Source organism: Streptomyces sp. WM4235 (genome assembly GCF_001279725.1).
GTDB lineage: Bacteria > Actinomycetota > Actinomycetes > Streptomycetales > Streptomycetaceae > Streptomyces.
The window spans coordinates 57672-114772 of sequence record NZ_LGDE01000079.1 but is presented as its reverse complement, the minus strand read 5'-3'; the positions used below and the strand labels follow the sequence as shown (position 1 = coordinate 114772).

Below are 57101 nucleotides of genomic sequence, written 5' to 3'. Positions count from 1 at the left end.
CGGTGGTCGCGCCAGCGGTCCATCAGTCCGTGCATTTCGTGCTGGAGGAACTCGAAGAACGCCGCCGTCTCGGCGACCCGAGCCCCCGCCGGGGAGCCCGCGCCCAGGCCAACCGCGCCCTCCCGGAGGGTCTTCTCGAACAGGGTCAACGCCTGGTCCCGACGGGTGAAGGTCTCGTACCAGAGCTCGTTGTGCAGGACGTACCGGTCGCGCCGGGAGCCCGGTTCGCGCTCCCGGCTGACCATGTTGACCTGGGTCAGGTACGAGACCGCGCCGGATACCGCCGCCGGGCTGATCTGGAGGGCCTCTCCGAGTTCCGCCGAGGTCATCGCCCCGCCGTCGCTCGCCAGCAACTGCGCGAAGACGCGGGACGCCATGCGCTGCATACCCGCCTCGGTCAGTTGCGCGGCGAACCGCTCCACGAAGCGGGATACCGCTTCCTCGTCCCGTTGCACGCTCATGTCCGCCACCCTTCCGACTTTACGCGATTCGCTATCTTCACAATTTTGTGAAAGTAGCGTACGTTCGGAAGCATGACGAAGGCAATCAGCGTCGCCGGACTCCACAAGGCGTTCGGCCGCACCCACGCACTGGACGGACTCGACCTCGACGTCACCGCCGGCGAGGTACACGGCTTCCTCGGCCCCAACGGCGCCGGCAAGTCCACCACCATCCGGGTCCTGCTGGGCATGCTGCGGGCCGACTCCGGCACCGCGACGCTGCTCGGCGGCGACCCGTGGGCCGACGCCGTCGCGCTCCACCGCCGCGTCGCCTACGTCCCCGGCGACGTCACCCTGTGGCGCAACCTCTCCGGCGGCGAGGTCATCGACCTCCACGGCCGGCTCCGGGGCGGCCTCGACCACGCCCGCCGCGCCGAACTGATCGACCGCTTCGAACTCGACCCGACCAAGAAGGGTCGTACGTACTCCAAGGGCAACCGGCAGAAGGTCGCCCTCGTCGCCGCCTTCGCGTCCGACGCCGAACTGTTCATCCTCGACGAGCCCACATCCGGCCTCGACCCCGTCATGGAGGAGGTCTTCCAGAGCTGTGTCACCGAGGCTCGCGCCGCCGGGCGCACCATCCTGCTGAGCTCACACCTCCTCAGCGAGGTCGAGGCCCTCTGTGACCGGGTCAGCATCATCCGCAAAGGCCGGACGGTCGAGACCGGCACCCTGGCCGAACTCCGGCACCTCACGCGTACGTCCATCAGCGCCGAACTGGCCGCACCGCCGAACGGCATCGCGGACCTGCCGGGCGTGCACGACGTGGAGGTCCGGGGCCTCGCCATCCGATTGCAGGCGGACACGGACACCTTGGACGCCGTACTGCGCTCCCTCACCGCGTCCGGGGTGAGGTCGCTGACCGCGACACCCCCGACGCTCGAAGAACTGTTCCTCCGCCACTACAGCGACGACGTCAAGCGCTACGGCGACGACGTCAAGGCGGGCGCACGGTCATGACGAACCAGACGACGGGACAGGCGACGGGCCGAGGGGCGGATCGGGCGACGGGCCGTGGGGCGGATGGCCGGGTGACCGGTGGCCGCGTGACGGGCGGGCGTGTGAGGGGCGGTCGCATGACGGGTGGTCGCGTGAGGGGCGGACGCGTGAGGGGCGGGCGTGTCGTGCCGAAGGGCCGATTCACCGGGACGGGCGGCCTCCTGCGCCTCGCCCTGCGCCGCGACCGGGTGCTGATGCCCGTCTGGATCACGGTCGTCGCGCTGATGGTGCTGAGCATGCCCGCCTCGCTCGACTCGGTGTACGCGACGGCCGCCGAACGGGCCGACCTGCTCGTCACCATGAACGGCAACGCCTCGCTCCGCGCCCTGTACGGGCCCGTCTTCGGCGACTCGGTCGGCGCCCTGACCGCCTGGAAGGGCGGGGTCTTCGCCGGACTGCTCGCCGGGGTCATGAGCCTGGTCGTCGTGGTGCGCCACACCCGTGAGGAAGAGGAGACGGGGCGTCAGGAACTTCTGTCCGCCGCCATGGTCGGGCGCCGGGCCCCGCTCACGGCGGCCCTGCTCGCCGCCCTCGTGGCCAACGGACTCGTCGTCCTGCTCGTCACCGTCGGCCTCGCCGGGCGCGGGACGGGCGGTGCCCTCGCCCTCGGACTCGCACTCGGCGCGACGGGGATGCTCTTCGCGGCGTCGGCCGCCGTCGCCGCCCAACTCACCGAGAGCGCGCGGCTCGCGAAGGGACTCACGGGCGCCCTGATCGGCGCCGCCTTCGTGCTGCGCGCGGCCGGCGACGCGGGAACCGCCGACGGCTCGTCGGCCCTGACCTGGGCATCACCGCTGGGCTGGCTGGAACTGGTACGGGCCTTCGCCGTCGAACGCTGGTGGGTGCTCGCCCTGTTCGTCGCTGCCACGGGCGCGCAGATCGCGGTGGCGTACGCGCTCGCCGACCGCCGGGACCTCGGCATGAGCTTCCTGCCGGCCCGGCCGGGTCCGGCGGAAGGCGGGATCGGCAGCGCCGGGGCGCTGGCCTGGCGGCTCCAACGCGGCGCCCTGGCCGGATGGAGCCTCGGGTTCCTGGTGGTGGGCCTGGTCTTCGGGGGGATGGCGGACGGTGCGGTCGAACTCGTCGGGGACAACGCCAAGACCCGCGAGATCATCGAGCGGATGGGCGGTACGGGCGCCCTCACCGACGCGTTCCTCGCGACGATGGCCGGGATGCTCGGCATGGTCGCCGCCCTCCACATCGTCTCGGCGGTGCTGCGGCTGACCGGTGAGGAGTCGGGGCAACGGGCCGAACCGCTGCTGGCGAACGCCGTCGGCAGGCTGCGCTGGGCCGCCGGCCACCTCGCCGTCGCCTTCGGCGGCTCGACCCTGATCCTGCTGCTCGGCGGGCTGGGTCTGGGCATCGGGCACGGCTCGGACATCGTCGGGGCGGTGGGCGCCTGCGTGGCACAGTTGCCGGCCGTCTGGGTGATCGGCTCGCTCGCCGTCCTGCTGCACGGCGCCGTCCCCCGGTACGCGGTCGCCGCCTGGGCGGTGGCCGGAACGGCGCTGGCGCTGGGCTGGGTCGGGCCGGCGCTGAACCTCCCGCAGGCCGTCATGAACCTCTCGCCCTTCGCCCACCTGCCGAAACTCCCCGGCCCGGAGCCGATCGCCTGGGCGCCGCTCCTCACCCTCGCCGCCCTGGCGGCGGCCCTGGCGGCCGTCGGCCTGACCGCACTGCGCCGCCGGGACATGACGACGTGAGGGCCCCACGGAGGTGGAGGAACGACGCGGCGCGGGGAGATCGGGTCAGAACTCCACAACCAACTCCCTTAGCCCCCTGATGACATACCCCTCCCGCCACTGCGGCTCGCGGACGAGCCGCAGTGGCGGCATCGTCTCCGCCAACAGCGCTCCGAACGAGGCCGACAGCTCCAGCCGGGCCAGCGGCGCCCCCAGGCAGTAGTGGATCCCCGCCCCGAAGGTCAGGTGGGGATTGTCGGTCCGTGCGAGGTCCAGGGTGTCGGGGTCCTCGAAGCGCGCGGGGTCCCGATTCGCCGACCCGAAGAGCAGCGCCACCTCGGCTCCGCGCGGGATGACGGTGTCCCCGACCCGGATCTCGTCGAGCACCCAGCGTTCGAACATTTGTAGGGGTGTATCGAATCGCATGAGTTCATCCACAGCTGTGGACAACTTTTCGGGATGCGCCCGAAGGTCCGTGAGCCGGTCGGGATGACGGAACAGCGCCCACCACCCGTTGACGGTCGTGTTGACGGTCGCCTCGTGTCCCGCGTTCAGCAGAAGTACGCAGGTGGAGACCATCTCCTGCTCGCTGAGTCGGCCGCCCTCATCGTGAGCGGCGATCAGCCCGGAGATCAAATCCTGACCGGGCCGCTTGCGCCGCTCACCGATCAGCGCCCGCAGGTAATCCCCGAACTCCACACTCGCCGTGACGGCCCGTCGGGCCGTCGCCTCGTCAGGCCGCAACTCGAACATTCCGCAGATGTCCGACGACCAGGGCCGCAGCAGCTTCCTGTCCGCTTCCGGGATCCCCAACAGCTCCGCGATCACCGCGACCGGCAGCGGCTCGGCGACCGACGTCAGCAAGTCCCCGCCCCCGTCGGCCAGCAGGCCGCCCGCCAACTCGCCGGCCAGTCGTTCCACCGCCGGCGCGAGCCGCTCCACGGTGCGCGGGGTGAACGCCTTCGCCACCAGTCGGCGCACCCGCGCGTGCGCGGGATCCTCCAGGTCCAACAGCCCGTTGCCGTTCAGGATGTGGAACGGCTCGTGCTCCGGCGGCGGCGCCTGCCGCCCGAACTCCTCGTGCGAGAAACGGTGCAGATACGTCCGCCCCAACCGCCTGTCCCGCAGTAGCGCGCTCACATCGGCGTAATGCGACACCAGCCACTGTCCGGTCGCTTCCGACCACACCGCGCGCCCCTGCTCCCGCAGCTCCCGGTAGGCGGGGTACGGATCGGCGACGAAGGCGGCATCCCACGGATCAAAGCCCATTCCCGCACCCTAGGGGCGGGCCGCCCCTCCCGACGGGAGTTTTGGATCACTTCCGGGAAATCCCCCGAAACGGCCCCCGAAGCGCCCTCCGAAACGACGCCCGACCGACCACCGAAACGGCCACCGAAACGGCCACCGAGGCGGCGCCCGACGCCGCCCCCGAGACGGCGCCCGAAGCGGCCACCGAAACGGCGCCCCGAGACCGGCCCCTGGGCCCCCGAAACGGCCCCCCGAGATCGCCCCCCGAGATCGCCTCCTGGGCCCCCGAGACCGCTCCCCGAAGAGGCCCCGCTACCTGCGACCGGCCGCGACACCCCCGTCGGCCGACGAGCGGACCTACGCCGGCGTGACCAGTCGTGTCTCGTACGCGAACACCGCCGCCTGCGTCCGGTCCCGCAGGCCCAACTTCACCAGGATCCGGCTCACATGGGTCTTGATCGTGGACTCCGCGACGACCAGCCGGTCCGCGATCTCGGCATTCGTCAGTCCCTGCGCGATCAGTATCAGGACCTCCGTCTCCCGCTCCGTCAGCTGCGCGACCCCCGCCGGATCCGAGAGGCGGGGGGACTCCGCGAGTTTCGAGAACTCCACGATCAGCCGCTTGGTCACCGAAGGTGCCAGCAACGCCTCGCCGGCCGCCACCACCCTTACTCCCTCGGCCAGTTGACGAGCCGAGGCGTCCTTCAGCAGGAATCCGGACGCCCCAGCCCGCAGGGCCTGGTACACGTACTCGTCGAGGTCGAAGGTCGTCAGAACCAGCACCTTCGCGTCCGTGTCGGCGGCCACGATCCGCCGGGTCGCCTCCAACCCGTTCATCTCCGGCATCCGGATGTCCATCAGCACCACGTCCGGCCGCAGAGCCGCCACCTGGGCGATGGCCTGGCGGCCGTCCACGGCCTCCCCGACCACCTCGATGCCCTCCATCGCGTTCAGCAGGACGGAGAAACCCTCCCTGACCATCATCTGGTCGTCGACGATCAAGACCCTGATCGTCATGCCGACGCCGCTTCCGACTCGGGACGGCTGCGCACCGGTATGAACACCGCCACCTCGAACCCACCCGCCGTCGTCTCCTGTGCCGTCATCTCCCCCTCCAACATCGCCACCCGCTCCCGCATACCGGTGATGCCGTGCCCGGCCCCCGGCGACGGGGGCACATCCGTGGTCCCCGGGCCATTGACGACCCGTATCCCCAGCCCGCCCAACACATACGACACCTCGACCCCGGCCACCGCCCCCGGAGCGTGCCGCAGGGTGTTGCTCAGGGCCTCCTGGATGATCCGGTACGCCGACAACTCCACACCCTGTGGCAACTCCCGCACCGCACCGGTGACCGTCTTCTCCACGGTGAGCCCCGCGTCCCGCACATTGGCCAGGAGCCCGTCGAGCATGGCCAGTGTCGGCTGCGGGGCATCGGGTGCCTCGTAGTCCGCGGACCGCACCACCCCCAGCACCCGGCGCAGCTCCGTCAGCGCCGCCACGGCGTTCTCCCGGATGGTGACGAAAGCCGCCTCCAGCTCCGGCGGCGGATTCTTCACCCGGTACGGGGCCGCCTCCGCCTGGATCGCCACCACCGACATGTGGTGCGCGACCACGTCATGAAGCTCCCGCGCGATCGTCGTCCGCTCCTCCAGCAGCGTCCGCCGGTCCCGCTCCACCGCCGTGACCTCCTGCTGCGCCGAGACCTCCGCCTTGGCGTGCCGGCGTATCTGGATGCTGCTCGCGACGAGCAGGGCGAAAGCCGAGGCGACGATCATGTTCATCGAGTTCATGCCGTACCGGCCCGCGAACAGCACCTCGACCGCCATGCTGAGGGCCACCGTGAGCGCCCACATCCAGGCCGCAACCCGCGGCCCCCGCCGGAAGGTCACCAGGACCATGACCGCGATGTACGCCAGGAAACTGCCCGGGGTCCAGGGCCACGTCATCGAGGACCCGCCCACCACGGCGAGCACCAGGGTCATCGCTACCGCCGCCCACCACGCCGCAATCGGGCGGACCAGCGTCATCAGCACCGGCACCGCCGCAAGGACACCACTGGTCAGCCGGCCCGCCGAACCGAGATAGGTGTGCTGGGTCACGGACGTGAAGAACACGATGAAGAGGGCCAGCGCACCCACCCGTACGTGGCGGATCCACCCGTTGTACTGGCGTATCGACGCCGGAAGCCGGCGGACGAACCACCCCTCGGTCGTCTTCGCCGGCAACGGCCGGAACGCGAAGGCATCGGTGATGAGGTCATGGCGCAGGGTCTGGAGCAGACCCGAAACCATCCTGAATTCCGGTGTCCGGGTTGTTCCCCGGGTGGTCGTCTCGGTCACATACAGAACCGTAGGTCCGTGCACCCCCCGCCCGCGTCGCCGCTGAAGGGGATATCCCAAGGTCCCCCTCAAGTACTACGCCGACATGTCAGTAGCCCGTCGGGCGGATCAGGCCCGTCTCGTACGCGAACACCGCCGCCTGGGTCCGGTCCCGCAGGCCCAGCTTCACCAGGATCCGGCTCACGTGCGTCTTCACCGTCTGCTCGGCCAGCACCAGGTGCCCCGCGATCTCCGCGTTGGACAGGCCCTGCGCGATCAACGACAGGACCTCCGTCTCCCGCTCCGTCAGCTCGTCGATCCGCGCCCGCGAGGGGCCCCGCGGTGCGCCCATCCGCGAGAACTCCGTGATCAGCCGCTTCGTGATGTTCGGCGACAGCAGGGCCTCGCCTGCCGCCACGACCCGCACGGCCTCCGCGAGCTGATCGGCGGACGCGTCCTTGAGGAGGAATCCGGAGGCCCCGGCGCGCAGCGCCTCGTACACGTACTCGTCGAGGTCGAAGGTGGTCAGCACCAGCACCTTCACCGTGGCGGCCGGATCACCGGTGATGATCGAGGTGGCCTCGATGCCACCCATGCCGGGCATCCGGATGTCCATGAGCACCACGTCCGGGCCCAGCTCGGAGACCTTCGCCACCGCCTCCGCCCCGTCCACCGCCTGCCCCACGACCTCTATGTCGGGCTGGGCGTTGAGGAGCACCGTGAAGCCTTGGCGGACCATCATCTGGTCGTCGGCGATCATCACCTTGATCGGTCCGACCGGGTTGTTCAGGACGGTCATCAGGCCTTCTTCGTCTCGTGCGACCCGGCAGCGAGGCTTCCGGGCGGATCCATGGGGAGGACGGCGCTCACCTCGTACCCGCCGTCGGGACTCGGCCCGGCGGCCAGTTCCCCGCCCAGCATGCCCGCCCGCTCCCGCATGCCGAGCAGCCCGTGCCCGGCCCCCGGGGACGGCGGGACGGGCCTGGTCGGCGCGCTGTTGGCGACACACAGGTGAAGTTCGCGTGGTCCGTACGCTATGCCGACCTCGACCCGTGAACCCGGCGCGTGGCGAAGGCAGTTGCTCAACGCCTCCTGCACGATCCGGTACGCGGTGAGCTCGACTCCCGGGGTCAGCGTCCGACGGATGCCCGCGACCGCGGTCGTGACCTCCAGACCGGCCCCCCGGACGTTGTCCACGAGGCTGCCCAACTCGGCCAACGTCGGTTGAGGGTGATGGGAGTCCGCCGAATCGTCGGGACTCTCCGAACGCAGCACGCCCAACACCCGGCGCAGCTCCGTCAGGGCCTCCAGGGCGTTCTCCCGGATACCGGCGAGGTTCTCCTTGAGCTCCTCGGACGGGTTCTCGACGAGGTGCGGGGCCACCTGAGCCTGGATGGAGATCACCGACATGTGGTGGGCGACGACGTCGTGCAGTTCCCGGGCGATGCGGCTGCGCTCCTCCAGCAGCGTCCGCTGCGCCCGCTCCGCCTCGGTCAGGGTCTCCTGCTCCACGAGCTTGCCGCGGGCCAGCCGCGAGGCGCGCAGCGCGTACCCGAGGAGACCGGTGAAAGCGAAGACGACCAGGGCCGCGAGGGTGCTGGTCTGGCTGCCGTCCGGCCGGCAGAGGGCCTCGGCCAGTCCGGTGCAGACGATCGGGATCGCGATGGCCGCGATGGTCACACGGGCCGGTACGCGCAAGGCGACCAGGAGGATCACCGGGGCGAAGGTGAAGAGGCCACCGGGCATCCAGGGCCACATCTGGCCCTGCCCCACGTGATCGTGGATCTCCCAGGCGGACATGCCCGCGGCGATCAGGCCGAGCCACCAGGCGGCGATGGGCCGGGACATCGCGATGGCGATGGCCGCGCCGCTCATGACCGACAGCGCCACCGGGGTACTGCCCGCCAGACCGTAGTGGTTGAAGAGCTGACTGCCGTGGAGGAAGCCGAAGAACACCGCGGCGTAGACCAACACCGCGTGCGGCAGCCGGGCCAGCCAACGGGGGCGTGACATCCGGGGCAGCGGGTCCCGCCGCAGAGTCAGGAGGTCCCGCGCAAGTCCCGTCAAGAAAGCGCGGGTTCGCACCGAGGGCGGGTCCGGGTGTTCTCTCTGCTCTTCCACGTCGTCCACCCTAGGCATGGGCGGTCTCCCTCTCGGATGCCGGCTGCCGATCCCGGGAGGCGGAGCCGACGTGGACGACGCGACCACCACGAGCGGGCTTTCCCTGTTCGTACGTCCGGAACGCGGCCCAGCACACCATCAGGGCGGCCGCGAACACCGGCAGCCACAGCAGACGAGCCGCTATCCAGACGGGGGAGTCGGGAACGGTGTGCAGACCCGGCACATCGACGGCGATCAGGAGGCCGAGAGCGGTGACGGCCATCATCGCGGTCTGGTGCCAGAGGAAGACGGTCATCGCGGACAGGTTCACCAGCGCCACCTTCGCCCAGGCCCGGGGTCGCCGCATGGCTCGGGCGAGCCGGTCGCGGACCAGGAGGGCCAACCCGCACTGGGCCACACCGAAGGCGACGGCCGCGATGGTCGGAGGGTTGAGGTTCGAGATCTCGGCGCCGGGGACGCCCACCATGGACGCCGGGTACCCGCCCCAGAGGATCAGTGCGGTGGTGGCGAGCGCGCCGCCCACCAGCAGGAGGAGGGCCGGGGTCCGTCGGGCAAAGGCCCCCCGGGACCAGGCGGCCCCCAGCGTGTACGGGACGAGCCAGCCGGCGGCGACATTGACCCAGCCGATCCACTCGGGACCCGCGAAGCCGAACCGCCAGACATCCACACCCGCCACCACCGCCGCCGGCCACAACGGGCCCAGTCGGGCGACGAGCGGGGTCGCGGCGGTGAGCGCGGCGAACACCAGCAGGAACCAGAGCGGCGACAGGACCAGCTTCACCAGCGACCTGACGGTGTCGAAGTCCACTCCACCGAGCAGCATCCCACCCGCCGTGATCGCCCACAGGGTGACGACCGCCGCCACCGGCCGGAACAACCGGCGCAGCCGCTGACCGATCCACGCCCCGTACGAGACTCCGCGCGACCGCGCCGACGCGTACCCCTGGGCCGCGACATGACCGCCGACCAGGAAGAAGACGGCCAGGGTCTGGAACACCCAGGAGACCGGGGCCAGCACGCTCATGTGGGCCAGCGGGCTTGTCGTGCTCAGACCGTCGTTGGCCGTGGTCATAGCGGTGACCAGCCAGTGGCCCAGCACCACACCGAGGATGGCGAGGGCGCGCAGGGCGTCAATGGAGCGATCCCGGGAGGCCGGGGTGGCGGCGTGGAGGCGGTCCGCGAGATCGGACCAGCGGTCGGGACGCTTACGCATGGGAGACCTCCGAGGAGTTCGGCCGCACGAGGACATCGGAAGCGGCGGCAGCGGTGACGACAGGGGTGGTGTCCGCGGAGCCCACGACGATGCGGGCCAGGCCGTCGAGGGACTCGGTACCGGGCCGCAGGTAGTCGCTGTGCCCGGCGTCACCCGCCTCGAAGGCCAGGGCGCCGAAGGCGGGATCCACCGGGTCGGTGCCGAATCCCATGGAGCCGAGCCGCACATGGGGCACATGGGCCACCCAGTCGTCGCTGCCGCGCCCGACCCAGACGCGCGCGGTGGTCGGCAGATCGGAGACCGACCCCGCCCCCGTCCCCGGGCTGCCGTACAGAACGGTGTCGGTGACCTCGGGGCCGGTCGTGGTGCGGGCGCAGACCACGGAGCCGTAGGAGTGGCACAGGAGCGATATCCGGGCGGCGGGCCGGGTGAAGCCCCGCAACTCATTCAGAAAGCGGCCCAGTTCGGTGGCGCCCTCGTCGGCGCGACCGGTGGTCAGGACCGTGGTGCTGACCGTGCCGGGGGTGTCGTACCCGAGCCAGGCGACCACGGCGGAGCGAGGATGCTCGGCCTGGAGGCGCTGCTGAAGGGCGACGGCCCCGGCACGGAACCTCTGATAGGTGTCCAGGGTGGTGTCGGAACCGGGTACCAGCACGGCCACCCGGTCCGCGGTCTCCACATCGCCGAACACCTCGACGACGCGCCCCTTCCCCCGCCCGTCGAAGCTCAGGAACCGGGCCCCGCCCGAAGGCGCCGCCATGGCCCGGAGCTTCGCCGCCCGGCCGCCGCGGCCCGCGTCCTGTGCCATCCGGGCCGCCTCCGCGAGATTGCCCTGGTTGGCGGTGTAGCGGATCCCGGCCGCGGTGCCGTCGGAGAAGGCCACCGGATTCGGGGCGGGCACGGCGGGCGTGGCGGCCGCCGACAGCGGGAACACCACGGCCGCGACGATCAGGCCGGCCAGCAGGGTGCGGCTCGTACTGCTGCCGATGCTCATGGCGTGGGTTCCTTCGGTCCGGAGGTCCAGAGAGGGGTGCGTTCTTCTGGTTCCGAAGTTAGGAATCGGGCCCCGTGGTCGGCGTCACGCTGCGGAGCCCCTTTGGTGAGTGGCTCTCAGGTATGACGGGGGCTACCTCCGAGCCACGGATCAGACCACGGATCAGACCCCGCCCGCCCTCCGATCCGATGACACACACTCCCGACAAACCGCCCACCGGGCTCGTTCGTTAGGGTCCGGGGATGATCAACGACGACTGGCGCAAGGACCGCATCGGCAGCGCGCACCGGGGTGAGAACCCCACCGTGCTCCGCCGCCTCGACTCCGGCTTCGCGGTCGTCGGGGACCGGCAGTTCCTGCCCGGATACGCGGTTCTGCTGACCGACGACCCGGCCGTGACCCGGCTCTCGGACCTGCCCCCGGCACGCCGGATCGCCTACCTCACCGACCTGGAGCGGCTCGCCGAGGCCGTCGAACGCGCCTGCGCGCGCCTCGATCCGGCCTTCCGCCGCGTCAACATCGAGATCCTGGGCAACACCGACCCGTACCTCCACGCCCACATCTGGCCCCGCTACGACTGGGAAGCCGCAGACATCGTCCGACTGCCTGTGTGGCTCTACGAGGACGAGGAGTTCTGGCGCGGCGACCGCCACGCCCTGGCGCCCCGCCACGACGCGCTGCGGGCCGCGATCGGCGAGGAGTTGGACGGCCTGCTCGGTCGGACCGGGCAGCAGCCCGGGGCGTCCGAACAGGCCTGACCGGTAAGCCGGGAGGAGACGGGCGGCGAGACGGGCGAGGGGACAGCAGCGAGGCGGGCGGGCGGCGCGGTCGGGGGCGCAGGGCGGACACGGTCGGGGGAGCCGGCCGGGGACGCGGGGCGGTCACGACCTCGCGGTTCAGTCCGCCACCAGGGGTTCCACGTAGCCCGCCCGCCAACGTGGTGCGGGATCCTGTCCGGGGCTGGTCCAGTACTCCCTGGCGCCCACGACCTCACCGTCCCGGACGGTCCACAGGGACACGGCCCGGTAGACGACATGGTCCTGGGGTATCTCCACCTCGCTGACGACGAGGTCCCCGTCGGCGAGGATGCGCAGGACCTCCACGGAGGCCTCGTCGGTGTCGGCGTCGTCGCTCAGGACGGCGATGAAGTTGGCCCGACCCACGATGCGCTCGCCGCTGACCGGCCACTCGATGACCGCGTCCTCGGCGATCAACTCGGCGACGCCGTCCCAGTCGCGTGCCTCGATCCGCTCCCACAGTCGTGCCACCACGCTCAACGGCTCCATGTGCGGCAGTTTGCGATGACGTTGACGCGCGTAACAAGCACTGCCTGCAAGGTTACTGACTTCGGCTTTTCAGGGTGAGGGTTACTGACTTCGGCTTTTCAGGGTGAGGTTGGCGCATCGAGGGTGAGTCCGGTGCCGGCTATGAAGCCGTCGAGGGTGTGGGGCCGGTATTGAAGGCGTTTGAGGCGGTTGCGGACGAGGGTTTCGAGCCGGTCGAGGGCCATGACAGCGAGGTTGGCGAGGCTGCGTTTGACGTGGGCCCACACCCACTCGACGGGGTTGAGGTCGGGTGAGTAGGCGGGCAGCAGGAACACGGTCAGCCACTCCCGCTCCGCCACGAATTCCCGCATTCTGCGGGAGACGTGGGTGTTCAGGCGGTCCCAGACCAGCACGATCGGCGCTTTGACGAGCTGGTGGACGCCGTCGAGGAGCGCGGTGAAGTCCCGCTCGCCCATGCTGCGACGTGTGCCCTTGCCCGCAGGGTGAGATCGAAGCCGGTGGCACAACCGCGTCCGGGAACCGGGCCGCATCGCGATCAGCCCGGCCACCGAAAGCCGTCCCGAACGCCGGCCGCTGATGGTGACGACCGGAGTCACCCCGCGCCGGCCCCAGGTCCGTCCCCGCGGCGGCCTGCGGGTGAACCCGGCCTCGTCTTCGAAGCAGACGTAGCCCCCGCAGGCCGCCCTCGCCCTTTTACCTCCGCCCAGGTCGCCTCCTTCCACGCGGTCACGGCCTGCTCGTCACGCTCGGCGACCCGCCGGGCGGGGACCTGCGGGGTGAAGCCGATCCGGTGCATCAACCGGGTCGCACCGGAGACGCTGTAGGAGACGTGGAACTTCCGGCCGATCAGCATGGCCACCCTCGATGCCGTCCACACCTGGTCCTCCACCCAGCCGTGAGCGGCCGGCCCCTGCTCCAGATATGCGGCCAGCTTCTCCAGGCACCGCGGGGACAGGCGACACCGCGACCCGCTCGGACCTCGGGAAGCCAGAGCCTGAACACCGCCGTCCCGCCACACCTGGTGCCACTGATAAGCCGATTTCACACTCACCCGCAGCCGCCGCGCGACTTCCGACGGCTTGATCTGCTGCTCGAACAGCTCGGCCGCCTGCAGCCCCGCCCCCATCCGCATATTTCACACACCACGGATACAGCCACCCACCCACACCCATCAGGGACTTCGCAACGATTCACCCCAACGAGCTGAAGTCAGTATTGACTTCGACACAAACGCCCGCGCCTACCCCCTCTCATACCTGAGAGGGGGAATCGCGGACCCCGTCAACTCACGCCGAAGGCTTCCGTCGGGCAGCAACCGGAGCCGACTGACCCCGCCGGGGGCGCAGGTCGCAGGGGCTCCGGAGGTGACGGTCGAGGCGGCCAGTTCCACCGCGTCGCCACCGCCGAGGAGGGTGGCCCGCCAAGTGCAGGAGTAGCCCGGGTCCTCGACCCGGAGGTTCATGACGGGGTCGCCGACCGCGCCGGGGGTCAGGGTGAGGTGCCAGGTTGCGGTCCCGGACCTCGCCCGCCAGGCGCCGGCGTAGGAATCGGGCAGCACCGCCGTCGCGGGTCCGGCCGCGGCACTGCCGGTGCCCGCAGTCCCGGTGCCCGCGCCGGCGCCGGTATCCGCGGTCCCGGTCCTCGGGGTCTCGGTCCTCGGGGCGGCGGCCGCGGACGGCGCGGCGCCGGCACCGCTCGCCACCGGTCGGGCGACGGGCGAAACAGCCCCGGGATCCGCGCTCATCACCGTGTGAACCGTGGCCCCCGACGCGACGGCGACGACCGCCGCCACCGCCGCCAGGAAGGCCGTCGAGGCGCGGCGCGGTCGGGCCCCGGGCGCGCGGTGCGGCCTGGGCGGCGGCGCCGGGGGCTGCCCGGGTACGGGCCCGTACGCCGCTCCGTACACCGCCCCCAGCGTCGGCGGGAGCACCGGCCCGGTCGCCGCCCCGAAGTCCGCCGCCCCATCGTGCGCCCGCTCGCCTGCCCCGTCGCGCGCCCCCTCGCCGGCCGTATGGACCGCCCCCTCGCCCGCCCCGTACGCCGGCGGGTGTGCGGGCCTCGGGGGTGGCGGTCGGTCCGGGCCGGCGTCCTCGCGGTCGAGGAGCGCCACCGCGTGCCGGCCGAGCAGTGCCACCAAGGGCGTCGGCAGCCACGGCTCCAGGGCCCGCCCGTCGGCCACGGTGTCCCCGGCGCCTATCCGGGCCGACGCCTCCGCGGACGTCGGCCGCGCGGCCGGATCCTTGAGCAGGCAGGCCCGTACGAGGTCGAGCAGATCGGCGGTCACGCCGGCCAGGTCGGCTTCCGCTTCGGCGACGCGCAGGAGTAACCCGGCCGCGCCGCCGTGCTGTTCCGTGTCCCCGAAGGGCAGTCGGCCGGTGGCCGCGTACGCCAGGACCGCGCCCAGGCGGAACACGTCACAGGCCGGCGTGACCGGCTCGCCACGCACCTGTTCGGGAGCCATGAAGCCGGGGGAGCCGACGAGGACCCCCGGCCGGGTGAGACCTTGATCGGAGGTGTCCGGGCCGTCCGGGGCATCCGGATCGTGCGGCGCCCGGGCGATGCCGATGCCGAAGCCGATGACGCGGGGGCCGTCCAGCGTGAGCAGCACGTTGGAGGGGTTCAGGTCGCGGTGGATCAGCCCGGCGCGGTGGATGTCCCGGAGGGCGTACGCGAGGCCGGTCGCGAGGATCCGTACGGTACGAGCCGGCAGCGGCCCGAAGTCCCGGGCCACGGCCCGGCGCAGGCTGGGGCCGGCGACGTGGCCGGTGGCGAACCAGGGCACCCGGGCCTCCGTGTCGGCGTCGAGGACGGGAGCGGTCCAGTCGCCGCCGACACGGCGGGCGGCGGCGACCTCCTGCCGGAACCTGACGCGGAACTCCTCGCGGAGGGCGAGGTCGGGATGGACGAGCTTGACCGCGACGGTGCGACCGCGGTCGGAACGGGCGAGGTAGACCTGACCCGTGCCACCGGCGCCGAGCCGGGAGAGCAGACGGTAGGGGCCGATGCGGTGGGGGTCGGCGGGGTCGAGTGGTTCCATGCCGGGTGGTCCCTCCCACGGGGGGTGGCCGGACGGGCCGAGCGTGGCGCGGTGTGCTCCGCGTGGGGAGGGACGGTGTCCGGGCGGGCCGTGGTTGCGGCGTTCCGCGGTTCCCGGTCCCGGGATTCCGTTTGTGGGGCCGCGGGGCGCGGCCCCACCGCCGGGCACGGTCAGGACGGGCCGGCGGCGCCCCCCGGCGCGGCACCTCTCGGCGCGGCATCCCCCGGCGCGGCGCCCCCCGGCGTGACATCCCCAACAGAGACATCCCGGACCGAGACATCCCGGACCGAGACATCCCCGTCCGCGGCGTCCCCGATCCCGGCGTCCCCGGTCCCGGATTCCCCGAACCCGGCCTCCCCGTCCGCGGGATCGCCGAGGGTGTCCAGGGCTGCCGCCAGGCGTTCGAGGACGCGGGCCGTCTCCGCGAAGGCGGACTCGCCCAGTTCGGCGGCGAGTCGGGCGGCCAGGGTGGCGTGGCCCGGGGCGATGCGCGCGATGGCGGCCCGACCGGCCTCCGTCGGACGCAGCAACTTCGCCCGCCGGTGGGCCGGGTTGGGGACGTATTCCGCGAGGCCGCCCGCCGCCAACAGGTCCGCGACGCGCTGGACGCTCTGGCGGGTGATGCCCATGGTCCGGGCGATGCCCGCGACGGGCAGTGGCTCCCGGAGCACCGCGCCCAGGACCTGCCAGCGGGCCGCGGTCAAGCCGGCCGGGCGGGCCAGTTCCTCCGAGACGGCGAGGAACTGGCCGTTCAGCCGGAACACCCCGAGCGCCGTACGGCTCAGCAGGTCCTGCCGGGCGCGCCCGGAAAGCCCCTCGGCCGCCGCCCCGGCCCCGCCCACTGCCGCCTCCTCCTGCCCGGGCACCGACTCCCGCCCGGGCACCGACTCGGGCACCGACTCCCGCCCGGGCATCGACTCAGGCATCGCCGGCTTCCGCCGCCGCCATCAGAACCGGGAACGCGCTCGCGTCCGAGTCGTGGAAGAGCCGGTACCAGGCGTCCAGTACATCGGGCTTGTACACGTCCAGCCGGGCGAACACCTCGCGGGCGAAGGCCACCGGCTCGGTCGGGCCCGCCGTGATCAGGTCGCCGTCCGTGACCGCGTCGGCCTCGACGTAGTTCGCGCCGCCCCCGTACCCGGGCTGCGCCCCCAGGTACTCGGCGGCTCCGCTGGTGTGCGGGCGGCCGTCCAGCAGGCCGGCCCGGGCGAGGCCCGCGGTGGCTCCGCAGATCGCCGCGACCGGGACCCCGGCCGCCAGGAACTCGCGGGCCTTCGCCGCGAACGGCGCCAGCTCGTCCCCGGTGTCCCAGAGCGCCGCCCCCGTGAGGATGAGCAGGGAGGAGTCCTCGGGGCGCAGGTCGGCGAGGGCCTGATCGGGCAGGACGCGGAGGCCGCCCATGGTGGTGACCGGAGTGTCGGCTGTGGCGCCGACCGTGCGGACCTCGTGGCCGCGCTGGGTGAGGTGCGCGGTGGTGTGGCCGGTCTCCCAGTCCGCGTACGTGTCGTAGACCGCGAGGTGGACGGGCTTGCGCGGGGTCTCGCTCATGGTGCTCGCCTCCGTGTGTGGGTGTGCGTGCCTGTACGAGGTGCTCGATGTCCTGCGGTGCGAGGGCGGGCGGTCCGTCACCCGAGGGCGGATGGTCCGTTACCCGAGGGCGGGCGGTCGCTCTTCGACCGTCACCCCCACAACACGACAGAATCCTGTCATGACGACAGCATGCTGTCAACGGGTCCCGGTCCGGTGCAGACAGACTGCCGAGGGGCGACCCCCACCCCCATACAGTCCGCCGATATCCCTCCCCACCTGCGCACTTCTAGCGTGACCGCATGACCCCTCATGTCACCGGCGCCTCCGTCAAGGCCGCCGACCGCGCCCACGTCTTCCACTCCTGGTCCGCCCAGGCCCTGATCGACCCGCTCGCCATTGCCGGGGCCGAGGGGTCGTACTTCTGGGACTACGACGGCAACCGCTTCCTCGACTTCTCCTCCCAACTGGTGAACACCAACATCGGCCACCAGCACCCCAAGGTCGTCGCCGCGATCCAGGAGCAGGCCGCCCGGCTCTGCACCCTCGCGCCCGGCTTCGCCGTCGACGTCCGCTCCGAGGCCGCACGCCTCATCGCCGAGCGGACCCCCGGCGACCTCGACAAGATCTTCTTCACCAACGGCGGCGCCGAGGCCGTGGAGAACGCCGTACGCATGGCCCGGCTGCACACCGGCCGTCAGAAGGTGCTGTCCACCTACCGCTCCTACCACGGGGCCACGGCCGCCGCGATCAACCTCACCGGCGACCCGCGCCGCTGGCCCTCGGACACCGCCGCGGCCGGCGTCGTGCACTTCTGGGGTCCGTTCCTCTACCGCTCGCCCTTCCACGCCACCACCGAGGCCGAGGAGTGCGCCCGCGCCCTGACCCACCTCGCCGACACCATCGCCTTCGAGGGCCCGGCGACCATCGCCGCGATCATCCTGGAGAGCGTCCCCGGCACCGCCGGGATCATGACCCCGCCGCCGGGGTACCTGGCCGGCGTCCGCGAGCTCTGCGACCGCAACGGCATCGTCTTCATCCTCGACGAGGTCATGTCGGGCTTCGGCAGGACCGGCAAGTGGTTCGCCGCCGACCACTGGGACGTCACCCCCGACCTGATCACCTTCGCCAAGGGCGTGAACAGCGGCTACGTGCCGCTCGGTGGCGTGGCCATCTCGGCCGCCATCGCCGAGACTTTCGCCACACGCCCCTACCCGGGCGGTCTGACGTACTCCGGCCACCCCCTGGCCTGCGCCGCCGCCGTCGCGACGATCAACGCGATGGAGGAGGAGGACGTCGTCGGGAACGCCGCCCGGATCGGGGAGCGGGTGATCGGACCGGCGCTCGCCGAGATGGCCGAGCGGCACCCCTCGGTCGGGGAGGTCCGGGGGCTGGGCGCGTTCTGGGCGCTGGAGCTCGTACGGGACAAGTCGACGCGGGAGCCGCTGGTTCCGTACAACGCGGCCGGTGCGGACAACGCGCCGATGGCCGAGTTCGCGGCCGCCTGCAAGGCGTCCGGTCTGTGGCCTTTTGTCAACATGAACCGGACACATGTCGTGCCTCCGTGCACGATCACGGAAACCGAGGCCAAGGAGGGTCTGGCCCTGCTGGACGCGGCGCTCGAGGTGGCCGACCGGCACGCGGTCGACGCGTAGGGATGCGGACGGAGGTCGTCCGGATATCGGGCGTCATATCCGTATACCGGCCACAAACCGTTCGGTTTCGGCCGCGCTGCCTGGCCTAAGGTGTCCGAAGTTCTACGGAGGAGACGGACCCCTATGCCAGGCAGCGGAGCTGTCACCCGCAACACACTTCGCCGGCAGATCGCGGACGCGCTGCGTGACGAGGTGCTGGCGGGACGCCTGCCCCCGGGGACCGAGTTCACGGTCAAGCAGATCGCCGAGCAGTACGAGGTCTCCGCGACCCCGGTGCGCGAGGCGCTCGTCGACCTCTCGGCGCAGGGGCTGTTGGAGTCCGTGCAACACCGGGGGTTCCGGGTCCGGACCTACTCCGTCGACGACTTCCGGGGCATGATCGAGGCCCGGATGCTGATCGTGGACGGGATATTCCGCCGGCTCGTCGAACGCGGCACCGGACCCGGGGCGGGCGAGATGCTCGTCTCCGTGCGACGCCGGGGCGAAGAGGCGCGACGGGCCGCGCAGAGCGGTTCGCTCGAAGTGCTGATCGGCTACGACCTGCGCTTCTGGCGGGAGTTGAGCGGGCTGGTCGGCAACACCTACATATCCGAGTTCCTGCACCGGATACGCGTGCAGTGCTGGGTCTTCTCCGTCCCCCACCTCCAAGGCGCGCCGGACATGCGCAGCGCCCTGTGGGACGGCCACCGCGAACTGGTGGAGGCGGTCACGCGGGCGGACGCGACGGAGGTGCGCCGACTCGTGCACGCGTACAACCAACACGGCCTGGACTGGGCGGCCGGACTGTAGCCGCCCCCGCCGGACCGTGGCCGCGCCGGGCGCGCCGGGCCCGGCGCCCGGGCCCGGCGCAGGGTCGGCGGAGGCCGCAGGTTCTGCGGACCCCTTCGCTGAGCGTGTCCGGCGCACTACGCTGGCGGAATCGGCGGCAACGACTGATCGGAGCCCGAGTGGCCTGTGACCTGTGGCTGGTTCCCCTTGTCGACGTGCTGTGCCACAGCCCCGACAACCCCTTCGCGGAAGAGATCGCCTCGTACGACAAGGCGTTGGGTGCGGCGGGACTTCCGTCCGTGCCCGTGTTCGCGTACATGCCGGGGCTCTCCGGCGACGTCGCGCCGGTGGCCGGTTTCGACTACGACGCCCTGCACTTCCTGCGGAGGGCGTACCTGCTCCAGATCTGCGGACTGCCGGTGACCCCGGTGGACGAGCTGGGCGGGGACTACGAGCAACTCCTGGAGATGTTCGAGTCGACGGCGCAGCAGTCGCACCTGGTGTGGCACTACGACCACGCGGGTGCGTACGTGCCGGTGGACTTCGCGGCTCCGCTGGCCAACGAGGAGCTGCTGGCCGGGGGCGGCCCGCTGGGATCCGCCCAGGGGCTGCTGCGGGAGCTGGCCCTGGTCGCTCCCGCGATCGGGATAGACCCGGGGAACCCGCCGGCGGCGCCCGCTCCGCCGGGGCGGCCGACGTCCCTGGAGGAGCCCGCCGGGCCGATCCCGTACGACGACAGTCCGTTCGCGCGGGAGCGACACGTGTGGCTGGGGTTGCACGCGGCGGCGACGCGCAGCCTGGGCCAGGGCTCGATGATCATCTTCAGCTGACCGGCGACCGGCGGTCAGTGACCCGTGACCGGCGACCGGCGCGACCGGGCGGCCAGTGGCCAGTGGCCTGTGGTTGTCCCGACCCGACCCGACCCGTCCGCCGGGGCGGGCCCCCGTTCTCAGCGGGGCTGCTCCGGCGGCCGCTGGCGGGGCATGTTCGGGCGGGTGCCCGGCGGGAGCGGGAACCGAGCGGCCGGGACGCCCGGGTCGGTACGGGCCGGGGACGTGGTCAGGGATTGCATCACCAGCGGCGCCGGTCCGGCCCGGAACTCCACCATCCAGTCCGCCGTCTCCGAGCGGACCAGATCCGTGACGTCCTCCGAGAAGCGCCGCAGCACCGTCAGGCACCGCTCCGCCGCCTCGCTCGCCGTGCCCTCCGTGGGGCCCAGCACCTCCCGCACGTTCTCCGAGGCCCAGTCGAACTGCAGCGCCTGGAGTCGCCGCTGCACGGCCTGGGCCGTGGCGACGTCCCGCATCCACCCCGAGGTCAGACCGAAGAACCGGTCGCAGGCCAGGCAGGCGGCGGCCAGCAGCAGGCACAGGTACCCGTACGAGGACGCGCCCGGCGCCGAGCCCGTCAGCTCCAGCAGTGGCATGGCGGCACCCGTCACGGCTCCCGCCGCGGCGCCGGCCCGCAGGGCACGGGCACCCCGCCGCTTCCACGCCCGGTCGGCCAGATACCACTCGGCGGTGCGCAGCGCATCCGCCTCGACCCGTCGGTAGAGCTCGTCGAGCCGCTCGGCGGGCTCGCCCCAGTCCCCGAGAGGGAACGGTCGCCCGGTCAGGTCGCCGTCCTCTGCGGGATCCCGGGGTGGCCCCTCGGGCTGCATCTCCGGCTGACTCACCGGGCACTCCCTCTGCCTGCGCTGACGTGTCGTGGTGCGCGTGTGCGCAATGGTGCGCATGCTCTTCCTACCTTCGAATGACACGCGATGGACGACGAATCCCGGGTTTTCCGCTCGCAAGGAGGTCTCCATCAGGTACGCGCGCCCCCCGTCTCTCACTCGAAAGAGTTGGTCCTCACGGCGTAGGGCGCGCCGCGCGGGGAGCACGTAGGCTCGGATTGACCAAGCGTTCCCAAGGTGTGGAGTGAGTGCCCTGTGATTTCCGGTGGTGGCCAGCCCGACATGCAGCAGCTGCTCCAGCAGGCCCAGAAGATGCAGCAGGACCTCGCCGCGGCCCAGGAGGCGTTGGCCGAGGCCGAGGTCGAGGGACAGGCGGGCGGTGGCCTGGTGAAGGCCACCGTCAACGGTTCCGGTGAGCTGCGCGCGCTCGTGATCGACCCGAAGGCCGTGGACCCCTCGGACACCGAGACCCTCGCCGACCTGGTGGTCGCGGCGGTCCAGGCGGCCAACGAGAACGCCCAGGCGCTCCAGCAGGAGAAACTGGGCCCCCTGACCGCGGGTCTGGGCGGCGGCAGCGGCATTCCGGGCCTGCCGTTCTAGACCCTTTCCGGCCCTCGCGGCCGGACCGTGAAACCCCACAGCGAAAGAAGGCAGTCCGTTGTACGAAGGCGTGGTCCAGGACCTGATCGACGAACTGGGCAGGCTGCCCGGCGTCGGGCCCAAGAGCGCGCAGCGGATCGCCTTCCACATCCTGCAGGCGGAACCCACCGACGTCCGTCGCCTCGCGCACGCGCTGCTCGAAGTGAAGGACAAGGTCCGCTTCTGTGCGGTGTGCGGGAACGTGGCGCAGGAGGAGCGGTGCGGGATCTGCCGTGACCCCCGCCGCGACACGACGGTCATCTGTGTCGTGGAGGAGCCCAAGGACGTCGTCGCGGTCGAGCGGACCCGCGAGTTCCGGGGCAAGTACCACGTACTCGGCGGGGCGATCAGCCCGATCGAGGGCGTCGGTCCGGACGACCTGCGGATCCGTGAGCTGCTGACGCGCCTGGCGGACGGCACGGTGACCGAGCTGATCCTGGCCACGGACCCGAACCTGGAGGGCGAGGCGACCGCCACCTACCTCGCCCGCATGATCAAGCCCATGGGCCTGAAGGTCACCCGCCTGGCCAGCGGGCTCCCCGTCGGGGGAGATCTGGAGTACGCGGACGAGGTCACGCTGGGGCGGGCCTTTGAAGGAAGGCGACTTCTCGATGTCTGACGCAACGCTGCACGCCCTGGGCCAGGATCCGGACGACTTCGCGGTCCAGATCGCGGACCAGATCGAGTCCTTCATCGTCGCGGTCACCGAGGTGGCCAAGGGCGAGGACCCGGACAGCGCCGTGCCCTTCCTCCTCCTGGAGGTTTCGCAGCTGCTGCTGGCGGGCGGCAGGCTGGGCGCGTACCAGGACGTCCTGCCCGACGAGCGTTACGAGCCGGACCTCGGGCCGGAGCCGGACGTGGACGAGCTGCGCGAGCGGTTCGCGTACATGCTGGACCCGGTCGACGTGTACTCCGAGGTCTTCGACCCGTACGAGCCGCGCAAGGCCCCGGTCGCGCACCGGATCTCCGACGACCTGGCGGACGTGGTCGCCGACCTGCGGCACGGGTTGGCGCACTACCGGGCGGGCCGGACGACCGAGGCGCTGTGGTGGTGGCAGTTCTCGTACTTCTCCAACTGGGGCTCGACGGCCTCGGCGACCCTGCGCGCGCTCCAGTCGCTCGTGGCCCACGTACGGCTGGACCAGCCGCTGGAGGAGCTCGACGGTCTGGACACCGACGAGGACCTGACCGAGGAGGATCTCGCGGAGCAGGCGGGGCGGGTGATGGTCGAGGAAATCGCAGGTCCGCTGGGTCTGGGCGGCAAGCGGGCCCGCGGCGCGAGCGAACCCATTCTTTGATCGTTTAGTCTCATGATGTGGTACGAAGCGGTCGGATCGCGGCCGCTCGTTAGACTGCACCAGCAATGAGACGGACTGAGCGAGGAGCGCACGTGGGCCTTGTCGTGCAGAAGTACGGAGGTTCCTCCGTAGCGGATGCCGAAGGCATCAAGCGTGTCGCCAAGCGAATCGTGGATGCCAAGAAGAACGGCCACCAGGTGGTCGTCGTGGTTTCCGCGATGGGCGACACGACGGACGAGCTGATCGATCTCGCCGAGCAGGTGTCCCCGATGCCTGCCGGCCGCGAATTCGACATGCTGCTGACCGCCGGAGAGCGGATCTCCATGGCCCTGCTGGCCATGGCGATCAAAAACCTGGGCCACGAGGCCCAGTCGTTCACGGGCAGCCAGGCAGGTGTCATCACCGACTCGGTGCACAACAAAGCACGCATCATCGATGTCACGCCGGGTCGTATCCGCACCGCGCTGGACGAGGGCAACATCGCCATCGTCGCCGGTTTCCAGGGCGTGTCGGCGGACAGCAAGGACATCACCACCCTCGGACGGGGCGGCTCGGACACGACCGCCGTGGCGCTCGCCGCGGCGCTCGACGCCGAGGTCTGCGAGATCTACACCGATGTCGACGGCGTCTTCACCGCGGACCCCCGCGTCGTGAAGAAGGCCAGGAAGATCGACTGGATCTCCTCCGAGGACATGCTGGAGCTGGCGGCCTCCGGTTCCAAGGTGCTGCTGCACCGCTGCGTCGAGTACGCACGCCGCTACGACATCCCGATCCACGTCCGGTCGTCCTTCTCCGGACTGCCGGGCACCTGGGTCAGCAACGAGAATCCGCAAGGGGACGAGCCGGTGGAGCACGCCATCATCTCCGGAGTCGCTCATGACGTCTCCGAAGCCAAGATCACGGTCGTAGGCGTTCCGGACAAGCCGGGCGAGGCCGCGGCGATCTTCCGCGCCATCGCGGACGCCGAGATCAACATCGACATGATCGTGCAGAACGTGTCCGCCGCCTCCACGGGCCTGACGGACATCTCCTTCACCCTCCCCAAGACCGAGGGCCACAAGGCCATCGACGCCCTGGAGAAGGCGAAGGGCGCGATCGGCTTCGAGTCCCTGCGCTACGACGACCAGATCGGCAAGATCTCCCTGGTCGGCGCGGGCATGAAGACCAACCCGGGCGTCACCGCCTCGTTCTTCCAGGCCCTGTCCGACGCGGGCGTGAACATCGAGCTGATCTCCACCTCGGAGATCCGCATCTCGGTCGTCACTCGCCAGGACGACGTCAACGAGGCCGTCCGCGCCGTGCACACGGCCTTCGGTCTCGACTCCGACAGCGACGAGGCCGTCATCTACGGGGGCACCGGACGATGATGCCGATCCGGTCGACCCCGGCACCGGCACTCGCCGTGGTCGGGGCGACCGGAGCGGTCGGTTCGGTCCTGCTCGGGATCCTGTCCCAGCGGGCCGACGTCTGGGGCGACATCCGCCTGATCGCCTCCCACCGCTCGGCCGGCCGTGTGCTGGCCGTGCGCGGGGAGGAGATCGAGGTGCTCGCCCTCACCGAGGACGCCTTCGACGGCCTCGGCCCGGGCGACGTCGTGATCTTCCTGACCCCGGCCCACGTGTCGGCGCGCTGGGCGCCCGTCGTCACCACGCGCGGCGCGGTGGCCGTGGACCAGTCGCCCGCCTTCCGGGACGACCCCGAGGTGCCGCTGGTGGTGCCCGAGGTGAACGGCCACGCCGTACGGATGCGGCCGCGCGGCATCGTGGCGGGCCCGGACTGCGTGACCGCCTCGATGATCGCCGCGCTGGGCGCGCTGCACGCCGAGTACGGGCTGGCCGACCTGGTCGTCTCCTCGTACCAGGCCGCGAGCGCCGCGGGCCGGGGCGGATCCGAGGCGTTGCGCCGCCAGGTGTCGCTGGTGGCGGGGACCTCCCTGGGGGAACAGCCCGGGGACGTGCGCCGTGCCGTGGGCGAGGACACCGGCCCCTTCGCGGCCCCGCTCGCCCTGAACGTGGTGCCCTGGTCCGGTGAGCTGCGCGAGGACGGTTGGTCCTCGCACGAGCTGGCCGTACGGGCGGAGACCCGGCGGATCCTCGACCTCGCCGACCTGCCGATCGCGGTGACCTGCGTACAGGTCCCGGTGGTGACCGGGCACTCCCTGTCGGTGCGGGCCCGGTTCGAGCGCGAGGTGGACGCCGCGCACGCGCGGGAGATCCTGGAGGCGGCGCCCGGGGTGGTCCTGGTGGACGAGCCCGCCGCGGGGGAGTTCCCCACTCCCGTGGACGCGGCCGGCACGGATCCGGCCTGGGTGGGACGGGTGCGGGCCTCGCTCGACGACCCGCGGGCCCTGGAGTTCTTCGTTTGTGCGGACAATCTCCGCAAAGGTGCGGCCCTGAATGCGACGCAGATCTCGGAACTGATTGCGGGTGAATTTGCGTAATTCGCTTTGTAGGATCGGTGTCGATCCCTTGATCAAGGTGATGGCCCGACTGCCGCCTGGATAAATGGGGCAACCGGGAAGAGCGGGTACGCATGAGCGCAATGGGGATATTGCCGGAAACTCTGGCTCGCGCGTACAACCCTGACGGGGGGACGCGTGTCCAACTGGCGTGGCAGAGGCATTGCTCGACTTCACCGTCATACCGGTGCGTACCGGGATCATTCCCCCGCGCCGGCGATCGGACGTGCCCGGCGGCCTTCCTGTGATCGTGCCCGTTCCGCCGGTGGGCGCGGCGACGCCCACGCCGTCCGTCGTACCGACCCGGGGCGGCCGCGTGCCCTCACCCCGGGATAGCGCCGGCGCCCCCGGGAGCGACACCGCCGCCGACACCGCGAACAAGGGCGCCCCGAACGCGGTCGAGCCGGACACCGCGCGGATCGGCCCGGCGGACCCGGACGCCGCGGGCACGGACACCGAGAAGGTGGTCGTGGCCGGCACCACCGTGGACCACCTCACCGAGACGTACCAGGCCCACTACCGCTCCCTCCTGGGCCTGGCCGCACTGCTCCTCGACGACACCGCCTCCTGCGAGGACGTGGTCCAAGAGGCCTTCATCCGCGTCCACTCGGCCCGCAACCGGGTCCGGGACCGCGACAAGACCCTGGCCTACCTGCGCCAGACCGTCGTCAACCTCTCCCGTTCCGCGCTGCGCCGCCGCATCCTCGGCCTGAAGCTGCTGTCCAAGCCGATGCCGGACATGGCCAGCGCGGAAGAGGGCGCCTACGACCAACTGGAACGGGACGACCTGATCAAGTCCATGCGGGGGCTCCAACGACGCCAGCGCGAGGTGCTCGTGCTGCGCTACTTCGCGGACATGACGGAGGTTCAGGTCGCCGAGACGCTCGGCATATCGCTCGGCTCGGTGAAGGCGTACGGATCGCGGGGCATTGCCGCGCTGCGGGTGGCGATGGAGGCTGCGCAGTCATGATGGACGACCGGAAGAACGACGCCGAAGGCGCCGACGAACAGGTGCTGCGAAGCCTGCTGAGCGGAGCCGTCCAAGACCTGGAGCCGTCCGAGGGAGCGCTGGAGCGACTGCGGTACGCCGTCCCCGCGCGCCGGGCCCGCAAACGGCAGGTCCTCGTCTGCGCCGCCGCCGCGGCCGTACTCGCCGGGGCGGCCGTCCCGACCGCCCTGCACCTGACCGGAGCCCAGGGCTCCGCCACGGACCACTCCACCATGGCCGGACACGGGCAACAGCAGGACGGCGCCAACGGGGGCACCTCCGACCCGCACCAGAACGGCTCGGGCAAGTCCGCCGCCCAGCCCACCTTCCATCCGGGGGCCGGCCAGACCGCCGGCGGCACACCGTCCCCGAGGCCGAGCGACTCCCCGTCCGACAGCGTCGTGGCAGGCCCGTCCGGCACGGCCTCCGCCGGCGCCGCGAGCGGTTCGGACATCACCCCGCGGCCCCCGGTGGGCGCGGCCGGCGCGGTGCCCGGCTGCTCCGCCGACCAGCTGGGGGTGCTGGGCAGCGCCCGCGCCCCCCGGGCCGACGGCAAGGTGTACGGCAGTTTCAAGGTCACCAACGTCTCCGGCCGGGACTGCACGGTCACCGGCCCGGACACCGTCACCGCCGCCTCCGTGGCGAGGTCGGCCCCGCCCGCGCAGGGCTCCGGGGTCACCGTGCTCAGCCACACCGCCGGGGACCCGGCGAGCGAACTGCTGCCCGATCCGGCCGTCGAGTCCGCCTCGGTGGTCCTCGAACCGAACGCCGCGTACGAGGTGCGGTTCGCCTGGGTGCCCTCGGCCCAGTCCTGTCCGGCGGCATCCGCCGGACCCACGGGCAGGCCCCCGGCGGGCGGTACGGGCGAGCCGCCGGCCGGCACCCAGGGCGCCGGCGCCGACGGGGCGGCGGCCTCGGACCCGGTGAACGGCGGCGCCGGCGCGGACCCGGCGGGCGTGGCCGTGTCCCACACCCCCGAGGCGGGGGCTCCGACCACGCAGACGACGATCCCCGACGCCTGCGGCGGGACGGTCTACCGGACGGGCGCTATCGCGCTGGGGGCGTCGACGCGGTAGCGGCGGGGGCCGGTTCCGCGGCGACCGGCTCCGCCGGCAGCAGGCCCGCCTCCGTGTCCCGCAGGGTCTCCACCTCGCGCCGGTAGAGCCGGAACCACATGAAGAGCACGAACGCGGCGAAGACGAACCACTCGCCGGTGTAACCGAGGTTCTGGAAGGCCTTGAGGTCCAGCCCGGTGTTGGTCGGCGCCTTCGCGGGCACCGCGACCATCCCGTCCGACGGGGTCTGCACCGTCAGCCAGGCGTCGTACAGCGGCTCCTGCACCATGTTGACGAGCGTCGCCGCACCGATCACCCCGAGCTGACCGGCCGGCAGACCGCCCTGGGAGTACACGCCCTTGGTCCCGGAGTTCTCCGACGCCTGGAGCGCCCCGGTCACCTCGACCCGCCCGCCCGGCGCGGCCGGCGCCTTCGCCGGGTCCGCGGTGCCCGGGAGCCAGCCCCGGACCACGGGGACGGCCTTGCCGGAGTCGGTCTTCAGCAGGGTCAGGACGTAGAAGCCGGACTTCCCGTCGAGCTGCCGTTCCGGGACGAGCAACTGCCGCCCGTACACACCCGACACCGAGGCCGGCCGGCCGGAGGTCTCGGTGTCCACCGGCAGCAGCGAGTCCAGCGGCGCGGCCGCCCGCTCGGCGGGCCGTGCGGAGGACGCCTCCCGATGGGTGTCGACGCGGTCCTCGAACCGGCCGAGCTGCCAGGTCCCCATGAACAGGCAGAAGGGGACGCCGAGCGCGACGAAGACGTTGATCCCCCACCAGCGCGGGGTCAGGAGAAACCGGTGCACCCCACCACGGTACGGGGGGTGCACCGGTCATCGGCTGCCGGGTCAGGCCGGAAGGTGCTTCAGCGCGAACTCCAGATCCATCCGCACCTGCTTGATCCGCTCCTCCACGACCAGCGAACCGTGCCCGGCGTCGTACCGGTACACCTCGTGCACCGCCCCGCGCGCCGCGAGGCGGTCCACGTAGTTCTCGATCTGCCGGATCGGGCAGCGCGGGTCGTTGAGACCCGCCGCGATGTGCACGGGCGCCTTCACCGAGTCCACGTACGTCAGCGGGGAGGACGCCTCGAAACGGTCCGGGACCTCCTCCGGCGTGCCGCCGAAGAGGGTGCGGTCCAGGGACTTCAGCGCCTCCATCTCGTCGTGGTACGCCGTCACGTAGTCCGCGACCGGCACCGCCGCCAGCCCCACGGCCCAGGCGTCCGGCTGGGTCCCCAGGCCCAGCAGCGTCAGGTACCCGCCCCACGAGCCGCCGGACAGCACCAGCCGCGCCGGATCCGCGAGACCGGACTCCACGGCCCACTCCCGGACGGCCGCGATGTCCTCCAGCTCGATCAGACCGACCCGGTGCTTGAGGGCGTCGGTCCACTCGCGCCCGTAGCCCGTCGAACCGCGGTAGTTGACCCGGACCACCGCGAAGCCGTGGTCGAGCCAGGCCGCCGGGGTCGCCAGGAAGGAGTCGCTGTCGTGGTGGGTGGGGCCGCCGTGGATCTCGAAGATCGTCGGGAAGGGGCCGTCCCCGCGGCCCGTCGGCCGCTGCGCGAGCGCGTGGATCCGGCCACCCGGACCCTCCACCCACACGTCCTCCACCGGCACCGAGCCCGGCGGCCGGAAACCGGGCGGGTCCAGTACGACGCCCCCCGCGGTGGACCGCACGGTCGCCGGTTCGGCCGCCGAGGACCACTGGTACTCCACCGACCCGTCCGGGCGGGCCGTCGCACCGGACACCGAGCCGGGGGGAGTCTCCACCGCGGCGAGGGACCGCGAGGCCAGGTCGTAGCGCCACAGCTCGCCGCGCGCCTCGAAGTCGTGCGACACCAGCAGGGCCGAACCGTCCGGGTACCACTCGGCGGCCACGTCGCCCGGCAGCTCGATCCCCAGCTCGGTCTCGGTACCCGTGGCCACGTCCCAGATCATCGGCTCCCAGCGGCCGCGCCGCTGGTGGGCGACGAGCAGTCGGGTGTCGCCGGCGACCGGGGCGAAGCCGAGCACGCCCAGCCCCAGCTCCACCGTGCCGCCCTTGGAGTCGTCGAGCTCCGCGACCGCGGCGCCGTCGAGGGTGACGACGCGCAGCGCCGAGTGCATCGCGTCGCCGTGCTCGGTGTGCTCGATGACCAGCAGGGTCCCGTCGCGGGACAGGTCGCCCACGCCGGCGGACTCGTGGTGCCGGTAGATCACGGCCGGCGCGCCGCCGCCCGGCCGGACGACGTGGACGGTGGTGCCCTCCTCGTCGGTGGACCGGCCGACGACCGCGGTCCCGTCCCGCCCGATGGCGAGTCCGGCGGGGTACGAGGGCTCCAGACCGGGCGTGGCCGGCGTGTCGGGGCCGCCCGCGAACGGCTGGCGGACCCAGGTGCCGAACTCGTCACCGTCGGTGTCGGAGAACCACCAGATCCACTCGCCGTCGGGGGAGAGGGTGCCGTCGGTGGTGCCGTTCGGACGGTCCGTGGCCTGACGCCGGGTGTCGGTGGCGCGGTCCCAGGCGTATAGCTCGTAGGTCCCGGTCGCGTTGGAGACGAACAGGGAACGGTCCGGCGCGTCCTCGGCCCACTCGGGCAGCCCGACGCGCGGGGCCCGGAAGCGCTTCTCCCAGTCGGGCATGGCGGGCGTGTCTGCGAAGGCGTCTGCGTCAGTCATGCCCCCCATGTAACCCGATCGGCGCTGTCGGATGGTCCCGGCGGCCGGAAGGCGGCAGCGTGGACGGGGATCCCACCCGCCGTCCTCAAGGAGGAACGATCATGGCGAAGCAGCCCAAGGAGCAGTCCGACATGTCGGGCGACAGCGGCTCCTCGCGTTCGCGGATGTCGAAGAGCTCGGACCAGCAGAGCAAGGGCAGGATCGAGGACATCGCCGAGGCCCAGGCCCGGGCGATGGACGAGGACGCGCGCCGTTCGCGGGGAATGAAGCCCCCGTCGTCCGGATCGCAGCGCGGCGGCTGAGCCCACCGAAAGGGTGACGGGCCCTGCGGATGCCTCCCCGGCGCAACGGAGGGACAGTGGAGTACGTACGTCTTTCCGTGCTCCGAGGAGGAGTGTCATGGCCAAGAAGGCTCGCGGCGGACATCACGGCCACCAGGATTCCGAGCGCGCGATGGCGAAGAACACGGCGGCCGAGGCCCGCGCCAAGGCCGCGGTCAGGGATGTGCAGTCGATCTCCGCGAAGACCCGGGGCATGCAGCAGAAAGCCCAGGCCAAGCGCGGCTGAGCGGCCACTCGGCGTCGTTCACGGCGCCGCTCCGCCGCCGTCACCCCGTCACCGGCCCGCGGTTTCCACCGGAAACCGCGGGCCGTCGGCGTTCGGGCGGCGGTGGAGCGGCGGTGGAGCGGCGCCTCGCCCCGGTCCCGCCGCCCCGGCCCGCCTGAGGTCCGTCCGACCGCCCCCGGTCGTACGCTGACGCCATGCGGATGATCGTCCGGGGCGCCCGGCTGTTGACCGACCACCACAACGCCGGCGGCGACGGACTCAGCGACGTGGAAGTCGCGGAGGACGGCCGGATCGCCCGCGTCGTCCCGCACGACGACCAGAAGGAGCCACCCGCCACCGGCGTCCTGATCGAGGCGCACGGCGACCTGCTCGCCGCCCCCTTCGTCGAGCCGCACATCCACCTCGACACCGCCCTGACCGCCGGCGAGCCGCGCCCGAACGCCTCCGGCACCCTCTGGGAGGGCATCGCCTGCTGGAGCGAACGCAAACGGACCCTGACCCGCGAGGACGTCATCGCCCGCGCCACCGAGGTGCTGCGCTGGCAGGCGGCCCAGGGCGTGCTGCACGTACGCACCCACTGCGACACCACCGACCCCGGGCTCACCGCACTCGACGCGCTGCTGGAGGTCCGGGACCGGGTACGGGACGTCATGACCCTGCAGATCGTCGCCTTCCCGCAGGAGGGCATCGTCTCCTTCCCCGACGGCGAGGCGCTGCTGCGCGAGGCGGTACGGCGCGGCGCGGACGTGGTCGGCGCGATCCCGCACTTCGAGGACACCCGTGAGGACGGGGTGGCCTCCCTCGGCATCGCCTTCGCGCTCGCCGAGGAACAGGGCCTGCGCGTCGACGCGCACTGCGACGAGATCGACGACGAACAGTCCCGGTTCGTGGAGGTCCTGGCCACCCTCGCGCTGCGCACGGGGCTGCGCGAACGCGCGACGGCCTCCCACACGACCGCCATGGGTTCCTACGGCGGCGCGTACAGCTTCAAACTCCAACGGCTGCTGTCCCGCGCCGGGATCAACCTCGTCTCCAACCCGTTCGCGAACCTCAACCTCCAGGGCCGCTTCGACGCCTATCCCAAGCGGCGCGGCCTCACCCAGGTCAAGGAGATGCTGGCGGCCGGGGTGAACGTGGCCTTCGGCCACGACGACGTGATGGACCCCTGGAACGCGCTGGGCACCGGCAACCCGCTCCAGACCGCGCTCGTCGGCGTGTACGCCGCCCAACTCACCGGGGCCGACGAGATCCCCCGCGCCTTCGAGATGGTGACGGAACGCGCCGCGCGGGTGCTCGGCCTGTCCACGACCGAGTACGGCATCATCCCGGGCGCCCCGGCCTCCTTCGTCCTGCTGCCCGCCGAGTCGCCCACCGAGGCGATCCGCCGCCAGGTCCGACCCCGGTACGTCGTCTCGCGCGGCACCGTCCTCGCCGAGAACCCGCCCGCCCCGACCCGCCTGCTGTCCTGGCCCGGCGAACCGGGCCCGTCGGAGGTGGACTTCAGACGCCGGTGAGTCGCCGCTCGGGCGCGGCGACGCGCACGGCCCGAGCACGGCCGCCGAGCCGCCGAGCCCCTGGTCCGAGCCGTCTCAGAGCCCCCGCTCCACCATCGTGATCACGTCCTGGCCCGCGTCGTGGACCCGCTCCGGGGCGACCCCGCGCAGCGGGCCGTCGACCACCAGCGCGGCCAGGCCGTGCACCGCCGACCAGGCGAGGAACTCCGCGCCCGGGCGACGTTCGGCGGCCAGCACCCCGCAGTGCACGAGCCCGTCCAGGGCGGTGCCGAGCAGCTCGAAGGGAGTGAGCCCGCCCTCGCCGGCGGCCGTCGTGTCGACGGCGTGGACCATGTCGGCCGGGACGTGGAACGCCGTCCGGAACCAGCCCGGCTCGGTGACGGCGAAGCGGATGTACCCCGTCCCCACCGCCCGGAAGCGCGCCCGTGCCCCCGCCGCGGGATCGCCGGCCGTCGGGAGGGCGTCGATCTCGGCCTCCATCGCCCGCGCGACGTGCGCCATCGCGGCCTGCGAGACCGCGTGCACCAGCGCCCCCCGGTCGGCGAAGTGCCGGTACGCGGCGTTGGGCGAGACCCCGGCCCGTCGGGTGACCTCGCGCAGCGAGACCGCGTCGGGCCCGCCCTCGCGGGCCAGTTCCAGAGCCGCGTCGAGCAGGGCGCCGCGGAGGTTGCCGTGGCGGTAGGTGGTGCGCTTGCGGGGCGGTTCGGTGGCCGGTTGGGGCATGGGATCGTCGATTCCAAGATGTGGACAGCGTCTACTTACGGCCCACCCTACGCCCGGAGCCGCCGGCACCCCACAGGGTCACGCACATCCGCCACCCCGTCCGATAGCGTGCCCGCATGTCCTGGGACGAGACCGGATCACCCCACCCCCTCGCACTGCGCCGCACCGGACGCAGCGAACAGGAACCGGACCGACTGCCCGAGATCCGGGAACTGGAGACGCTCGGCTGGGAGCCCGCACCCGAGACCGCGACGTGGCTCTTCCTCCCCTACGTCTGGCCCCCGCGGGCCCGCACCTGGATCCCGGACCGAGGCACCCACTGGGCCGTCGAGAGCGAACTGGACGGCCACGGACACATCACGCGCGTGGAATGCGCCCCGCTCCCGGCCGAGGACCTGGACCTCCTCGACGCCGAATCAGTGGCCGGCCTCGCCGACCTCGGCCTGCCGCCCCGCCCCCGGGGCCGCCTGTGGCTGCTGCGCCCCGTCGGCCCCTTCGACACGGTCGACGCCGTCCTCGACCACCTCCACCGGCTGGCCGAGGACCGCTCGGTCGACACCCGCACCCGGGAGTTCGTCGCCCTGGTCCGCACGGAACTCGACGCCTACCCGGACGTCCACCCGGACCGGGAGCGCTGAATCCCCTCACCACCACCGGCGGTCGAACGGGTCACCCCTTGGGGGCGCACACCACCGCCACCCGTTGGACCGCGTTGTTGCCGAAGCCGCCCCGGTTCCAGGCCTGTTCGAGCGGCTGCCGCCGCCCCTTCGCGTCAGTGGCCCGTACGACCAGGGTGTGTTCGCCCGGCCTCGCCTCCCACACCCCGTGCCAGGCCTGCCAGGCGCAGCGCCCGCCGGCCGGCGCCGCCACCTCCACGTCGACCCAGGTCAGGCCCGCGTCGGCACTGAACTCCACCCGCACCACCGGCCCGTACCCCGACCAGGCCCGGCCCGCCAACGACACCGGCCCGGGCCGCACGACACGGGTACGGGACATGAAGTCGGGGAAGCCCGGCGGCGCCATCAGGGCACGCGGCTCGATCAGGGTCACGGGCTCCCCGGGCTCCTCGGGCGACTGCCGCAACCGGTAGGCCACGGACTGCTGAAACCCGGTGAACGGCACGTCGACCAGCGTGATCTCCGTCAGCCACTTCACATGGGCCATCCCGTACCAGCCGGGCACCACCAGCCGCAGCGGACACCCGTGCTGCGGCGGCAGCGGCCGCCCGTTCATCTCGTACGCGACCAACACGTCCGCGTCGATCGGCAGCGGCAGACTCCGCCGGTAGTCCTGCTCCACCCCGCGCTCGAACCCGTGGTCGGCGCCCGTGAACACCGCCTCCACCGCGTCCGGCTCCACGCCCGCCTCGGCGAGCAGCCCGCCCAGCGCCACCCCCGTCCAGTCGGCCGTCCCCACCGCCTCCACCAGCCAGGGCTGACTCACCGGCCTCGGCGACAACCGCGCCCGCCCGTTCCCGGCACACTCCATCGTCACCCGCCGCGTGACCGCCGGCCGGGCCCGCAGCTCGTTCAGCCCCCACTCCACCGCGTTCCGCACCCGCCCACCGACCCGCAACCGCCACCTGTCCACGTCGGCCGCGGGGATGTCGTAGTGCACCAGTACGTAGTGCAGCCCGGCCGGCGTCACCTCGTAGCGCAGCGCCTCCAAGGGCAGACCGTGGTTGCGGGCGGCCAGCGCCAGCTCGTCCGCCCCGATCCCCTCCCCGACCGCGGCCACCCGACCCGGCCCACCGACACCCCCCGGGGATGCCGTCTCCATCCCTCCATGCTCCCCCGAATCCACCCGACGGGCCCGCCCACCGACCGGCACGGCCCCACCACAGGGGCCCCGAGACGCAGAAAGGGCCTGACCCGCGATGCGGATCAAGCCCTTGAACTGGTCTTACGAAGTCGGGGTGGCGGGATTTGAACCCACGACCTCTTCGTCCCGAATGAGGTCCACCCAAGATCCCCAACTGCGCGAACGACGTTTCCCCTGGTCAACGCCTTGGCCTCGAACGGTCTGGGGGAGTCTCAAAGGGGCTCAGGGAGCAGATCGGCTCCCAGTCGGCTCCCAGCCACCGACGCTGTCCCGCCGGTGATCACTCGCGATCCATCCGGACCGCGAGGGCGCGTCGGCAACTTCCTCCTCCGTTCGGGCGAAGCGAGCGTCATCCTCCTCCCAGGCCGATCGCAGGGTCCCTACCGTCGACCGCAGCGGTTCACACGGCGAGAGGACCTGAACGTGGCAGACCCCGCCGCTGATATGCGCCCACCTGCTCTAGCGCGCCGACTGCCCGGCCGGGCGAAGCGGCGAACGGACGTCCTGCGCGAGTACGAGAAGTTCAACGCCGATCGCCGCAGGACGATCCCTCCGGTGCTGTGGCCGTTCTTCGCACCGGACCCAGACCAGTACTACCGCTGGCGGGTTCAGCTTGATTGCGTGTGTATCAGGGAGCTCATGACACCAGGCGACGGCACCCCGCCGAGTGAAAGGCAGTGGCGCGCTCCCGGTGATGGTGAAGTATTGCCGCCGGGGCAGCTGTACTGCTGGCACGATGAATCCGGTCATGCCCCCTACCGAGACATCGTCGAGTGGGGAGACCGGCGAGAGGTGAGCTTCCCCGCCGACCCGGCGGAGCCACCCGAATGGGCCGATGCCGAAGTGTGGGCCGTACTGCGCCACGACGAACCCCATACCGCGGCGTTCTGGAAGGTCACGTCGGACTGCGGACACGTCGAAGAGGTCGTAGCGCCAACCCTCAACTGGAAGCCGGACGATGGGCCTCGCTTGGCTGACCCTTCCAGGGTGAAGCAGATGATGGAGGAATTCGAGCAGCTCTTGATCTCCAACCCGACGCTTGAACCTGAGCACCAACGTGAGCACATCCGCCGCATGTTGGCGTCAGGCTGGCCGATTCCGAGTCAGGAACGGCAGTGCTATGCATGCCCCAACGCTCGCGTGATCGTGGCGTACCAGCGCGTGGGCTGGCTCACTCCGCGCAACGAGGCACCGAAGCCCGAGTACCCGGCACCGCCGGCCCGCGGTGTCTTGGAGCGCCGGCTGCGCAGGGCCGAGGCCGAGACTGAGAAGCTACGAACGCAGCTGACCGGGTATGACGAGGGCGCAGACGCATGTCGTGTTCATGCCCAGCGGTGGTTGCCATAACCATCGGCAAGACCACTCTTGGTACAGCCGACCTGTCCTGACAACGACTTGATCGCCAAGTCGCCATCTGTTGCGGGGCGTTGGCGGCTGGGATGCTCGCAGGCATGTCTGAGATCACGACGGACTTATCGATGTTCTCCGCCGCGCCGTTCGGTTGGCGGGCAGCCATAGCGGACAGCCTCGGTCGCCGCCGCGTCGCCTCCATGTCTTCGCCGCCGGCCGCACGTCGCCGCACACAGCGGCCACATTCCAACACGGGCGCTCCGCCAACCGCACGGTCACGTTTACGCGATGCGTCCAGCCAAGAGTGCGGGAAGGCCGTGCCACCTGCGGCCAACTCGCTGGCACACCTGCGGTAGAGGGTGCACCTCCAGCCACGTGATCGTCTGATTCCACCACGATGCGCTACAGGGGCCGCTAGGCTCAGAGCGCCGCAGGAAAGCAGCTAGGAGTTGGAATGCCTAATTGGGTGAATCTAGATGCCCTAATTCCTCGCGAAGACTTTGAGGCAATAGATTCCGGGGGGCTTACTCAACCGTCCGCCATCTCGAGTACGCTCCGCGTTACGGATCTACTTCCGGACAGTATCGGCTATAGCGTTTTGCGAAAGCCGGATTTCCAGCGCGAAACAGCCAACTGGACGCCAGAAAAAGTAGCAGCGCTTGTCCGGAGCTTCCTGGAAGGTGACCTCATCCCTTCTATCATTCTCTGGCGTTCACCAAAGAGCGGCAGCGTTTTCGTTATTGACGGCGCTCATCGATTGAGTGCGCTTATGGCCTGGGCTCACGATGACTACGGCGACCGTCACACCTCCCGCCAATTTTTCGATAACGTAATCCCCGAAGATCAGAGAAAAGCTGCGGAGGCGACTCGACGTCTGATCCAGGAGAATGTAGGTTCGTTCAGCGACCTGAGCCTCGCCCTCAAAAATCCGCGCACAGTTTCTGAAGAAAAACTGCTCCTAGCGCGGAATCTGAGCGTCTTCTCTCTGCACCTGCAATGGGTGAACGGGGAGGCCGAGAAGGCGGAGAGCTCGTTCTTCCGGATCAATCAGCAGGCGACGCCGATTGATCCCACAGAGCTCGACATGATTAAGGCGCGGCGTAAGCCAAACGCCCTTTCGGCGCGTGCGTTCATTCGGGCCGGTACAGGGCACAAGTACTGGTCATCGTTCGGCGAAACCACACAGTCGGAGATCGAGACTATCGCGAAGGAGGTATACGACCTCATCTTCCAACCCAACGTCGACCTCGCTATCAAATCTGCCGATCTTCCCGTTGCGGGGAGCAGGTACTCGGCAGATAGCGTGAAGATGGTCTTCGAACTCGTCAACTTCACCAACGGCATGCAACCGGAGATGTGGCGCGATGAGACGGGGTCCCGCCGCCGCAAGAGGAGCGGAGCGGTAGAAATAGCTCCACTCGGCGACGATCCCGACGGCACAGCCACCATTCAGTTCATGCGAGTTGTGAAAAGGGCATCCGAGCGAATCGCTGGCAATACCCCTGGCTCGCTAGGCCTGCACCCTGCGGTGTACTTCTACAGCTTCACTGGACGCTTTCAACCGGCGGCCTTCTTGGCCGCAGTAGCCTTCGTTCAGGATCTCGCCGAAAAACGTCGCCTCTTGAAGTTCTCAGAAAAGCGGAAGGAGTTCGAAGAGTTCCTGGTCAAGCATAAGTATTTTTTGAATCAAATCGTACGGCGCTATGGCAGTCTGCAACGCTCCGTCCCGCCGATTCAAAAGCTGTACACCGTCCTCTTTGAAGGCCTAAGGGATGGTGCATCGGAAGGCGAGATCATTTCTCAACTTCAGGATTCCGCAACAAATCGCCTCCCCGTCAAGCTCGTCGATGCAGACGACCACGAGCATGGACGTGATTTTTCGACGAAGACGGCTAATGCGGTCTACCTGGAATCCGTGCTACAGAGCGCCCCTAGGTGTGGTATCTGTGAGGCGCGCCTGCATATGAAGTCCGCAACCGTAGACCATAAGATTCGAAAAGAAGACGGAGGCACGGGAGCCCCGGCAAACGGGCAGTTGACCCACCCGTATTGTAACTCCGGATACAAGGAGCATCTCCATTCCGTCAAGTTGAAATCCTAACTGCGCCGCGTTGGCCGTCGACCTTTCGAGATGTCCGACAGTGGCGACCAAGTGGGATGACCAATGGCCGCAGCTCGGACAGTAGTTGATGGGCCGCTGGCGGCGGCGCAACGTGGAGTTGTCTGGACTGACATGGACGGTGTGACCCCTGGAGCCCTGCTGGATTCACAGGCTCCAGGGCCCAGCTTCTTTGGCCAGCGGGTGGCTACGCTGCTGCACGTGGATGATCTCTTGAGCAAGGTCATGGACCTGCAGCCGGTCTGGCAGGCAAAGAACTCGGTGCCGATGCAGCGCTGCGGGGTCCTCATTCGGAGGGACATGCCCAACTGGCTGCGTAAGCACCGCTAGGACATAGCGGCAGCCCTGGACGTCCCTCTCGCCGAGGTAGGCATCGAAGGACGCGATGGCACAGGGCTCAAGACTGAGATCGCTTGGGCGCGTGTCTACTCCCAAAGGCGGTCGCCCAGCGCGACCGCCGGCTGGTACATCGTCTATCGCTCCAGCGCATCCGGGGACAGGGTCTATCTGTCGCTGAACCAAGGCACCACGAAATCGAAACAGGGGTGAGTTTAAAGCCCGGAAGGGCGTCGAACTCAGGAGCCGAGTGGACTGGGCCCGCCCCATAATCGCGGGAAACCAGTCCGCCCACGTACCGCGCCTGGTCTAATCGACGGCCACTGGCGCCTACTGAGCAGCTGCGATCTGTGCCGGAAGAGCCGATCCTCATAGAACGGGCGGGCGCCGCAAAGGACGTCTGACCAGTGGCTCGCCGCGTTCGCCGCACTACTGGCCATCCGCGAGTACGGTGCCGCCCTGCCTCCTCCCAGGGGCGAGGCTGATCGAATGGACCGGTGGCTAGTCCAGGAGCGTGGGCTGCAATTGGCTGCGGCTGCCGTCCGTCACCCCGAGGTAGTCCGGGTTGGGGACCATCTCGCGATGCAGGTATCGCAGGTCCGCTCCACAACGCGACGCGAGGCGATCCTGGCGCCTGTGCTCGGCTGTGGAGACAGTCTCGCCGTTGCGGGTCGTGATGACGATCGCGGGCCGCTCCGTCGAGTCGATGGCCTCGTTCAGCGCGGCCCAGACGAGGTCGCGAAAGTTTGCGGCGCGGCCCCAGCAGATGTATCGAGTGGCGTCGCCAGCGACGGCGTAGCAGTGGTTCGGCTTCTCCCCAACCGAATCGGGCTTAATCACCCAGCCGCTGCCACATGCCGCACGAACAATTTCCTCCGGACCCTGGAAGCGATTTACCGCATAGCGAACATAGTTCCCGATTCCTTCCTGTGCTCGGGCGTACTCCTTCATGGGGACGTCCTTGATCCAGACCCTGGCGTCCTTCTCTGGCCCGTAGGCGAGCAGGATGCCGCCAACCTTGGGGTCCTCGATCCATCGCCGGTACTGATTCGTCTTCTCGGTGTTACTCAAGAACTCCCAGTCCATGTCGTTGGCCTGTTGGTAAATCTCGATGAGAAGGCGCTCGCGAATGGGCGCAGGCAGATGCTGCAAGGCCACGGTGATTACTCCTGGTGGGCGCGGGTGGAGGGGAACTGGAGTCGGTGCTCGTCGTACGCGGTTTCAAGACTGGCAGCGTCCTTGATCCACTCGTCCATGAGGGTGGCCACCTTCTGGTCGCTGAAGTCGATGTTCGACGGGGTGATCTTCGCCAGGGTCTCGATCTCGCCGTCCCCGTCGAGCGCGCGTTTGAGTTTGAGTGCGGCAGCGATGCGGCGGAGGTCGCTGACGAAGTCCAGCACCGTGACTCGCTCCTTTCCCTCGCGCAAGCGGAGGCCTCGCCCAAGCTGCTGAACGAAGATGCGGCGGGAGTGAGTGACTCGCGCGAAGCAGAGGATATTCACGTCCGGCACATCGACGCCTTCGTTGAGGATGTCGATCGCCGTCAGGATGGGCACTTCGCCGGCCCGGAAGGCGAGTAGGCGGTTCTGCCGCTCTCTCTTGGCGAGTCCCGCGTGGATGGCGAGAGCACCTGACCAAAGGGGGGTGCGCCGCAGCATGTCAGCGAGCCGCTCGGCATGTTCGATAGTGCGGCAGAAGACGATGGCCCGGGGATTACGCGTGCCGGCCCATGCGTTGGCCAGCTCGTCACGGATGGCTTCGTCCCGCTGGGGCAGGAACAGCTTGGCGTTGAGTTCGGCCAGTCCGTACGAGTGGTCGCTGGCCTCGCGGACGATGTCCCAGTCGATGTCGTCGACGAACAGGCGGTAGTCGACCTGAGCGAGGTAGCCGCGCCGCATGCCCTCCTCGATCCCCAGGCTGAAGCTGGGGGCGCCGAGCTGATGGGTGATGTCGTGCTTGTCACCGCGCCATGGGGTCGCCGTGACGCCCAGGTGCCTCGCCGAGCTGAGGAGCTCCAGCAGCTCGTCGTACTGGCCCTCTTCCCCCACGTGGTGCGCTTCGTCGATCATGACGAGGCCCGGTCGGTATCCGAATCGCGCGGCCGACAGCGCCGAGCCGACCGTCGCGCAGGTGAGACCGGAGAGATCGTCGGGGCGGGTGTCACCCGTGAGGAGCCGCGTCGGGACAGCTTTGGGAAGGTGCCGCCAGAGCGCCCGCTCTAGTTGCTGGACGAGGTCTTTCGCATGCGCGACGACCAGGACCTGGTCCTGGGGGACGCGTCGCAGGTGCGCCGCGATCATCTCGCCTCCGACGACCGTTTTGCCCAGACCGGTGGCCAGGACGAGGAGCGCACGACCCGAGGCGTCGAGATCGGCGGTCAGTTCCTGAAGTGCCTCGGTCTGGTACGGCCGCGGTGTCACTTGGCCAAAGCGGGGCGGTACCCGGTCGAAGCTGGTCGTCAGGTCGGTTCCGCCCCACAGGAGGATCCCAGGACCGAGGCGTGCCAGATTCGCCACCCGCTTCCGGGCGTCAGGGCTGAAGCGGGTGTTGGTGACGACGACGGCTTTGTGGGCGCGATAGTGATCCCGGGCACGAGCGACCTCATCCACCGCGTCGGCCCCTACGGCTCCGTGCCGCTTCCACTTGCACTGGATCACCCAGGTCTCGCCCTTGTGGAGGGCAAGGATGTCGCCTCCCTCGTCACCAGAGCCATCGATGTTGGACACATCGGAGAAGCCCAGGTGCCACAGGAGGCGTTCAATGCGGCGAGGAAACTGCAGTGGGCCCGAGTCCAGCAGCGAGGCGGCGTCAAGGAATCGCATTCCGCTCCCCCTATGTGTTGTCGGCGAGGTCGCGCGCGATGAGTCTGCAGCTGATCCTGATCCGGGCCAGCTCCTCCACGTCGAGGCGTGGACGGTGCTGTTCCAGGAGCGCGAGGTCCCCCAAGGGGTTGACCAGTCGTTCCACGACGAGCGCTCGAGCGCCGGGATCGCTCAGAGCGATGTACCCGCGCTTGAAGACGCACCCGTCGAGGAAAGTCTCCGGGGAGTCCTGGATCATACGGATGACCGCACTGGCCGGGACATAGCGGATGAACTCACCGCTGGAGATCGCGTCGTTCCAAGGGGACGCTCCGCCGGCCTCGACCGCGAACCGGCGTTCGGCATCGGCTCGTTCATCCTTCGTGAGCAGCAGCCAGTGCACCGCGGGGTTCGCCGAAACAGGCGCCACCATCGCCATGCGCACCTGTTCCAGTAGCCTCTCGGACTCCTCCGCCGTCGCCGCCGGCGTCAGCCGAGGACTGGAGGTGTGGCTCTTGAGCTGCGCCACGATCTCACTCAAGGGCATCGAGACGATGTTCGCCCGTACCCGCATAAACTCCGCGACCTCGACGAGCGCCAGGTCACGCATGTCCGCCCCGTGCTCTCGGAAGAGCGAGTGGCCGGTGTCGACGAAAACATCCAGGTGTGGGGCTCGGACCATCGAGACGATCGCAGGTGCGGGCCGCTCATCCTTGGTAACGAGGTTCTGTCCGCGGACCGCCCAGGCCGTCAGATCCACGCGGCCCAATTCTTCAAGGTAGTACGGGCCTGTCAGGTCCACGATGGGGTCGGCGTTGTCTCGGTATCGCTGGAGCCTCTGATCCAGCGTCTCCACCGGTGCGACCTCGTCCTCGGGCGGTTCTTGACCAGCTGCGGTCATGCCCGTCGCACCCGGCGCCGCACCGCCTTCCGGCTCGTCATCCAGGTCGAGGAGTCCAGCCCCGAACCCGGGGAGGATGTCGTCATTCTCCGGTTGCGGGTCCACCGCTATCGGGTTGTCGTGCTGATAAGCGGCTCGGTACCACACCTCATCGGTCTGGTACTCGTAGCCGCCCTTCCGCATCAAGCCGGCCCACTTCACCGCCGTCTCGTGGAGAGCGTTACGTCCATCGCCGGGGATCAGGTAGTTGAGCCCCGGGTCCTGGCGACGGAAGCCCGCGTAGAGCAGGGCGAGAGGGCTGCGATTCTCCGGCAGTCCAAGGTTCTTGGCGATCTTAGGGCGCAGGGGACTGGTTCCGCGGACCTCGCGTAGGACTTGACGCCATTCGGCTGTATCGAACTCGAAGGCGGTCTTCTGATAGTTCGGAGTGACGTGGTCGCAATGGATCTCACCGACGATCCGGCCCATCTGCACGGCCCCGGAGTCGATGGGGTACTCCAGCTCCGGCTCCGCGATGCCGTCCTCGTCCTCCCAGTGGAAGGCACGCTTGTCCTTGAGCATGATCTTGCGCCCGTTACGGAGGAAGTCCAGCCCGTAGTCGGTGCGGTGGAGGTAGCGCTGAATCCCGATCCAGCCCCAGATCCTGCGCTCCCGCAGTTCCAGGCGGTCCTGTCCGCATTCCTCGCAGTGCTCCGCATCGGCGGTGCTCCAGTATCCGCACGCCATGCACGCGTTCTTCGTGCTCAGAACGCGGTCGATCCTCTGTACAGCATGAATCTCCACGCCCTGGCGGGTGACGGTCCGCTTCTCATCCCAGACACAGGGCAGGCGTGGCCTGATCTTCTTGCCGTTGAGCGTGAGTAGGAAGCCCTTCTCCGCCAGCAGGTAGCTGTAGACGTCTCCGAGCTTCTCCCTGATCACGGTCTGCGTCTGAGGGCGGCAGAGCGTTGCGTATTGCTCCTGCTTGAGCTCGCTGATCGTGACCGTGGTGCCGTGCTCGTCACGATTGTCCTTGGGCGTCAAGCGGTACGGTGCCTGGTACTCGGAGGAGTTGGCGATCCGCGCCAGATCCAGGGTCACCTCGATCCAGTCCGGATCGCCCGCACGACTGGTGCGTACCGTGGTACGTCGACCCAGCCGGGCGGTGCTGATGTTGAAGCCCATGCCGAACAGGCCGAGGGAACCGTGTCGACCGTTGCTCGTCCAGCCCGCGCTGATGGCGTTGGTGACGGCCTCCAGGCTCATGCCCCGGCCGTTGTCCTGCACCTTGATCTCAGCCGTCGCGCGTTGCGAGTTCGCCGGCGGGAGCGAGACCGCGACCGAGGGGCGGTCCACAGTCCCGGCAGCCGCTTGGAACTCGTCGAAGGAGTTGTCGATCAACTCGGCCAGGCACTGCCAGTGAGAGAACTCGATGTCGCCCAGCACACCCAAGATGCGCGGGTGTGGCGTGACGTTGATGTACTGGCTCTCGGTCACAGTCGGCCCCCGTCTTCGTCATGAACGAACGCGTTGCTGGCAGCCTCGAAGGGCGCCCACCAGCGTCTAGACGCCCCCACCGCTCCCGGCCCCAGCGCATTCACCAGCATGGCGTCAACCCTAATGGGCGGCACCGGTACCCGCGGGACATAGATCTCGAAACCCCTGCTGGACCCCACTCCGCATCCCGCCGCCACGGTTCGCCGCGCGCCAGGATCGCCTCAAGCTCTGGGAACACGCGTAGGCCACCATCGACGCGAGCGGCCAGGTGCAGATCTCCGTGGGGCCCCTCGGCGAGGCAGGTCTCGACGCGAGGAGTGCCGTCCTCGCATGCAGCGATGTCTACGGCCGCATCGTCCTAAGCAGGTTGACCGATGAGATCGACGGCCTACTACATGGAGAGGAGCTGTAGGCACAGCTAGGCGGTCGCACGGCGGACAGCCGAGATGACCCGTCGCATCACCTTCTCCGGCGCCTCGTGCTCCCAAGCCCGGATGACCGTCCAGCCCGCCTCCTCAAGGATCCGGTTGGTCTCGGCGTCCCGCCGCTGGTTCTCGGTGGACTTCTCCGTCCAGAACTCCTTGTTCTTCGTCGACGGTCGATAATGCTCCGGACAGACGTGCCAGAAGCATCCGTCGACGAACACCGCGACTCGCGCCTTCGGGAACAGGACATCCGCGCTACGCCGGAGGCCCTGGATCGGCGGTGCGTTGACCCGGTAGCGAAGCCCTTCCTTGAAGAGGAGCGACCTGAGTACCTTCTCGGGCTTCGTGTCCCTTCCACGGTTGCCTTTCATGGAGGCACGGACCGCCGGCGTCGAAGCCGTCGAGCCCTCCGGCAAGGTCTGCTCCCGCAGAAGGCCCTTAGCCCAGGCCAGTCGCCACCCCTCAGCGAGGTTGGCCTGACGGCTGTCGTGTTCGACCTCCCCCAGATAGCGCTCCGGGGACCTCCTCCCATCGCCCCAGCGCAGTGACGCGCGGATGCGTCGCGTCTTGGGCAGGACCCTCAAGGAGACCGAGGCGTGAACCACGCGGCCGTCACCCAGGTCAACCTCGCGCCGATGGCGACCACCCGCAGCTTTGTCCTGTTCTGCGGACAGTGCCTTCCGGGTCCTTCCCGACCGCCCTTTCCAGGCGCGATCGGGGGGCAACCTGTCGTTCCAACGACCCTGAGGCGGCCTCGACACGTCAATCACGTCCTCGGACCCGACGCCGTATCGAGGGCCTTGGCCACCGCATTGGCGAACACCGCGCCGAGCTTCACCGGGACCGCGTTGCCGAGCTGCCGCATCTTCTCCCCACGAGGCCCTTCAAGCTTCCAATCGTCGGGGAAGGTCATGACGCGGGCCGTCTCTCGCACGGTCATATACCTGTGCTTGTAGGTAGTGCCTCCGGGAGTCTCCAGATCATCGGTCAGCATTACTGACTCCCCGCCCGGGACGCCGTGCACGCCAGCCTTCACGGTCTTGGCGGGACGGTCCAGCTCATTGGGTGTGTGGCCCTTATAGATCCGAGCCCCGGGCCACCCGATGTGGTCAGTGAATCCCTCAGCGCGATGCTCCTGGCGGTCGAGCCTGTCCCAGGAGATCTTCGGCAGCGGATCACCCTCGTTCTCGTCGATACCGGCGATGGCGTCCCGGAAGGTCCGCCAGGGCTTCGATCCGTCCGGGATGAGCGCGGCGCCCTTAGCGATCCCGGCCCTGGCCCTGGCCTTGGCCGCAGCGCGTACGGGTTCGGGAACCTCGGGATGGCGGCTCCAGTAGGAGTCGTCGGAATCATCGAGCATGGTCCGGAAGAGCGCCTCCTCGGAGTACTGGGGAAGCACATCCTTCTTGAACTGCTCGATGTCGACACCGAGGTCCTCCCGGAAGGCGACGATGATGATGCGATGCCTGATCTGCGGGACGCCGTAGTCCGCGGCGTTCACGCGCGTCATCACCACCTTGTAGCGCTCCGCCGGGTCACCCGAAGCCCTGTCTCTGGCCTTGACGAGGTCCATGAGGTCTTGATTGTGCTTCTGCCAAGGGGTATTGGGGTCACGCAGCTCGAAGGGCATCTCCATCTCACGCAGGATGTACTCGAGATACGGCTTGAAGGACGGCCTAAGCAGTCCCACGACGTTCTCGCAGATCACGGCCTTGGGCCGGATCTGGCGCATCGCCTTGAACATCTGCGGGAACATGTTCCGCTTGTCCTCGTCCCCCTTCGCGATACCCCCGAGGCTGAAGGGCTGACACGGAGGGCCGCCGGCGAGCACGTCGACACGGCCGAGCAGATAGCTCATGTCCAGGTCTTGGACGTCGCCCGCCACCAGCGGCCACGGCTCCCCAGGCTCGGGGATGCGTTCCTCGTCTCCCCGAGGCTTCGCCCCGTTCGCCTCCAGGGTCTGACAGGCTCGCGGGGCGAACTCGTTGAACAGCAATGGCCGGAAGCCCGCCTGATGGACCGCCATGGCCAGGCCGCCCGCCCCCGCGAACAGCTCGACCCCGGTGCGATCACGCTTTGGCTCTTCTTGCAGCTCAGACATTGCGAAAGCATACCGCGGATTGGATGGTACATGTAACCGTTGTCGAGAAAGTTCGCCTCATTCCTGTGGGTGGCTGAGCATGGCGCGATTGGTGATCCCAACGGGGAGAGCGCTCACTCTTCGTAGGTGGTTGACCACCGACTTCAGGGCGAGGGCGTCTCGCCCAGGCCACGCACGGGCGGTGCCAGACAGGTCCGAGAGAGCGCGGCCAGCACAAGTCCGCCGGGACATCCATGGGGGCATCCGTCGGATAAGTCCCGACGTCGGGTGCGCCGCTCGGTGATGGAGCCGGCGTCGGCCCGCCCTGCCGATCCATACGGGGATCCCTCGATGGATCGCGCGTGGGCCCGAGGGTCGCCTCGCGTAGCCCCATCAACAGGAGGCGACCATCGGCAACCGTCGGGGTCTCCACCGCGACTCACGGTCTCGGCGGCCGGCCACGCCAGGTCGCGAACAGCCCCAACCCGACACTGGTGACCGCGGTGAACGCCTCGGGGCCCGCGAGCATGAAGACGCCCGTCGCCATGGTGATCAGGATCAGCAGCGCGGCCAGGTCGAGCATCCGTTCGTGGATCGGCGCCTCCGGCGCCGGCTCCGACGTGGCGGGAGTCCGAGGAGCGGGCGGCGCGGCGGTCTCTTCGTTTTCGTCCATGCCTTCAGCACACCAGCCCAGCCAGCAACGCCCCGCACGGCACGAAGAGACCCGGACAAGCTCGATCGGCGCAGGCCATCGCCGTACCGTGTGGCCCGCCGAGCGAACACACACTATGTATGGTGATGTTCGGCAGAGTTCGGTCCTGTTCGGTAAACCGCGTCCTACGCTGAATCCCACAGACCATCAGGGGGACGTACGTGGCGGACGAGGACGCTCCCGGAGCCGTGTTCCAGCGCGAACTCGAGGACTTCGCATCCAATCTCGAGACGCTGCGGATCGATTGCGGCAAACCGGCCCAACGCGCGATCAGCCGTGCCGCGCCTCCGGGGCAGACGTTGTCAGCCTCCGCGATCAGTGAAGCCCTTAACGCGAAACGTCTGCCCCGCCTCGACTTCCTCATCGCGCTCGTCCAGACACTTCTCAGCATCTCGAGCGGCAGCCGTCCAGTAGGCCGAGATCATCCGACAGTCGAGTGGTGGCGCGCGGAGTGGACCCGACTCGAAAAGCTACGCGTTAGGGTCCGCCACGCGCGCTCGGCATCCAAGTCCATGCGGACGCCCGTCCCGGCTAACGCCTCGCCCAACGCGTCGCTCTCCGATACGCCAGTACATTCGGCGAACTCGGCCGCATCCGTGGTGGGCGGTCGGGGCTCAAGATCTCGTCCCGAGTCGCCGACGCTTCCACACTCCGGTTTCGTGTGGTCAGTGGCGTTTCGCTCCGCTGACAACCTGATGGCAACCGCTAGCGCATCTGGAGTGGTGACGCTCTGGGACCCGGCCACCCAAGAAGCGGTCGGTGAGCCCCTGCTTGGTCGCGCGAACATCACGCGGTCGGTCGTGTTCTCCCCCGATGGCAGCTTGCTCGCGACGGCCAACGACTACGGTGAGGTGACCCTTTGGGATCCCGGCACCCACGAGGAGGTCAAGGCGTTCCTTACCACGGAGGATGTCGCGGTCACGGAGGTGGCGTTCTCCCCCGACGGCAGTCTGCTGGCCGCCGCCAGCTTCGATTGCACGGTACGCCTATGGGATCGATTCAGCCACGAACCCATAGGTAAGCCGCTGGCCGGCCACTCCGGACCCGTCACAGCGGTGAGGTTCTCCCCTGACGGTGGGCTGTTCGCTACGGCGAGCTTCGACGGCATGGTGCACCTTTGGGACCCGACAACTCGCCGTACAGTCGGCAAACCCCTGATGGGCCACTCAGGCGCCGTCAGATCGGTCGCCTTCTCCCCTGACGGCGACCTGCTCGCCACCGCCAGTGACGACGGCACGGTGCGCCTTTGGAATCCCGCGACCCGACGGACAGTCGGAGCGCCCCTCACAGGACACACCGGCTCCGCCACGGCCGTAGCGTTCTCCCCTGATGGCAAACTGCTCGCCACCACCGACTTCGATGGAGTGGTGCGGCTTTGGGATCCCGCCACCGGGCAGGCTGTCGGCGCGCCCCTAATCGGCCATGCCGGCAAGGCCACAGCCGTAGCTTTTGCCCCCGATGGCGGGTTGCTCGCCACCGCCGGATTTGATGGCACGGTGCGGCTGTGGACGGCCGAGGACATCCTGCCAGTGTCGGTTCCGACACAGCGTGCGCGGCATGAAAGCGACCCGCACGAGAACCTGATCACACAGCGCGCCGAACCACGTACCCGGCTTGATTTCCTGACCGCACGGGGGCTCGCCAGCAGAAGTGTCCTCACCGCACTCAAGAACGGGGAAGCCATTTCCTTGGCGCCTATGGTCGGGCACCGCGACGCGGTCCGCGCTGTGGTGTTCTCCCCGGACGGGACCCAACTCGCGACTGCCGGCGCTGACGATACGGTGCGCTTCTGGGACCCAGCCAGTCGGCGATCAGTCGGCCGGCCCCTGACCAATCACCGTGACTCCGTGAGTGCGGTGACCTTCTCTCCCGACGGCACCCTGATCGCCACGGCGGACCGTGGCGGCGCGGTACGTCTATGGGATGCGGCCACTCGGACGCCAGCGGGCAGCCCTTTGACCGACCACCTCGGCCCCATCACGTCAGTGGTCTTCTCGCCCACCGGAACTCTCCTCGCCGTCGCCAATGACGGAGGCGCCGTACGGCTGTGGGTGCCAACCACCCAGCAAGCCGCAGGTGACCCGTTGACCGGCCACGACGGGCTCGTCACCGGCATCGCGTTCTCCCCCGACGGCAGGTTGATCGCAACCGCCACCGACGTCGGCACGGTGTGGCTGTGGGACTCCACGAGCCGAGTGTCAACAGGCAAGCTCCTGGACGGCCACGGTGGCTCCGTCACCTCTGTGGGCTTTTCGCCCGACGGCAGCCTGATCGCTACCGCTGGAGATGATCACTTGGTTCAACTGTGGGACGTACCCACCCACCAGCCGGTAGGAAAGCCCCTGAAGGGCCATGATGATGCCGTTGCGGCCCTGGTTTTCTCTCCCGATGGCGGCCTACTAGCTACGGCCAGCGACGATCGCACCGTCCGCCTTTGGGATCCTGTCACCCACCAACCTGTCGGAGACGCTCTCGTCGGTCACCACGGCGCAGTGACGGCTGTCACCTTCTCGCCGGACAGCTCCGTGCTCGCCAGCGCTAGCGTCGACCGCACCGTTCGGTTGTGGGTGCCTCCGGCGGCAAGCAGCCCGGCTGGGCCCCAAGTTTGATCTGGCAGGGGACCGAATAGACGACCTGCGGCCTGTTCCGCCCAAGGATGAGCAGGCCGAACCGAGCTGATGGCCACTTCCTGGGCTCAGGGAGGGGTAGCGCGCCTGCTCGGCGGCCCCCGCGCGGCTTCCAGAAGGTCCGATCAGTAGTCGTTGATCCGCTCGAGCTGCTCGGCAAGGCCATCGACCCACTTCGGTTCTGGAAGCGCGTCAAACGCCTCTCGCTGTTCCAGGATCAACTGCCCAAGGGTGTGCATAGAACTCACCGACTCGGCATTCAGGTACCAGCGTCCCCACTGCTGTCCGATTCCGCAGCCGGCGCGTTCTGCGAGTTCGGCGAGCAGGCTCGCTCGCTGAGCGTCAGGCACGACGCCCACCATCGGGTACTCGGCATGGTGGTGACTATCGAGACCGCTGGAGCAGGAGTAGAAGGTGGCTCCCCGAGCCGCGCTGAGGGCCAAGCTCAGGCCAGCCACTCCGACATCGTTCCCGAAGAACGCCGCCATGAGCTCGACGAATTCCACCCCGTCCTCGTCGTCGATCGCGTCAAGTACTTCTTTGATGCCGTCAGAAGCACTCGACTGTGCAGCCTGCGCGAGGATCTCGGCCTCAGCGCTGAGGCACTCCGCGACGTCCTGCCAACTGGGCAGGCCGAGGCTCTCGTACCCGTGATGGTCAGTGAAGCCACTGGCTACCTGGTCGGCGGTCAAGTCTGTCCGCAGGTCGGCCACGTCGTAGTTGTGGCGAATCTCGACGTCGAACGCAGGAATCATGCCCCGCCGCAACGGCTTCGCCACCTGGCTCTTCCACCCGGCGACGACGGGCTGGTACCCGAAGAAGGCGCCGCAGGAGCCCCGTCCCGTTCCGCTCCTCGGCGACCCCTTCCCGGGCATACCGGTCAGGGGCCGCAACGCCCAGGGCCGCGCCGACGCCTGCTGGACGGCCATCGCCAGGGGCCTCACCCCGCACGGCCTACGTCATTCCCACCGCACGCTCATGGAGGACCTCGGCACGGAGAAGGTCCTCATGGACGAGCGCATGGGCCACATCGACGGCTCGGTCTCCGCCCGCTACGCCCACGTCACGCCCGGCATGCGGCGGCGCCTCATGGCCGGCCTCACCCAACAGTGGGAGACAGCGCTCGCCGCCCGCCGTGAGATGGGCCCGACGTCCCCTGTCTCTTCTCTCGACCGGCTTCTGTGAGCGACGTGTAGTCGCTGACAGGTCTACCGCTGCGAACGTGCAGGCCCGGCCCTCCCGAAGGAGGCCGGGTCTGCCCCATCGGCGAGAGCCTCTACAGTCGAAGCCGAATCCCGATCTACTTGCCCGTCGCCGGAGCGCGCCTGACGATGTCGGACAACTGGCCGCGGTAGGTGGTGCCGAGCTTGCTCACCACGCCTGCGGTAGGGCCCGGGCCGTCCTTCATACGGCTCACGTAGTTCTCTGGCAGCAGCACCCGATCACCGACTTCGAGCGGCTCGCTCCCACGCCAGCGGTAGCTGTACCTGCCGACCTCTACGACCTGGTGGCCGTCGACCTGGTAGACGCGCCTCGTGGCGTCCAGTTGCTCCTCAAGTTCCTCGACACGATGTTCCAGCCGTTCGATCCGTGACTTGGAGAAGCTCGTGCTGCTCTCGTTGCCCGACCTGTAGCCCTCGCTCCACCCGCGCCGATGTGCCTCGGCCACGGCTTTGTCCTGCTTCGTGGCGTGCGTGCCGCACGCCACGTCCGAACCCGATATCCGGATCTTGCACGGACTCCCCGAGCGGGTAGGTCGCCCGCAGGTCCGGTCCTGGTGGTCGGTCATGTGCGGTAGTCCCCTTCGGTAGAACGCTGACAACGATCTTCTCCCAGACCGCTTCCGATCGAACGGCGGAAACCGGACAGGCCACCGATCCGGCGTTCGGCATCCGGCGCCGCCGGTGACCTGGCTCAATGGAGGAATGAAGATCGGGGAGCACTGGGCCTATCGATCAAGGCCCAAGGAACTGGGCGGTGCACTCAGCCGGGTGGAGATCGTCAGAGCGGGCGGCTCAGGCAGGTCCGGGAGCGTCCACGTGCGATTCCTGGACGGTGACGCGGCCGGCCTGCAGGAGTGGGTGAGCCCCAGTTGCCTGGTCGCCCTCTGGCCTGACGTCGAACTCTTCCGGGCGGACGACGCGGCGGAGCTGGCCCTGGCCGAGGCATCGAGGGCAGCGCGGGGGAGCGCCGAATTCGAGGCGGCCCGGATGATCCTGGGCTTCGTCCGACCCAAGGGCCGGCTACGTCTGCGGAAAGCGGTGGCCGACGCGGGCGTCCTGGAACTCGGGCACCTCGACGAGACCGCGCCCCTCGTCGGCATGGACGCTGCCCGACTACGTGACGACCCCATGGTCCACGAGGACCGCAAAGGCTGCTGTCTGGTGGGCTGGCCGATCACCGAGCGGATAGCACGCCAGGTCGCCCAGCGGCTGTCCGAGGAGATCCTGCCGGAGGTCGACCGGCGGCAGCGCGCCATGGAGGAGGAGCGCGAACGATCTTCCTGGTACGGCTACCAGCGTCGGGACGACCGAAGGCTGGACGCGGAGAAGGAAGCCCTGCGCATGGTGCGGGAGTGGTGCGGACAGGAGAAGGCGGAGCGCCACGACGAACTGGTCGCGCTGCGGGCCGAGGTACTGCGACTCGGGGAACTGGTCGAGCGGGCCGTGAAGGCGCTCCGCGACCGGGGCCACGGTGTCATCGCCTCCACCATTGAGCGCGACCTGGGCGTCCATATCTCCAGCCTTGGTCCAGACGTTCGTCGCTGAACGCGCGCGAGCGCTCCGGCTCCGGCCGCGCCTCGGGCTGGGCCGGAGCGGGCTCCGCCGGCGGCTTCTCCTTCTTGGGACGGTGCGGGTGCCAGCCGTCGAGGAACGGACGAAGCTGGTCACCCGTCGGCTCCGCGTGGAAGTTCCGCCCGCGGAGCCCCTTGCGGCTCAGGATTGGATCCAGCCGGGCTGCTTCGGACTGTCCCCAGGCCGACCACTCCCGAAGGCTCTCTGCCTCGACGGGGTCATCCGCCTGGGCAGCGGCCTCGTCCAACGCGTCGCAGAACGCCCGGATCTCGCCGACGGCTCGCCACTGGTCCAGAGCCGTCCCGAACTGCTCGGCCCGCGCCGCGTCAACCGCCTTGATCGAAGCCACGCTGACCGCGGCCTCCCACTTCTCCTGAGTCCGCTGCCGCTTCTCCGCTTCCACCCGTTGGCGTTCGGCTTCCTGCCTCGCCCGCTCCTCCTGCAGCCGACGCTGCTCCGCGTCGCGCTCCTCCCGTAGGCGGCGCTGCTCTGCCTCGTGCTTCAGCCTGGCCCGCTCCTGCTCCTGCGCACGTGCCTTCAGCACCTTGAAGACCTCATCGATCTGGTCTTCCAACGGGCTCCTGTCGGCGTCGGCCCACTCCCTTTTGATGCCCAGGCGCAACTCAAGCTCCCCGGAAGGCTCGGACCGGTGCGCCGGCGTCACCCGCTGCCAGTCGTACGTGCGCCGGCCCGACTGCTTGGGCACGTACCGGACCTGCCTCTGTCGCTCACGGAAGCTGATCTCGCACGTGATGCCATGGACGGTGAGCTGGGGCCTCGGCTGCTTGCGTTTCCTGGAGACCGTGATCTCGCCATGGAGGGCGAAGGCGCGCTCGGCGAACAGCCGGAGCAGAGACAGAACTCGGGGGAGTACCTCCTCCGAGACTTCGAAGGCACTGTGGTCCTTCTCGACCGCCGCGATCACATCGTCGACGTCGGTCAGAGTCCTGCTGCGTGCGAGCCTGATGCGGTTCCACTCGGTGTCGTCCTCGCCGTTCACCCGGAGCAGCCCGAAGCTGATGTCTCCCTTGGCCCGCCCGGTGTACTTCAGGTGGTATCCGGCCGGGGGACACTGCCTCGCCGCATCGAAGGCCCGCCGGTACCGGGCCCGTTCCGCCTCACCCGGAGCCGGGATGCGCAAGAAGCGCCCAGCCTGCTGCACCTCCGCGATTAAGGCCGCCCCGATGTCCGCGGGGGAGAGCTGTGGAACCTTGGGCGCACGCTGAACACGAGGCTTGGGTTCCGCTGGGGTCTTGGGCTCGGGAAGCTCAGACTCTTGGGTCGCCGCAGTGGCGGCCGCTGTCGTGCAGGACCTTCGAGGCGCGGGTCTAGGCCGGTCTGGGTGATGGCCGTGCTGGAGGTAGAAGCGCCCAGCATCGGAGATCTCCGCCTGCCACCGCCCGCCCTCCTTCGGCATGGTGATGAGGCCCCGGTCCTTCAGGGCACGCGCAGTGAGGGCGAGCTCCGGGGATTCTGACGTGACCGGGTCGCTTCCCTCCCCGATGCGTGTGAGGAGGGCTAGTTGGCGATCGTTGATCGGTGTCCAACGGTGCATGTGATCGTCGTACCGTCAGCGATCCGGTGGGCACAAGCTGTGCGGTGGGCTTTCCGGGGCCGGTTCCCGGCCGGCCTCTACGGCGGTTCGAGGTCAGTCGCCGGGGAGGGTCTTCAGGGCGTCAGCGGACAGGCGCGCAGTCGGATCCGCTGCCCCTGCATCGAAACGGACGCCCTCTGTCGCCAGGACGTCGGCGGGTGAGTCTGTGCGGGTGGGGTCGTTCCAGCGGAAGCCGGGGCTGACGCGGCCCGATGCATTGAGGACCCGCCAGGCATTGGGGCACTGGCCGCAGGTTGCCAAGTGGGTGCCGACCGGGACGGCGTGGCTGCTGATCACGGCTGCCACATCCCCGTAGGTCGTCCACCGTCCGGCGGGGACGGCGTTCAGGAGGGTGTGCAGGACCGTCCAGTCCTTGCCGGTGCCGTTGAACTGCTTGGCCAGGCCAGTGAGGTTGGTGCCGGCCAGTGCTGCCCATTCGTCGGGGTCGACGGTGTCCGGGACGTGGGCGGTGTCGATGTCCCACCAGGTGGTGCCCTGTATGCCGTCGGCTTTGCGGCCGGTCACGCTGGTGAAGATGTGGTTGGCCAGTCCGGTCGGGGTGTACGGCTTGCCGTCAACCTTCCACGTCAGTGGCTTGGCGGTGTTGTTGTTCCACGTGACACTTGCTCGGCTGCGGTCCTCACCGACCCAGGCCAGGATGTCCTCGCGGATGCCTTCGGTCACTCCATGCCTCGGCGTCAGCCGGAGCAGGGCCCCATCCGGGATCAGTCCGGCGCCGACGATGACGTGCACGGCGTTCTGGGCCCGCGAACGTTCCTCCAACTTCTGGGCCGCGGCCTTGGCCTCGATCCTGGCCGGAGCGAGAGTGAACTCCTCCACCTCCGGGGTGGGGTAGACCTTGGTGAAGCCGGCAACGAGCTGGTCCTTCACCTTCCACAGGCCCACCTGGATGAGGTCGATGTCGAGGTTCATCTCCGACAGCCACACCACGGTGTGGGTGACCTGCTTGGGGAAGTCGCCAGCGATGATCACCTGCCGGGGGCGCTGGAGCAGTTCAGGGCTCCAGTCCCCGTCCACGTGGTCCAGGAGGCGCTGGCGGCACGTGTCGAGTTCGAGGTTCTCGCCCCGACCCTTCCTGAAGTCGCGGTGCGCCTGGGCCAGCGTGTCGAGGTCGAACCTGGACACCAGGGCGGCGTAAGTGATCGCCTGGAGGTGGACGTCACGGTCGGCGGTACCCCGCTTCAGCTCGACCACCACGAGGCGACCGGTGGCATCCAGGCCCAGGACGTCCAAGCGGTCGCGCGCCGGCACCCCGTCCGTGTCGGCCCACCGATCGAACTCGGAGGTGATCACGAGCACCGAATCGCCGAGGACCTGAGGGTGCGCGATCACCCACTCCTGGAGGTGCTGTCGTTCGAGGAGCCCCTCCGCTGCGAGCGCGGTCGGTGCTATGCGTACGGCCAAGGCCCCTTCGACGGTGAAGAGATGATCCACGCTGTCCCCCTGCCCCAGTCCGCCGTCCAGGCGCTCTCGCGCCGAGCCTACGTGCGGACCGTGCCCCGGGGCAGCTGCTTCCGGTAGATCACGGACGGGGTGGGGCCGACTTCTAAGTCGGGTCGTGGGCGATGCCGGTGCCCCCACCGCACGAGATCACCGCGGGATGGGGCGCCGACGCCTACCGCAACTTCTGTTTGTACCGTCTGGGATCAGACGGCGAAGGCTTGACCGCATACGAGGCAGTGATACGGGCCCGACGTGTCATCGGGGACCTTCACCGGCTCGTACGAGTGGCAAGGGGAGGTCACGATGACCATGTCGTCGGGCTCCACGAGCGGCGAAGGCGTCTCCGGGGTATCCACACTGCCCCTGAGATCGACCTTCACGTACTTGCTGCGTGCCTGCTTGAGGGTGGCCTTCAGCTCCTGCTCCGCCATCCGTGCTGCGACTGGAGCCATCAGGCCCCCGGCATAGTCGATCTGTTCCCGCGTCCACCAGGAGTCCGGCCCCGCTGGCTGCCCGCACAGAGGGCAGTAGTAGGTAGTTGGCGACGGCTGCTGCTCGGCCTCCGCATTCGCCGGCCCGTGGTGCCACTTGAACTGATCAACGCAGTGCGGGCATTCCCGGCGCAAGAAGCCGTCGTTGTCGAGAGGCAGACTCATTGGGATCTCCACGTCACGCCCCATCCACGAACTCTTCGACCTCGATCGGCACACCGTCGACGGTCTTGCCCGACAGGACGACGTTGAAGTACGAGCTTGCTCCGGACCACCCCAGGGAGCGAGAGGTGAGCAACCGAACGGACTTCCCAGCCGGCAGCTTGGGGACCGGGAAGTCGGCCTGGCTGCGAGTGATGAGCTCCTCCCCTGCGTCAGCCCGTACGTCCAGGTCGTAGACGTCGCCGGGGCCGTGATTGGTGATCTGTACGGCCCCCATCTTCTTGGGGCCATTGTCGACGTACCGAGCGCTGAGCCGGGGCATACCCGCTGCCTGTGACGACGGTAGCTTCCGGCCCAGGGGGAGCCCGCCGCCCGGGGTGACAGGAGGGGTGAGGTCGCCCGCGTCGTGCCAATCTGTACCGGTCAGTCGCACGGCACACCCGGCAGTCTGTAGGCGCATCGCGAGGTCCTGCCGCTTGCGCACGGAGCCGTCGAGGCGGATCACGTGTCTGCCGTGAATGTCACTGAAGACCTTCACCTGCCCGAGTTCCACGATCACGGTGCGGTTCTCGTCGCGGCCCATGGCCATCCCTGCCTCGAACAGGACATTCGGCCGGGGCTGCATCTGTGGGTTGCACTCGGGATCGCCGGCGTACGTCAGACTCTCGTGGAGGTAGGTGACGTCATCGGGCGTCTGCAGGACGACCACTGCTTGTGCACTGCTGAACGCCGTGTCGAGGACCTCGCCGATGTACGGGGAGCCCTTGCCGGTCATCTGAATGGCCTCGGACCACTCGATTGGATCGAGGCCGATGGCGCGCAGGAACTCGAAGAGCCCCTTGCGAGCGAGCTCGTTTCGTCCGTGGATCACGAACACCTTGCGAGGATCTGTGTCGTCCTCGCCCACTCGGTCTGCCATGTCTTGCTCACCACTCACGGTCGAGAGGGAACTGTCTTCAGCGACGGTAGCGGCAGGTACCGACACTCAGGCCTCGATGAGGGGAGCCGGATTCGGAGGTC

At 69.5% G+C, this 57101-nt stretch carries 51 protein-coding genes and 3 pseudogenes (1 of these 54 only partly in view); 24 read left to right on the top strand and 30 right to left on the bottom strand.

Features of this window, described 5'->3' with window-relative positions:
* Positions 1–461 carry the 5' portion of a GbsR/MarR family transcriptional regulator gene (locus tag ADK55_RS09070; RefSeq protein WP_053676957.1) on the bottom strand. The gene continues 22 nt to the left of window position 1, outside the view, so 461 of the gene's 483 nt are visible here — the first part of the coding sequence; the start codon lies at positions 459–461; its stop codon lies beyond the left edge, outside the window.
* A gap of 72 nt (positions 462–533) precedes the next feature.
* Between ADK55_RS09070 and ADK55_RS09065 the strand changes: the two genes are divergently transcribed.
* Together ADK55_RS09065 and ADK55_RS09060 are read left to right on the top strand one after the other, a co-directional pair.
* Positions 534–1460 (top strand): ABC transporter ATP-binding protein, encoded by a 927-nt coding sequence (locus ADK55_RS09065; protein ID WP_053676956.1) that lies wholly within the window; start codon positions 534–536, stop codon positions 1458–1460.
* Between the two features lie 116 nt (positions 1461–1576).
* Positions 1577–3202, top strand: a complete 1626-nt coding sequence (locus ADK55_RS09060) for an ABC transporter permease (RefSeq protein WP_420713607.1) — start codon at positions 1577–1579, stop codon at positions 3200–3202.
* A 45-nt stretch (positions 3203–3247) separates the two neighbouring features.
* On the opposite strand, the gene ADK55_RS09055 is transcribed toward ADK55_RS09060, so the two are convergent.
* The 7 genes from ADK55_RS09055 to ADK55_RS09025 form a co-directional block, all read right to left on the bottom strand.
* Positions 3248–4450: a cytochrome P450 gene (locus ADK55_RS09055; protein ID WP_053676954.1), complete on the bottom strand. Its 1203-nt coding sequence runs from the start codon at positions 4448–4450 to the stop codon at positions 3248–3250.
* Between the two features lie 336 nt (positions 4451–4786).
* Positions 4787–5446, bottom strand: coding sequence for a response regulator (locus ADK55_RS09050; RefSeq protein ID WP_053676953.1), 660 nt, complete (start codon positions 5444–5446; stop codon positions 4787–4789).
* Positions 5443–6771: a histidine kinase gene (locus ADK55_RS09045; RefSeq protein ID WP_420713606.1), complete on the bottom strand. Its 1329-nt coding sequence runs from the start codon at positions 6769–6771 to the stop codon at positions 5443–5445. The genes ADK55_RS09050 and ADK55_RS09045 overlap by 4 nt, the downstream gene beginning before the upstream one ends.
* Positions 6772–6859: 88 nt before the next feature.
* Positions 6860–7549 carry a response regulator gene (locus tag ADK55_RS09040; RefSeq protein ID WP_053676951.1) on the bottom strand — a complete coding sequence of 230 codons (690 nt, stop codon included), beginning with the start codon at positions 7547–7549 and terminating at the stop codon, positions 6860–6862.
* Positions 7549–8763 (bottom strand): sensor histidine kinase, encoded by a 1215-nt coding sequence (locus tag ADK55_RS09035; protein WP_234349969.1) that lies wholly within the window; start codon positions 8761–8763, stop codon positions 7549–7551. Before ADK55_RS09035 ends, ADK55_RS09040 begins: the two co-directional genes overlap by 1 nt.
* 118 nt (positions 8764–8881) lie before the next feature.
* The gene (locus tag ADK55_RS09030; protein ID WP_053676949.1) at positions 8882–10084 is read right to left on the bottom strand and encodes an acyltransferase family protein; all 1203 of its coding nucleotides are present in this window, start codon (positions 10082–10084) and stop codon (positions 8882–8884) included.
* Positions 10077–11078: an alpha/beta hydrolase gene (locus tag ADK55_RS09025; RefSeq protein WP_063839485.1), complete on the bottom strand. Its 1002-nt coding sequence runs from the start codon at positions 11076–11078 to the stop codon at positions 10077–10079. Before ADK55_RS09025 ends, ADK55_RS09030 begins: the two co-directional genes overlap by 8 nt.
* A 242-nt stretch (positions 11079–11320) precedes the next feature.
* On the opposite strand from ADK55_RS09025, the gene ADK55_RS09020 reads away from it, so the two are divergent.
* Positions 11321–11836 carry an HIT family protein gene (locus tag ADK55_RS09020; protein ID WP_371591403.1) on the top strand — a complete coding sequence of 172 codons (516 nt, stop codon included), beginning with the start codon at positions 11321–11323 and terminating at the stop codon, positions 11834–11836.
* Between the two features lie 138 nt (positions 11837–11974).
* Here the strand turns inward: ADK55_RS09020 and ADK55_RS09015 are convergent, their stop codons facing one another.
* The 5 genes and pseudogenes from ADK55_RS09015 to ADK55_RS08990 form a co-directional block, all read right to left on the bottom strand.
* Positions 11975–12364 (bottom strand): nuclear transport factor 2 family protein, encoded by a 390-nt coding sequence (locus ADK55_RS09015; protein ID WP_053676948.1) that lies wholly within the window; start codon positions 12362–12364, stop codon positions 11975–11977.
* Positions 12365–12462: 98 nt separating this feature from the next.
* Positions 12463–13475: pseudogene (locus tag ADK55_RS40920) on the bottom strand (IS630 family transposase); the annotation flags it as partial.
* A gap of 129 nt (positions 13476–13604) precedes the next feature.
* On the bottom strand, positions 13605–15401 hold the full coding sequence (locus ADK55_RS09000; protein WP_053676947.1) for a serine/threonine-protein kinase: 1797 nt from the start codon (positions 15399–15401) through the stop codon (positions 13605–13607).
* A 365-nt stretch (positions 15402–15766) separates the two neighbouring features.
* Positions 15767–16327: pseudogene (locus tag ADK55_RS36175) on the bottom strand (MarR family winged helix-turn-helix transcriptional regulator); the annotation flags it as partial.
* The gene (locus ADK55_RS08990; RefSeq protein WP_053676946.1) at positions 16320–16949 is read right to left on the bottom strand and encodes a DJ-1/PfpI family protein; all 630 of its coding nucleotides are present in this window, start codon (positions 16947–16949) and stop codon (positions 16320–16322) included. The gene ADK55_RS08990 and the pseudogene ADK55_RS36175, both read right to left, overlap by 8 nt.
* A 281-nt stretch (positions 16950–17230) precedes the next feature.
* Between ADK55_RS08990 and ADK55_RS08985 the strand changes: the two genes are divergently transcribed.
* From ADK55_RS08985 to ADK55_RS08975, 3 genes are all read left to right on the top strand, one after another.
* Positions 17231–18583, top strand: a complete 1353-nt coding sequence (locus tag ADK55_RS08985) for an aspartate aminotransferase family protein (RefSeq protein ID WP_053676945.1) — start codon at positions 17231–17233, stop codon at positions 18581–18583.
* A gap of 123 nt (positions 18584–18706) precedes the next feature.
* On the top strand, positions 18707–19372 hold the full coding sequence (locus tag ADK55_RS08980) for a GntR family transcriptional regulator (protein WP_053676944.1): 666 nt from the start codon (positions 18707–18709) through the stop codon (positions 19370–19372).
* Between the two features lie 158 nt (positions 19373–19530).
* Positions 19531–20181, top strand: a complete 651-nt coding sequence (locus ADK55_RS08975; RefSeq protein WP_053676943.1) for a hypothetical protein — start codon at positions 19531–19533, stop codon at positions 20179–20181.
* Between the two features lie 119 nt (positions 20182–20300).
* On the opposite strand, the gene ADK55_RS08970 is transcribed toward ADK55_RS08975, so the two are convergent.
* On the bottom strand, positions 20301–21026 hold the full coding sequence (locus ADK55_RS08970; RefSeq protein ID WP_199826477.1) for an SLATT domain-containing protein: 726 nt from the start codon (positions 21024–21026) through the stop codon (positions 20301–20303).
* Positions 21027–21281: 255 nt separating this feature from the next.
* Between ADK55_RS08970 and ADK55_RS08965 the strand changes: the two genes are divergently transcribed.
* From ADK55_RS08965 to ADK55_RS08935, 7 genes are all read left to right on the top strand, one after another.
* Complete coding sequence (locus ADK55_RS08965) at positions 21282–21626, top strand: YbaB/EbfC family nucleoid-associated protein (RefSeq protein ID WP_078998671.1); 345 nt, start codon at positions 21282–21284, stop codon at positions 21624–21626.
* A gap of 58 nt (positions 21627–21684) precedes the next feature.
* A complete protein-coding gene (recR, locus tag ADK55_RS08960; protein ID WP_053676940.1) occupies positions 21685–22284 on the top strand; it encodes a recombination mediator RecR in 600 nt (199 codons plus the stop codon).
* The gene (locus ADK55_RS08955; protein WP_053676939.1) at positions 22277–22963 is read left to right on the top strand and encodes a DUF5063 domain-containing protein; all 687 of its coding nucleotides are present in this window, start codon (positions 22277–22279) and stop codon (positions 22961–22963) included. Before recR ends, ADK55_RS08955 begins: the two co-directional genes overlap by 8 nt.
* A gap of 92 nt (positions 22964–23055) precedes the next feature.
* Complete coding sequence (locus tag ADK55_RS08950; protein WP_053676938.1) at positions 23056–24330, top strand: aspartate kinase; 1275 nt, start codon at positions 23056–23058, stop codon at positions 24328–24330.
* Positions 24327–25403, top strand: coding sequence for an aspartate-semialdehyde dehydrogenase (locus ADK55_RS08945; RefSeq protein WP_053676937.1), 1077 nt, complete (start codon positions 24327–24329; stop codon positions 25401–25403). The genes ADK55_RS08950 and ADK55_RS08945 overlap by 4 nt, the downstream gene beginning before the upstream one ends.
* 436 nt (positions 25404–25839) lie before the next feature.
* Entirely contained in the window at positions 25840–26391 is a 552-nt protein-coding gene (locus ADK55_RS39670; protein WP_053676978.1) for a SigE family RNA polymerase sigma factor, read from the top strand.
* Positions 26388–27485 (top strand): hypothetical protein, encoded by a 1098-nt coding sequence (locus ADK55_RS08935; protein WP_053676936.1) that lies wholly within the window; start codon positions 26388–26390, stop codon positions 27483–27485. The genes ADK55_RS39670 and ADK55_RS08935 overlap by 4 nt, the downstream gene beginning before the upstream one ends.
* Here ADK55_RS08935 and ADK55_RS08930 read toward each other — a convergent pair.
* Positions 27457–28269, bottom strand: coding sequence for an SURF1 family protein (locus ADK55_RS08930; protein ID WP_053676935.1), 813 nt, complete (start codon positions 28267–28269; stop codon positions 27457–27459). The genes ADK55_RS08935 and ADK55_RS08930 overlap by 29 nt on opposite strands.
* 42 nt (positions 28270–28311) lie before the next feature.
* The gene (locus ADK55_RS08925) at positions 28312–30132 is read right to left on the bottom strand and encodes a prolyl oligopeptidase family serine peptidase (RefSeq protein ID WP_053676934.1); all 1821 of its coding nucleotides are present in this window, start codon (positions 30130–30132) and stop codon (positions 28312–28314) included.
* 92 nt (positions 30133–30224) lie between these two features.
* On the opposite strand from ADK55_RS08925, the gene ADK55_RS08920 reads away from it, so the two are divergent.
* The 3 genes from ADK55_RS08920 (at position 30225) to codA (ending at position 32204) form a co-directional block, all read left to right on the top strand.
* The gene (locus ADK55_RS08920; RefSeq protein WP_053676933.1) at positions 30225–30425 is read left to right on the top strand and encodes a hypothetical protein; all 201 of its coding nucleotides are present in this window, start codon (positions 30225–30227) and stop codon (positions 30423–30425) included.
* 97 nt (positions 30426–30522) lie between these two features.
* Complete coding sequence (locus ADK55_RS38420; RefSeq protein WP_159041327.1) at positions 30523–30690, top strand: hypothetical protein; 168 nt, start codon at positions 30523–30525, stop codon at positions 30688–30690.
* A 194-nt stretch (positions 30691–30884) separates the two neighbouring features.
* The gene (codA, locus tag ADK55_RS08915; RefSeq protein WP_234349966.1) at positions 30885–32204 is read left to right on the top strand and encodes a cytosine deaminase; all 1320 of its coding nucleotides are present in this window, start codon (positions 30885–30887) and stop codon (positions 32202–32204) included.
* Positions 32205–32279: 75 nt separating this feature from the next.
* On the opposite strand, the gene ADK55_RS08910 is transcribed toward codA, so the two are convergent.
* Complete coding sequence (locus ADK55_RS08910; RefSeq protein WP_053676932.1) at positions 32280–32927, bottom strand: TetR/AcrR family transcriptional regulator; 648 nt, start codon at positions 32925–32927, stop codon at positions 32280–32282.
* A 116-nt stretch (positions 32928–33043) separates the two neighbouring features.
* Between ADK55_RS08910 and ADK55_RS08905 the strand changes: the two genes are divergently transcribed.
* The gene (locus ADK55_RS08905) at positions 33044–33565 is read left to right on the top strand and encodes a DUF5956 family protein (RefSeq protein ID WP_053676931.1); all 522 of its coding nucleotides are present in this window, start codon (positions 33044–33046) and stop codon (positions 33563–33565) included.
* A gap of 31 nt (positions 33566–33596) precedes the next feature.
* Here the strand turns inward: ADK55_RS08905 and ADK55_RS08900 are convergent, their stop codons facing one another.
* Positions 33597–34706 (bottom strand): sulfite oxidase, encoded by a 1110-nt coding sequence (locus tag ADK55_RS08900; protein WP_053676930.1) that lies wholly within the window; start codon positions 34704–34706, stop codon positions 33597–33599.
* Positions 34707–35171: 465 nt separating this feature from the next.
* Here ADK55_RS08900 and ADK55_RS38415 point away from each other — a divergent pair, with 465 nt between their 5' ends.
* The 4 genes from ADK55_RS38415 (at position 35172) to ADK55_RS40915 (ending at position 38766) form a co-directional block, all read left to right on the top strand.
* Positions 35172–36095 carry a hypothetical protein gene (locus tag ADK55_RS38415; protein WP_159041326.1) on the top strand — a complete coding sequence of 308 codons (924 nt, stop codon included), beginning with the start codon at positions 35172–35174 and terminating at the stop codon, positions 36093–36095.
* A 457-nt stretch (positions 36096–36552) separates the two neighbouring features.
* Positions 36553–38199, top strand: coding sequence for a GmrSD restriction endonuclease domain-containing protein (locus tag ADK55_RS08890; RefSeq protein WP_053676928.1), 1647 nt, complete (start codon positions 36553–36555; stop codon positions 38197–38199).
* Between the two features lie 219 nt (positions 38200–38418).
* Positions 38419–38547, top strand: coding sequence for a hypothetical protein (locus ADK55_RS40415; RefSeq protein ID WP_267887337.1), 129 nt, complete (start codon positions 38419–38421; stop codon positions 38545–38547).
* Positions 38548–38550: 3 nt separating this feature from the next.
* Entirely contained in the window at positions 38551–38766 is a 216-nt protein-coding gene (locus tag ADK55_RS40915; RefSeq protein WP_078998677.1) for an MrcB family domain-containing protein, read from the top strand.
* A 288-nt stretch (positions 38767–39054) separates the two neighbouring features.
* On the opposite strand, the gene ADK55_RS08880 is transcribed toward ADK55_RS40915, so the two are convergent.
* The 6 genes from ADK55_RS08880 to ADK55_RS08855 all read right to left on the bottom strand — a co-directional run bounded on the left by ADK55_RS08880 (position 39055) and on the right by ADK55_RS08855 (position 46909).
* Entirely contained in the window at positions 39055–39711 is a 657-nt protein-coding gene (locus ADK55_RS08880; protein ID WP_053676926.1) for a hypothetical protein, read from the bottom strand.
* Positions 39712–39716: 5 nt separating this feature from the next.
* The gene (locus ADK55_RS08875; protein ID WP_053676925.1) at positions 39717–41375 is read right to left on the bottom strand and encodes a DEAD/DEAH box helicase family protein; all 1659 of its coding nucleotides are present in this window, start codon (positions 41373–41375) and stop codon (positions 39717–39719) included.
* Between the two features lie 10 nt (positions 41376–41385).
* A complete protein-coding gene (locus ADK55_RS08870; protein ID WP_053676924.1) occupies positions 41386–43731 on the bottom strand; it encodes an ATP-binding protein in 2346 nt (781 codons plus the stop codon).
* 418 nt (positions 43732–44149) lie between these two features.
* On the bottom strand, positions 44150–44761 hold the full coding sequence (locus tag ADK55_RS39665; RefSeq protein WP_234349965.1) for a very short patch repair endonuclease: 612 nt from the start codon (positions 44759–44761) through the stop codon (positions 44150–44152).
* 161 nt (positions 44762–44922) lie between these two features.
* Positions 44923–46257, bottom strand: coding sequence for a DNA cytosine methyltransferase (locus ADK55_RS08860; protein ID WP_053676922.1), 1335 nt, complete (start codon positions 46255–46257; stop codon positions 44923–44925).
* A 418-nt stretch (positions 46258–46675) separates the two neighbouring features.
* Complete coding sequence (locus ADK55_RS08855) at positions 46676–46909, bottom strand: hypothetical protein (RefSeq protein ID WP_053676921.1); 234 nt, start codon at positions 46907–46909, stop codon at positions 46676–46678.
* 227 nt (positions 46910–47136) lie between these two features.
* On the opposite strand from ADK55_RS08855, the gene ADK55_RS08850 reads away from it, so the two are divergent.
* Positions 47137–49557 (top strand): WD40 repeat domain-containing protein, encoded by a 2421-nt coding sequence (locus tag ADK55_RS08850; protein WP_159041325.1) that lies wholly within the window; start codon positions 47137–47139, stop codon positions 49555–49557.
* A 143-nt stretch (positions 49558–49700) separates the two neighbouring features.
* Here the strand turns inward: ADK55_RS08850 and ADK55_RS08845 are convergent, their stop codons facing one another.
* On the bottom strand, positions 49701–50354 hold the full coding sequence (locus tag ADK55_RS08845) for a hypothetical protein (protein WP_159041324.1): 654 nt from the start codon (positions 50352–50354) through the stop codon (positions 49701–49703).
* Between ADK55_RS08845 and ADK55_RS08840 the strand changes: the two are divergent.
* A pseudogene (locus tag ADK55_RS08840) lies at positions 50335–50760 on the top strand (LacI family transcriptional regulator); the annotation flags it as partial. The gene ADK55_RS08845 and the pseudogene ADK55_RS08840 overlap by 20 nt on opposite strands.
* 115 nt (positions 50761–50875) lie before the next feature.
* Here ADK55_RS08840 and ADK55_RS08835 read toward each other — a convergent pair.
* Positions 50876–51364, bottom strand: coding sequence for a hypothetical protein (locus ADK55_RS08835; protein ID WP_234349964.1), 489 nt, complete (start codon positions 51362–51364; stop codon positions 50876–50878).
* Between the two features lie 136 nt (positions 51365–51500).
* Here ADK55_RS08835 and ADK55_RS08830 point away from each other — a divergent pair, with 136 nt between their 5' ends.
* Positions 51501–52343: a hypothetical protein gene (locus ADK55_RS08830; protein WP_053676918.1), complete on the top strand. Its 843-nt coding sequence runs from the start codon at positions 51501–51503 to the stop codon at positions 52341–52343.
* On the opposite strand, the gene ADK55_RS08825 is transcribed toward ADK55_RS08830, so the two are convergent.
* From ADK55_RS08825 to ADK55_RS08810, 4 genes are all read right to left on the bottom strand, one after another.
* On the bottom strand, positions 52273–53370 hold the full coding sequence (locus ADK55_RS08825) for a hypothetical protein (RefSeq protein ID WP_234349963.1): 1098 nt from the start codon (positions 53368–53370) through the stop codon (positions 52273–52275). The two genes, ADK55_RS08830 and ADK55_RS08825, sit on opposite strands and share 71 nt — an antisense overlap.
* A 648-nt stretch (positions 53371–54018) precedes the next feature.
* Entirely contained in the window at positions 54019–55419 is a 1401-nt protein-coding gene (locus tag ADK55_RS39140; protein WP_053676916.1) for an MGMT family protein, read from the bottom strand.
* Positions 55420–55631: 212 nt separating this feature from the next.
* On the bottom strand, positions 55632–56084 hold the full coding sequence (locus ADK55_RS08815; protein ID WP_053676975.1) for a hypothetical protein: 453 nt from the start codon (positions 56082–56084) through the stop codon (positions 55632–55634).
* Between the two features lie 13 nt (positions 56085–56097).
* Positions 56098–56988 carry a TIR domain-containing protein gene (locus tag ADK55_RS08810; protein WP_234349962.1) on the bottom strand — a complete coding sequence of 297 codons (891 nt, stop codon included), beginning with the start codon at positions 56986–56988 and terminating at the stop codon, positions 56098–56100.
* Positions 56989–57101 lie beyond the last annotated feature (113 nt).

What these genes read in the sequence shown, in the direction of transcription:
- codA (WP_234349966.1), top strand. Translation starts at nt 30,885, where the DNA reads ATGCGGATGATCGTCCGGGGCGCCCGGCTGTTGACCGACCACCACAAC.
- ADK55_RS08985 (WP_053676945.1), top strand. Translation starts at nt 17,231, where the DNA reads ATGACCCCTCATGTCACCGGCGCCTCCGTCAAGGCCGCCGACCGCGCC.
- ADK55_RS09020 (WP_371591403.1), top strand. Translation starts at nt 11,321, where the DNA reads ATGATCAACGACGACTGGCGCAAGGACCGCATCGGCAGCGCGCACCGG.
- ADK55_RS08835 (WP_234349964.1), bottom strand. Translation starts at nt 51,364, where the DNA reads ATGACCGACCACCAGGACCGGACCTGCGGGCGACCTACCCGCTCGGGG.
- ADK55_RS08905 (WP_053676931.1), top strand. Translation starts at nt 33,044, where the DNA reads ATGTCCTGGGACGAGACCGGATCACCCCACCCCCTCGCACTGCGCCGC.
- ADK55_RS08920 (WP_053676933.1), top strand. Translation starts at nt 30,225, where the DNA reads ATGGCGAAGCAGCCCAAGGAGCAGTCCGACATGTCGGGCGACAGCGGC.
- ADK55_RS08860 (WP_053676922.1), bottom strand. Translation starts at nt 46,257, where the DNA reads ATGTCTGAGCTGCAAGAAGAGCCAAAGCGTGATCGCACCGGGGTCGAG.
- ADK55_RS09050 (WP_053676953.1), bottom strand. Translation starts at nt 5,446, where the DNA reads ATGACGATCAGGGTCTTGATCGTCGACGACCAGATGATGGTCAGGGAG.
- ADK55_RS08945 (WP_053676937.1), top strand. Translation starts at nt 24,327, where the DNA reads ATGATGCCGATCCGGTCGACCCCGGCACCGGCACTCGCCGTGGTCGGG.
- ADK55_RS08855 (WP_053676921.1), bottom strand. Translation starts at nt 46,909, where the DNA reads ATGGACGAAAACGAAGAGACCGCCGCGCCGCCCGCTCCTCGGACTCCC.
- ADK55_RS09015 (WP_053676948.1), bottom strand. Translation starts at nt 12,364, where the DNA reads ATGGAGCCGTTGAGCGTGGTGGCACGACTGTGGGAGCGGATCGAGGCA.
- ADK55_RS08910 (WP_053676932.1), bottom strand. Translation starts at nt 32,927, where the DNA reads ATGCCCCAACCGGCCACCGAACCGCCCCGCAAGCGCACCACCTACCGC.
- ADK55_RS38420 (WP_159041327.1), top strand. Translation starts at nt 30,523, where the DNA reads ATGGCCAAGAAGGCTCGCGGCGGACATCACGGCCACCAGGATTCCGAG.
- ADK55_RS08815 (WP_053676975.1), bottom strand. Translation starts at nt 56,084, where the DNA reads ATGAGTCTGCCTCTCGACAACGACGGCTTCTTGCGCCGGGAATGCCCG.
- ADK55_RS09025 (WP_063839485.1), bottom strand. Translation starts at nt 11,078, where the DNA reads ATGAGCATCGGCAGCAGTACGAGCCGCACCCTGCTGGCCGGCCTGATC.
- ADK55_RS09035 (WP_234349969.1), bottom strand. Translation starts at nt 8,763, where the DNA reads ATGTCACGCCCCCGTTGGCTGGCCCGGCTGCCGCACGCGGTGTTGGTC.
- ADK55_RS08955 (WP_053676939.1), top strand. Translation starts at nt 22,277, where the DNA reads ATGTCTGACGCAACGCTGCACGCCCTGGGCCAGGATCCGGACGACTTC.
- ADK55_RS08925 (WP_053676934.1), bottom strand. Translation starts at nt 30,132, where the DNA reads ATGGGGGGCATGACTGACGCAGACGCCTTCGCAGACACGCCCGCCATG.
- ADK55_RS08935 (WP_053676936.1), top strand. Translation starts at nt 26,388, where the DNA reads ATGATGGACGACCGGAAGAACGACGCCGAAGGCGCCGACGAACAGGTG.
- ADK55_RS09030 (WP_053676949.1), bottom strand. Translation starts at nt 10,084, where the DNA reads ATGCGTAAGCGTCCCGACCGCTGGTCCGATCTCGCGGACCGCCTCCAC.
- ADK55_RS09000 (WP_053676947.1), bottom strand. Translation starts at nt 15,401, where the DNA reads ATGGAACCACTCGACCCCGCCGACCCCCACCGCATCGGCCCCTACCGT.
- ADK55_RS08875 (WP_053676925.1), bottom strand. Translation starts at nt 41,375, where the DNA reads ATGCGATTCCTTGACGCCGCCTCGCTGCTGGACTCGGGCCCACTGCAG.
- ADK55_RS08830 (WP_053676918.1), top strand. Translation starts at nt 51,501, where the DNA reads ATGAAGATCGGGGAGCACTGGGCCTATCGATCAAGGCCCAAGGAACTG.
- ADK55_RS08980 (WP_053676944.1), top strand. Translation starts at nt 18,707, where the DNA reads ATGCCAGGCAGCGGAGCTGTCACCCGCAACACACTTCGCCGGCAGATC.
- ADK55_RS08990 (WP_053676946.1), bottom strand. Translation starts at nt 16,949, where the DNA reads ATGAGCGAGACCCCGCGCAAGCCCGTCCACCTCGCGGTCTACGACACG.
- ADK55_RS08900 (WP_053676930.1), bottom strand. Translation starts at nt 34,706, where the DNA reads ATGGAGACGGCATCCCCGGGGGGTGTCGGTGGGCCGGGTCGGGTGGCC.
- ADK55_RS09055 (WP_053676954.1), bottom strand. Translation starts at nt 4,450, where the DNA reads ATGGGCTTTGATCCGTGGGATGCCGCCTTCGTCGCCGATCCGTACCCC.
- ADK55_RS09060 (WP_420713607.1), top strand. Translation starts at nt 1,577, where the DNA reads ATGACGGGTGGTCGCGTGAGGGGCGGACGCGTGAGGGGCGGGCGTGTC.
- ADK55_RS08890 (WP_053676928.1), top strand. Translation starts at nt 36,553, where the DNA reads ATGCCTAATTGGGTGAATCTAGATGCCCTAATTCCTCGCGAAGACTTT.
- ADK55_RS09040 (WP_053676951.1), bottom strand. Translation starts at nt 7,549, where the DNA reads ATGACCGTCCTGAACAACCCGGTCGGACCGATCAAGGTGATGATCGCC.
- ADK55_RS09065 (WP_053676956.1), top strand. Translation starts at nt 534, where the DNA reads ATGACGAAGGCAATCAGCGTCGCCGGACTCCACAAGGCGTTCGGCCGC.